48 protein-coding genes (1 of these 48 running past the window's edge) are annotated in these 57,671 nt (G+C 58.1%); 21 read left to right on the forward strand and 27 right to left on the reverse strand.

Annotated elements, in window-relative coordinates; genetic code table 11:
• Positions 1-645, forward strand: a 645-nt coding sequence (gene terL, locus NKI96_RS24220) for a phage terminase large subunit (RefSeq protein ID WP_352762267.1), incomplete at its 5' end; no start/stop codon positions are given.
• On the opposite strand, the gene NKI96_RS24225 is transcribed toward terL, so the two are convergent.
• The 8 genes from NKI96_RS24225 to NKI96_RS24260 all read right to left on the reverse strand — a co-directional run bounded on the left by NKI96_RS24225 (position 627) and on the right by NKI96_RS24260 (position 11,912).
• Positions 627-1,823 (reverse strand): uracil-DNA glycosylase family protein, encoded by a 1,197-nt coding sequence (locus NKI96_RS24225; RefSeq protein ID WP_023727419.1) that lies wholly within the window; start codon positions 1,821-1,823, stop codon positions 627-629. The genes terL and NKI96_RS24225 overlap by 19 nt on opposite strands.
• A 401-nt stretch (positions 1,824-2,224) precedes the next feature.
• Entirely contained in the window at positions 2,225-3,652 is a 1,428-nt protein-coding gene (locus NKI96_RS24230) for a gamma-aminobutyraldehyde dehydrogenase (protein WP_352806563.1), read from the reverse strand.
• A gap of 191 nt (positions 3,653-3,843) precedes the next feature.
• Positions 3,844-5,646: a dipeptide ABC transporter ATP-binding protein gene (locus NKI96_RS24235; protein WP_023727420.1), complete on the reverse strand. Its 1,803-nt coding sequence runs from the start codon at positions 5,644-5,646 to the stop codon at positions 3,844-3,846.
• On the reverse strand, positions 5,643-6,599 hold the full coding sequence (locus NKI96_RS24240; RefSeq protein WP_198018670.1) for an ABC transporter permease: 957 nt from the start codon (positions 6,597-6,599) through the stop codon (positions 5,643-5,645). Before NKI96_RS24240 ends, NKI96_RS24235 begins: the two co-directional genes overlap by 4 nt.
• Positions 6,584-7,603, reverse strand: a complete 1,020-nt coding sequence (locus tag NKI96_RS24245; RefSeq protein ID WP_023727422.1) for an ABC transporter permease — start codon at positions 7,601-7,603, stop codon at positions 6,584-6,586. Before NKI96_RS24245 ends, NKI96_RS24240 begins: the two co-directional genes overlap by 16 nt.
• Positions 7,591-9,156 carry an ABC transporter substrate-binding protein gene (locus tag NKI96_RS24250; protein ID WP_023727423.1) on the reverse strand — a complete coding sequence of 522 codons (1,566 nt, stop codon included), beginning with the start codon at positions 9,154-9,156 and terminating at the stop codon, positions 7,591-7,593. The genes NKI96_RS24245 and NKI96_RS24250 overlap by 13 nt, the downstream gene beginning before the upstream one ends.
• 60 nt (positions 9,157-9,216) lie before the next feature.
• Positions 9,217-11,538, reverse strand: a complete 2,322-nt coding sequence (locus NKI96_RS24255) for a N,N-dimethylformamidase beta subunit family domain-containing protein (protein ID WP_084014403.1) — start codon at positions 11,536-11,538, stop codon at positions 9,217-9,219.
• The gene (locus tag NKI96_RS24260) at positions 11,535-11,912 is read right to left on the reverse strand and encodes a N,N-dimethylformamidase alpha subunit family protein (protein WP_156929743.1); all 378 of its coding nucleotides are present in this window, start codon (positions 11,910-11,912) and stop codon (positions 11,535-11,537) included. The genes NKI96_RS24255 and NKI96_RS24260 overlap by 4 nt, the downstream gene beginning before the upstream one ends.
• 707 nt (positions 11,913-12,619) lie before the next feature.
• Between NKI96_RS24260 and NKI96_RS24265 the strand changes: the two genes are divergently transcribed.
• Complete coding sequence (locus tag NKI96_RS24265; RefSeq protein WP_023727427.1) at positions 12,620-13,528, forward strand: helix-turn-helix domain-containing protein; 909 nt, start codon at positions 12,620-12,622, stop codon at positions 13,526-13,528.
• A gap of 251 nt (positions 13,529-13,779) precedes the next feature.
• Here the strand turns inward: NKI96_RS24265 and NKI96_RS24270 are convergent, their stop codons facing one another.
• Both NKI96_RS24270 and gabT read right to left on the reverse strand, forming a co-directional pair.
• Positions 13,780-15,234, reverse strand: coding sequence for an NAD-dependent succinate-semialdehyde dehydrogenase (locus NKI96_RS24270; protein ID WP_023727428.1), 1,455 nt, complete (start codon positions 15,232-15,234; stop codon positions 13,780-13,782).
• 10 nt (positions 15,235-15,244) lie between these two features.
• Entirely contained in the window at positions 15,245-16,531 is a 1,287-nt protein-coding gene (gabT, locus tag NKI96_RS24275) for a 4-aminobutyrate--2-oxoglutarate transaminase (protein WP_352806570.1), read from the reverse strand.
• Positions 16,532-16,634: 103 nt separating this feature from the next.
• On the opposite strand from gabT, the gene NKI96_RS24280 reads away from it, so the two are divergent.
• Positions 16,635-17,570 carry a LysR substrate-binding domain-containing protein gene (locus NKI96_RS24280; protein ID WP_245275112.1) on the forward strand — a complete coding sequence of 312 codons (936 nt, stop codon included), beginning with the start codon at positions 16,635-16,637 and terminating at the stop codon, positions 17,568-17,570.
• A 667-nt stretch (positions 17,571-18,237) separates the two neighbouring features.
• Here the strand turns inward: NKI96_RS24280 and tmk are convergent.
• The gene (gene tmk, locus NKI96_RS24285) at positions 18,238-18,888 is read right to left on the reverse strand and encodes a dTMP kinase (protein WP_023727431.1); all 651 of its coding nucleotides are present in this window, start codon (positions 18,886-18,888) and stop codon (positions 18,238-18,240) included.
• Positions 18,889-18,933: 45 nt separating this feature from the next.
• On the opposite strand from tmk, the gene NKI96_RS24290 reads away from it, so the two are divergent.
• Positions 18,934-20,352, forward strand: coding sequence for a B12-binding domain-containing radical SAM protein (locus NKI96_RS24290; protein ID WP_023727432.1), 1,419 nt, complete (start codon positions 18,934-18,936; stop codon positions 20,350-20,352).
• 30 nt (positions 20,353-20,382) lie between these two features.
• The gene (locus NKI96_RS24295) at positions 20,383-21,816 is read left to right on the forward strand and encodes an HD domain-containing protein (protein WP_023727433.1); all 1,434 of its coding nucleotides are present in this window, start codon (positions 20,383-20,385) and stop codon (positions 21,814-21,816) included.
• Positions 21,817-22,011: 195 nt separating this feature from the next.
• Here the strand turns inward: NKI96_RS24295 and NKI96_RS24300 are convergent, their stop codons facing one another.
• From NKI96_RS24300 to NKI96_RS24310, 3 genes are read right to left on the reverse strand one after another with little or no spacing between them, the layout of a single operon-like run.
• The gene (locus tag NKI96_RS24300) at positions 22,012-22,785 is read right to left on the reverse strand and encodes an ImmA/IrrE family metallo-endopeptidase (RefSeq protein WP_352762276.1); all 774 of its coding nucleotides are present in this window, start codon (positions 22,783-22,785) and stop codon (positions 22,012-22,014) included.
• A complete protein-coding gene (locus NKI96_RS24305) occupies positions 22,782-23,174 on the reverse strand; it encodes a hypothetical protein (protein WP_023727435.1) in 393 nt (130 codons plus the stop codon). Before NKI96_RS24305 ends, NKI96_RS24300 begins: the two co-directional genes overlap by 4 nt.
• Positions 23,175-23,198: 24 nt before the next feature.
• Positions 23,199-23,816 carry a hypothetical protein gene (locus tag NKI96_RS24310; RefSeq protein WP_023740269.1) on the reverse strand — a complete coding sequence of 206 codons (618 nt, stop codon included), beginning with the start codon at positions 23,814-23,816 and terminating at the stop codon, positions 23,199-23,201.
• Between the two features lie 247 nt (positions 23,817-24,063).
• On the opposite strand from NKI96_RS24310, the gene NKI96_RS24315 reads away from it, so the two are divergent.
• The 6 genes from NKI96_RS24315 to NKI96_RS24340 all read left to right on the forward strand — a co-directional run bounded on the left by NKI96_RS24315 (position 24,064) and on the right by NKI96_RS24340 (position 29,549).
• Positions 24,064-25,221 carry a nucleotidyltransferase domain-containing protein gene (locus NKI96_RS24315; protein WP_245275114.1) on the forward strand — a complete coding sequence of 386 codons (1,158 nt, stop codon included), beginning with the start codon at positions 24,064-24,066 and terminating at the stop codon, positions 25,219-25,221.
• Positions 25,214-25,654: a type II CBASS E2 protein gene (locus NKI96_RS24320; protein WP_023740268.1), complete on the forward strand. Its 441-nt coding sequence runs from the start codon at positions 25,214-25,216 to the stop codon at positions 25,652-25,654. Before NKI96_RS24315 ends, NKI96_RS24320 begins: the two co-directional genes overlap by 8 nt.
• Complete coding sequence (locus NKI96_RS24325) at positions 25,611-26,693, forward strand: CBASS cGAMP-activated phospholipase (RefSeq protein WP_352806577.1); 1,083 nt, start codon at positions 25,611-25,613, stop codon at positions 26,691-26,693. The genes NKI96_RS24320 and NKI96_RS24325 overlap by 44 nt, the downstream gene beginning before the upstream one ends.
• 284 nt (positions 26,694-26,977) lie before the next feature.
• The gene (locus NKI96_RS24330; protein WP_023727440.1) at positions 26,978-27,352 is read left to right on the forward strand and encodes a DUF3489 domain-containing protein; all 375 of its coding nucleotides are present in this window, start codon (positions 26,978-26,980) and stop codon (positions 27,350-27,352) included.
• A gap of 5 nt (positions 27,353-27,357) precedes the next feature.
• On the forward strand, positions 27,358-27,864 hold the full coding sequence (locus NKI96_RS24335) for a DUF2924 domain-containing protein (RefSeq protein WP_023727441.1): 507 nt from the start codon (positions 27,358-27,360) through the stop codon (positions 27,862-27,864).
• Positions 27,861-29,549 carry a recombinase family protein gene (locus tag NKI96_RS24340; RefSeq protein WP_031259175.1) on the forward strand — a complete coding sequence of 563 codons (1,689 nt, stop codon included), beginning with the start codon at positions 27,861-27,863 and terminating at the stop codon, positions 29,547-29,549. The genes NKI96_RS24335 and NKI96_RS24340 overlap by 4 nt, the downstream gene beginning before the upstream one ends.
• A gap of 700 nt (positions 29,550-30,249) precedes the next feature.
• Here NKI96_RS24340 and NKI96_RS24345 read toward each other — a convergent pair.
• The 3 genes from NKI96_RS24345 to NKI96_RS24355 form a co-directional block, all read right to left on the reverse strand.
• Positions 30,250-30,948 (reverse strand): hypothetical protein, encoded by a 699-nt coding sequence (locus NKI96_RS24345; protein ID WP_352806581.1) that lies wholly within the window; start codon positions 30,946-30,948, stop codon positions 30,250-30,252.
• A gap of 413 nt (positions 30,949-31,361) precedes the next feature.
• Positions 31,362-33,062: a hypothetical protein gene (locus NKI96_RS24350; RefSeq protein WP_352806583.1), complete on the reverse strand. Its 1,701-nt coding sequence runs from the start codon at positions 33,060-33,062 to the stop codon at positions 31,362-31,364.
• Positions 33,059-34,780, reverse strand: a complete 1,722-nt coding sequence (locus tag NKI96_RS24355; protein ID WP_352806584.1) for a hypothetical protein — start codon at positions 34,778-34,780, stop codon at positions 33,059-33,061. The genes NKI96_RS24350 and NKI96_RS24355 overlap by 4 nt, the downstream gene beginning before the upstream one ends.
• Positions 34,781-35,102: 322 nt before the next feature.
• Here NKI96_RS24355 and NKI96_RS24360 point away from each other — a divergent pair, with 322 nt between their 5' ends.
• From NKI96_RS24360 to NKI96_RS24375, 4 genes are all read left to right on the forward strand, one after another.
• Complete coding sequence (locus tag NKI96_RS24360) at positions 35,103-35,990, forward strand: SMODS domain-containing nucleotidyltransferase (protein WP_352806586.1); 888 nt, start codon at positions 35,103-35,105, stop codon at positions 35,988-35,990.
• 24 nt (positions 35,991-36,014) lie between these two features.
• A complete protein-coding gene (locus NKI96_RS24365; protein WP_352806589.1) occupies positions 36,015-36,740 on the forward strand; it encodes a DUF6602 domain-containing protein in 726 nt (241 codons plus the stop codon).
• Between the two features lie 108 nt (positions 36,741-36,848).
• Positions 36,849-38,102 (forward strand): hypothetical protein, encoded by a 1,254-nt coding sequence (locus NKI96_RS24370; protein WP_352806591.1) that lies wholly within the window; start codon positions 36,849-36,851, stop codon positions 38,100-38,102.
• A gap of 458 nt (positions 38,103-38,560) precedes the next feature.
• The gene (locus tag NKI96_RS24375; protein ID WP_352806594.1) at positions 38,561-39,544 is read left to right on the forward strand and encodes an SEC-C metal-binding domain-containing protein; all 984 of its coding nucleotides are present in this window, start codon (positions 38,561-38,563) and stop codon (positions 39,542-39,544) included.
• Positions 39,545-39,563: 19 nt separating this feature from the next.
• On the opposite strand, the gene NKI96_RS24380 is transcribed toward NKI96_RS24375, so the two are convergent.
• From NKI96_RS24380 to NKI96_RS24405, 6 genes are all read right to left on the reverse strand, one after another.
• The gene (locus NKI96_RS24380) at positions 39,564-40,451 is read right to left on the reverse strand and encodes a hypothetical protein (RefSeq protein ID WP_352806597.1); all 888 of its coding nucleotides are present in this window, start codon (positions 40,449-40,451) and stop codon (positions 39,564-39,566) included.
• A 195-nt stretch (positions 40,452-40,646) separates the two neighbouring features.
• Complete coding sequence (locus NKI96_RS24385) at positions 40,647-41,036, reverse strand: DUF2513 domain-containing protein (RefSeq protein ID WP_352806600.1); 390 nt, start codon at positions 41,034-41,036, stop codon at positions 40,647-40,649.
• Between the two features lie 427 nt (positions 41,037-41,463).
• Entirely contained in the window at positions 41,464-42,489 is a 1,026-nt protein-coding gene (locus NKI96_RS24390; RefSeq protein WP_352806603.1) for an OmpA family protein, read from the reverse strand.
• Positions 42,477-43,754, reverse strand: coding sequence for a hypothetical protein (locus NKI96_RS24395; protein ID WP_352806605.1), 1,278 nt, complete (start codon positions 43,752-43,754; stop codon positions 42,477-42,479). Before NKI96_RS24395 ends, NKI96_RS24390 begins: the two co-directional genes overlap by 13 nt.
• A 3-nt stretch (positions 43,755-43,757) precedes the next feature.
• Complete coding sequence (locus NKI96_RS24400; protein ID WP_352806608.1) at positions 43,758-44,591, reverse strand: hypothetical protein; 834 nt, start codon at positions 44,589-44,591, stop codon at positions 43,758-43,760.
• Positions 44,578-46,116 (reverse strand): hypothetical protein, encoded by a 1,539-nt coding sequence (locus tag NKI96_RS24405; RefSeq protein ID WP_352806611.1) that lies wholly within the window; start codon positions 46,114-46,116, stop codon positions 44,578-44,580. Before NKI96_RS24405 ends, NKI96_RS24400 begins: the two co-directional genes overlap by 14 nt.
• Positions 46,117-46,567: 451 nt before the next feature.
• Here NKI96_RS24405 and NKI96_RS24410 point away from each other — a divergent pair, with 451 nt between their 5' ends.
• Positions 46,568-47,263, forward strand: a complete 696-nt coding sequence (locus tag NKI96_RS24410) for a thermonuclease family protein (RefSeq protein WP_352806614.1) — start codon at positions 46,568-46,570, stop codon at positions 47,261-47,263.
• 159 nt (positions 47,264-47,422) lie between these two features.
• Here the strand turns inward: NKI96_RS24410 and NKI96_RS24415 are convergent, their stop codons facing one another.
• On the reverse strand, positions 47,423-47,626 hold the full coding sequence (locus NKI96_RS24415; protein WP_352806617.1) for a zincin-like metallopeptidase domain-containing protein: 204 nt from the start codon (positions 47,624-47,626) through the stop codon (positions 47,423-47,425).
• Positions 47,627-47,898: 272 nt separating this feature from the next.
• Between NKI96_RS24415 and NKI96_RS24420 the strand changes: the two genes are divergently transcribed.
• Positions 47,899-48,342 (forward strand): hypothetical protein, encoded by a 444-nt coding sequence (locus tag NKI96_RS24420; protein WP_352806620.1) that lies wholly within the window; start codon positions 47,899-47,901, stop codon positions 48,340-48,342.
• 49 nt (positions 48,343-48,391) lie between these two features.
• Here NKI96_RS24420 and NKI96_RS24425 read toward each other — a convergent pair whose 3' ends face one another.
• Positions 48,392-48,916 (reverse strand): helix-turn-helix domain-containing protein, encoded by a 525-nt coding sequence (locus tag NKI96_RS24425; protein WP_352806623.1) that lies wholly within the window; start codon positions 48,914-48,916, stop codon positions 48,392-48,394.
• Between the two features lie 409 nt (positions 48,917-49,325).
• Here NKI96_RS24425 and NKI96_RS24430 point away from each other — a divergent pair, with 409 nt between their 5' ends.
• From NKI96_RS24430 to NKI96_RS24440, 3 genes are all read left to right on the forward strand, one after another.
• Positions 49,326-49,574 (forward strand): helix-turn-helix domain-containing protein, encoded by a 249-nt coding sequence (locus NKI96_RS24430; protein ID WP_023825680.1) that lies wholly within the window; start codon positions 49,326-49,328, stop codon positions 49,572-49,574.
• 308 nt (positions 49,575-49,882) lie between these two features.
• The gene (locus tag NKI96_RS24435) at positions 49,883-50,884 is read left to right on the forward strand and encodes a nucleoid-associated protein (RefSeq protein WP_352806626.1); all 1,002 of its coding nucleotides are present in this window, start codon (positions 49,883-49,885) and stop codon (positions 50,882-50,884) included.
• Between the two features lie 9 nt (positions 50,885-50,893).
• Entirely contained in the window at positions 50,894-52,063 is a 1,170-nt protein-coding gene (locus tag NKI96_RS24440) for a hypothetical protein (RefSeq protein WP_352806628.1), read from the forward strand.
• Positions 52,064-52,258: 195 nt separating this feature from the next.
• Here NKI96_RS24440 and NKI96_RS24445 read toward each other — a convergent pair whose 3' ends face one another.
• On the reverse strand, positions 52,259-52,582 hold the full coding sequence (locus NKI96_RS24445; RefSeq protein WP_352806631.1) for a hypothetical protein: 324 nt from the start codon (positions 52,580-52,582) through the stop codon (positions 52,259-52,261).
• 972 nt (positions 52,583-53,554) lie between these two features.
• Between NKI96_RS24445 and NKI96_RS24450 the strand changes: the two genes are divergently transcribed.
• Positions 53,555-54,721, forward strand: coding sequence for a hypothetical protein (locus tag NKI96_RS24450; protein ID WP_352806634.1), 1,167 nt, complete (start codon positions 53,555-53,557; stop codon positions 54,719-54,721).
• A 6-nt stretch (positions 54,722-54,727) separates the two neighbouring features.
• On the opposite strand, the gene NKI96_RS24455 is transcribed toward NKI96_RS24450, so the two are convergent.
• Positions 54,728-57,671 carry the 3' portion of a helicase-related protein gene (locus NKI96_RS24455; protein WP_352806636.1) on the reverse strand. The gene runs 155 nt beyond the window's last position, so the window shows 2,944 of its 3,099 coding nt (coding positions 156-3,099); the start codon falls outside the window, past its right edge; it ends in the stop codon at positions 54,728-54,730.

Here is a 57,671-nt window from a genome sequence, read left to right on the forward strand (position 1 = left end):
CGTCTGGGACACGCCGAACTGGACGGTCTAAAGCGCCTATTAGGATCGCTCAATTTTTCCGCGCAGTACCAACAATCCCCTGCCCCACCGGACGGCAACATGGTCAAGAGGGTGTGGTTTCGCGACTACGATCCAAATCAGTTCGACCGTCGGTCGATGACCATCGTTCAAAGCTGGGACACCGCGCTTAAGGGCGACCCCTCCAGCGATTACTCCGTCGGAACGACATGGGCCAAAGACGACAACAACTATTATCTCCTCGATCTCGTCCGCGTCCGGGCAGCTTACCCAGACCTCATCAAGGCGGTGAAAAACTCCCTTCTGGAGCACTCCCCCGACATCATCCTCATTGAGGATGCGGGTTCCGGCTCAAGCCTCATCGCCGACTTGGAAAGCCAGGACATCAGCACCACGCCGGTAAAAGCCAGAACCGACAAGGAAAGCCGGCTGTCACGTGTTGCCGCAATGATCGAAAACGGCAACGTCAATCTTCCGAAAGACGCGCATTGGAGAGATGACTTCCTGCTTGAGGTGCTCGCATTTCCGCACGGAAAGCACGACGACCAGGTCGACTCCATGACCCAGGCGCTGATCTGGATGAAGGACGACAAGCCGACGGGTAGGTTCTATTTCGGGAAATTCTGAAGCGCTGCTCCTGAATCGGGATGGTATCCTCGGCGCTGATCAAGCGTGGTCACCTTATTCCGGATATCGACATAGCGCCTACGCCAACCGTTCTCTTCCCCCTGTGCGCCCAAGAACCATGCGATGGGGCCGTTGTTGGCTCCGCTGGCGTGCGGCATCCCAGTCAGAATTCTGCGCTCTGGAACTCCGACCTCGCCGCCAATTCTTGCCAATACCTCCGAGACCATATCTCCCATGGGGACAAACACGGCGTTGGGAAAAGCTGAGAGTTCTTCGGTGAGCCACTCTCGGGCCTTGTCGAACAAGAACGGGACTTTGTTCATGTCAGGCGAGCGGCTGTAGTTCTCGCCATCGACGAAGGTTGGATAGCGGATCGCCGACGTGAAGTGAGCACGCTGGCTATCGACGGTCCACAGGGTTGCGGTCGACGTAATCCCCAGCCAATCGTTGAGGCCAACGGCATCCATCAGCCTCACGAGATTCTTTCTCATGTCCCCAGCAAAGCTGGCATGCACCTTCGCTCGTGCAAGGATATCTTCGCGCGATGCTCCGCTCGCCATCGCCCGTTTGGCCTCGAGAAGAGCCTCCCGCATTTGCTGGCGGCCAGGGGTGATGCCGACAATCACGATGTCCGCTCCAGCATTGACGTAGCCGAACGGTGCGTATGCGATGTCGAGCCGCTTCGATTTGTAGACGTGCGACCCCATCAGAAGCGTGCGCGGATTCTCGATTTCGCCCGCAAGCTCGGCAAGCGAGATCTCCCGAACGAGCCTGATGTAGTCTTTGTCGTTGCCCGATGATGCCAGGGTCCTCTCTGTATGGCTTGCAATCGGCGCGTTTTGCCACGGTACTTTTTGCGCAGGGGCAGGTTTGACAACACGCTCGATTGAAATCTGTCGGCTCACTGGCTCCGCAGGCACAGCATCCCCGAGCGCAGGTGGCTCGGCGTCCACGATGTCGGCAGAAATTAGTCGGCGATCCCGCGTGCCCCTGATTTCCATCCAGATCGGCCAGCCTCTCCGCAAGTAGGTTCGCAGTTCGTCGAGCGTCGTTGCCTTCACCCTATTCGCGATGTGATGCCGTTCCCGGCCAAGCGCCGGATCGGCCGCCCCGTATGTGGTATCCGCGAACCTGTGCGGGACGAGAATCTCTCCAGTATCAGCCTTTATGCGGTACATGCGGTCCCCCACCAGTTGCTAAAATTTGGGATAGTGCATTGCGGAGAAGCCGCAACAGGAATTTTTGAGGTTTTTTCAGAGGCCAGCGATGATGCTGCAAAAGCCTTCATAGACGCCAACCTCGCGCTACAACCGAAGTTTGTTCGTTGGCTGACTAGTGGTCTGAAATGGGGCCGATTCCTGTCAGGCGGCTTTCGGGAACCGCCCTGCGAAAGCGGGCCTCGGTCTTGCGAATATAGGCCCGCCGAAGGCGCTCGACACACGCTTGGTCTGGTCGCGTGGCTCGATAATACCATGGGCCATGAGCATCCGACGACCAGCCGGCGGATCGCCGAACTGGGGGTAGGCATCAAGGTCTGCCAGCTTCCAAACTTTGTGAACTGACCGCCGGAACGCGTTGCTCACGAATGCTTGATCATCACATGGCGTACTGATGTGTAATCCTCCAGCGCATAGATAGACATATCCTTGCCATATCCAGATTGCTTGACGCCGCCGTGGGGCATTTCTGTCGCGAGCATGAAATGGGCGTTGACCCAGGTGCAACCGTACTGGAGCTGCGACGCGACGCTCATCGCTTTGGAGATATTGCTTGTCCAAACCGAGGAGGCCAATCCGTAGTCGCTGTCGTTCGCCCACTCCACGGCCTGTTGGTCGTCTGTGAAACGAGTAACTGAAACGACCGGCCCGAAGACCTCACGACGCACGATCTCGTCGTCCTGGGTCGCACCGGCAATAACGGTTGGCTGATAGAAGAACCCTTGTTCGCCACTGGTGGCACCGCCTGTGGTGACCTGGATGTGCTTTTGCTCGTCCGCCCGCTCAACGAAACTTGCGACGCGGTCCCGTTGGCGCTTCGAGACAAGGGGGCCAATCTCGTTGCTGTTGTCGTCACTTTGATTGTAGCGGATTGTAGAAACCGCAGCACTCAGATCTGCGACGAAATTATCATAGACTCTATCCTGCACATAGATACGGCACGGGGCCGTACAGTCCTGGCCCGCGTTGTAAAATCCGAACGTACGGATGCCCTGCACCACGGCCTCGAGATCTGCATCGTCGTAAACGATGACCGGAGCCTTCCCTCCAAGTTCCAGATGTGTCCGCTTGATCGTCGCGGCGGCGGCATGCATTACTTTCTTCCCAGTGCCGATGTCGCCCGTGATCGACACCATGCTAATGCTGGGGTGATTGATTAGCGCATTTCCCACCGTTTCCCCGCGACCAAGGATAACGTTGACGACGCCATCGGGAAGAATGTCCGCCAAGAGCCGCGCCATCTTCAGTGCGGTAAGCGGGGTTTGCTCTGAGGGCTTGAAAACGACTGTATTGCCGCCAGCTATTGCTGGTGCGAGCTTCCACGCCATCATCATCAGAGGATAGTTCCACGGCGCTATCGAACCGACAACACCCACTGCATCGCGGCGGATCATCGAGGTATAGCCGGGCAGATACTCTCCGGCCACAGGCGCGTGCATAGATCGGACGGCGCCAGCGAAAAAGCGCCAGCAATCAATGATCGCAGGCAATTCATCATTGCGCACCGAGTTGATCGGCTTGCCGCAATTCAGTGCTTCGAGTGCGGCAAAATCTTCGGCATGTCTTTCAACGGCGTCAGCGATCTGCAAAAGACAAGCCGAGCGCTCGGCTGGCGTGGTGCGCGACCAGCGGCTGAATGCTTTTTCAGCAGCATGGACCGCTGCATCGATTTGGCCTTCAGAAGCTTCAGCAAGGTCGATGATTCTTCCACCGGTCTTGGGGTTAAAAATCGTCTCCTCAAACTCAGTTCCTGGTTCGAAGCTAGAGCCGATCAGCAACTCAGTGTCCATGAATTCTCCTTATGGTCTCAGTTTGCCGCGATCTTGTCGCCGCAAGACTTGTCCTTGATCAGTTCGCCAAGTGCAGAAAGTTACGCACGGCGCAGCACAGTCAAACGGGCGATGTGCTCGAGCGACGCTTCGATATCATTCCAACCAGGAAACCGAGTTGAGGTGGCTCGATCAGAACGCGCAGGGCCGGGCTAGGCCATTGAAAATGCAAATCTAGGCGTGTCCGCTAGAAGTCTTTGTGTCTCGTCTGCGGCTGGCGCGCGTAGGACATCCTCAACCCTACCGAACTCCACGATGTGCCCGCCCTGCATGACCGCAACATGCTGCGCAATATTGCTCGCCACCGCCAGGTTGTGTGTGACGAAGAGCATCGCGAGATTGTGATCGCGCTGAAGCTGCTGAAGTAGTTCGACCACAACGGCTTGAACCGACACGTCCAGAGCGGAGGTTACCTCGTCACAAATCAGCAATTCGGGGCCGACTATCAACGCGCGTGCGATCGCCACGCGCTGTCGTTGACCCCCCGAGAGCTGATGCGGATATCGATTGGCGGATGCGGAGGGTAAGGACACTTCATCCAATGAGGCAAGAACGCGCCTACGCATCTCTGCGCTCGACGTTGACTCAAACTGTTCAAGCGCCATGGCCACCGACTGGCCGATTGTTCTCCTCGGGTTCAGGGACGCGTACGGATTTTGGAAAATGTACTGAATCCGACGACGCGCATGGACTGACCGGTGAGAGGCGTGCGGGGGTATCATCTTACCATCGAAGATGATTTTGCCATTTTGATTACGATGAAGCCCAGCCAGACAACGTGCCGTTGTCGTTTTACCCGATCCCGATTCCCCCACCAGGGCAACACAGTTGCCTTGACGAATTTTGAAGGAAAGCCCTTTGAGTATCCGAGCGCTTCCATGAAACGCTTCCAGCTCTATAACCTCCAAAGCGACTGGGCGGTCGGCGGCGGATTCAAGCTCAATCGATCGAATCGGAGTTGAGATAGCCTGAATCTCATCTGCCCTTACACAATTTACGTACTGACCCTTTCTGATTTCTGTAGCCTCTGGGATTGAGGTGGTGCAGCGATGTTCCGCTGCGTCGCATCTCGGGGCAAACGCGCACCCTCTGGGACGGCGAGACGGCTCGGGCGCACTGCCCCGGATGCCGCTAACTGCGGATTTGCGGTCTAGATCAGGCACCGCGTGAATTAGCGCCCGCGTATAGGGATGTGCTGGGCTAGAAAGCAATTGTAAAGTGCTTCCCACTTCGACAATTCGCCCAGAGTACATAACAGCTATTCGGTTACAGAGTGCTCCGACAACCGCAAGGTCATGGCTCACATAGATCGCCGCGACGGAGTGTTCGTTGCATAGACTGCGAATGGTGTCGAGCACGTGGGATTGCGTCGTCACATCAAGGCCCGTGGTTGGTTCGTCCATCACGATTACCCGCGGGCGGTTTGCAAACGCCATGGCTATGCCAACGCGCTGCTGTTGCCCGCCGGAGAGCTGGTGCGGATACGCGCGAAGAAATTCAGGCGATACAGGCAGCTTCACCAGACGAAGCAGCTCCAGCAGCATTTCCTCCGTGACCGAGTTCTTCTGATCGAAGCATTCGGCCAGTTGGGTTCCGATGCGAAGGATCGGATTGAGCGCAGTACCTGGGTCCTGCGGTATTAGTGATACGAGGCGCCCTCGAACTTTCTGAAGCTCTCCGGCTCCCATTGACAGGACGTCTTGTCCGTCAATCTTTATCGACCCTCCGCCAATCGTGAGGCCCTTCCGACAATAACCCAGGACTGCGAGCCCCACCGTCGTCTTTCCGGAGCCAGATTCTCCGACCAAGCCCAGAATTTCTCCGGGGGCAAGCGCAAGTGAAACACCCTGAACGATGTCCACGTCGCTTTCGGCGACTGACACACGTAGATTGCTGATTTCTAGCGCTAGACTAGCAGTACCAAGGCCGTCCGTTTCTCTGGGATGCACAGTCATAGCCTCTCCTTGCCCGCACCAGGGCCATTACCGAAGCCGGCTACCTGTCCATCGGCGAGTATCTCATCGCTGATGGTGTCGTCGACATCCGCGGCGGGCATTCCACGCTTCGTCCGAGCCAGCGAGTCAGTAAAAACGTTGGTTCCGATAGTTAGAACCGCAAGAATGAACACTGGCGCCGCGACGGCCCAAGGGTTCAAAAGGAGGCCAATTCGATTTTCGTTGATCATCATTCCCCAATCGGGAACGGAAGGATCCGCCATCAAACCGAGAAATCCCAGTCCGGCGATCAGTGCAATCGAATAGGAAAAGCGCAGGCCCAACTCAACCATTAAGGGCGCGGCCAGATTTGGAAGGATCTCTCGCGTAATAATCCGCGTCGTAGACACGCCGATCGCCTCGGCGTAACGGATATAATCTTCCTCCGATACACGAAGAGCCACGGAGCGCATGACGCGAGCAACTTGCGGCGCATGGATTGCGGCGACGAGAAGTGCGATCAGCCATAGCTTTGGCCCGACTATGCTAACGAACAGGAGCGCAAGAACAGTTTGTGGAAAGGCCATCGCCACGTCCAACAGCCTCATTATGACGTCGTCGGTTTTCCCTTTCAGATATCCGCAGATAATGCCCAGCAATGTACCGATGAGTACCCCGGCAACCGTCGCGACGGCTGACAACCCGAGGACCTGTACACCACCCGAGAGCACGCGCGAAAATACGTCTCTGCCCATGAAATCCGTTCCCAGGAGTGCATATGGCGAGGGAAGGTCAAACGGCGAACCGACGAAATCAGTGGGCGGCACAGGAGCCAAAAAAGGGCCGAAGATGGCGCCGCCGATAATGAGAAGTCCAATCACCAGACCGGCTGCGCCGGCTTTCAGATCGCGAAACCACCGCCAACACGTGCCTATCATGGACGGTGCGCTTCTTCCGTTTAAGTCGATTGCCATTGGTGAGCGCTCATCTTTGGTGTGAGTAACACTGCGATCAAATCAGCGGTAAGATTTAGAAGGACGTAGACCGCAGCGAGAAGAAGGACGATCAACTGAATCACCGGGATGTCCCGAGCAACGATCGAGTCAAGCAACCCTTGACCCACGCCGGGATATCCAAAAACGAATTCAACCAACACCACGCCACCAGCGAGATAGGCTAAGGTAAGGGCTATAACTTGAACGACTGGGGCAAGTGCATTTGGCAATGCATGAACGAATATGAGCCTTGGAGTGCTGACCCCCTTCAGCCGGGCCATTTCGATGTATTCGCTCCCCAGAACTTCAATCACTGACGCCCGTGTCATGCGAAACAAATACGGGAAGCAGACCACCGAGAGGGTCAGTACCGGCATCACAAGAATGATCGGGTTTTGCAGGACCGAACTACCAGGTGGGACCAGGGAAACCGCCGGCAGGAGATGGAACACGGATGTCGACAGCAGAAGGATCAGGAGGATGCCAACCACAAATTCAGGCAGCGCCGCTAGCGACAAGGCGACGATGGAAATTCCGGTGTCCATGAAACGGCCAGAGTACAAGGCTGCCACCACGCCCAGAATTATCGAGACCGGGAAGCTGACGGCCGATGTCAACAACAGCAGCATGGCGGAGTTGATTACGCGCGGATAAACGAAGGCCGAAACCTGTGTACCGTTTACCAGGGATCGACCCGGATCGCCGGTCAAGATTCCCGAAACCCAGGTCCAGAACTGCATCATCAAAGGCTGATCAAGGTGCAGTTGAGTCCGGATTTCCTGCAGGCGTGCCGGCGTCGCACTGCGCCCGAGGACCGCCTGCGCCGCGTCGCCAGGCAGAACTTGGGTCGCCAGGAAAACCACAACGCAGACCGCGAAGAGCGTTAGCGCGCCAAGACAGACACGACGAACGGCAAACCTCAGTAACTGATGCTGGGCTTTGGCCGTTCCGCTTGATTTCTCCTGTGTCGTCACGATAGCCACACAGACTTCCATCCGAAGTGTCCCATCGCGTAACCGGTGCGAGCCTGCGTGAGTCCCTCCACGTTATTCGCCAAAAGATCTACCATCTTGTTGAATGACGGAATGATATATCCACCTTCTTCGAAGTCGATTTTCATCAGAGCATGAACAATCTCTTTCCGAAGAGCCGGGTCTGTTGTCCCAACGGCTTGGTTATACAGTTTAATATACTGCTCGTTCCCCCAGTGAGTCTCGTTGAAGGTAGCGCCTGGCAAATGGCATTCAGCAATTTGGGGCAGGTATGGAAAATGCAGCCAGAAATCCTGAGCAAAATTCCACTGGCGATACTGGTCACCGTAAAAAACGTCCGGCGTTACCTGCCGCACCGACACCGTGACGCCTGCGTCTCGAGCTTGTCGTGCGAATACCTGCGCCATTTGCGGAACACCGTTAGCGAAGTCAGATGTGACCAGTTCGACCGCCAAATTTTCCTCGCCGGCCTTTTTCAGCAGGAACTTGGCCTGATCAACGTCGCGAGTTCTCTGTAGAGAAGTGTCATAGAAGGGGTCCCAGCGGGAGAAGACGTCGTTGCCAACTTCGCCATAGCCGCTCAGGGCAATATCGATCATCTGCTTGCGATCGACCAACAGCCGGAAGGCTTTGCGGACATCGGGCTTGTCGAATGGCGGTTGATCGACACGCATTGTAAACGGAGTCCATTGCCCAGGCTCCGAAATCAGGGCCTTGATGGCGCCGCCGGCTCCTACCTGGCGGACCAGCGAGAGAGGGGCCGCTGCGAGCGCGTCCACCTGCGCGCTCTGCAGCGCGTTGAACGCCGCAACGTCGGAGGCGAAGGACGTGATCGTAAGCGTATCGATATATGCGCCACCGCCATGGTAGTCGTCAAATCGCACGAACGTGCTTTGCTGTCCCGGTGTAAAGCTCTGGAATTTGAAGGGGCCTGTGCCGACGGGCTTGGCCGGGTCAAACCCCTCCGGCACAATCGCATAGTAAACCGCCGAACAGATGCATTCTGGGAAGACCGCAAACGGCACCTTCATGGGGATCTTGAGCGTCAGATCGTCAACCACCTTCATGTTGTCGACATCGAGCGGCGCCAGGGTAATGGCCCCGCTCAGCGGCGCCTTGGGATTGACAATCCGCTGAAAGGTGAAGGCCACGTCCTTCGCCGATAGCGTCTTTCCGTCGTGAAATTTGACGCCGCTGCGAAGTTTGATGGTCCATTCGGTGGCATCCGCGTTCGGCTCCATGGATTCTGCCAAAGCGTTTTTGATGCTGGCATCCGCCTGCATTTCCACCAGCGGCTCATAAAGTCCGAGGGCGCGCGCGAAGTCCTGCTGGACCACCCCCGCGTGCGGATCCAGCGTCTCGGTCGGGGTCGCGCCGAGAAAGGCAACACGTAGATTGCCACCTCGTTTTGGAACCGAGCTTTGAGCAAAGGCCGACAGGCCCGAGGACGCTGCGAAGGCAAGGCCAGCACCTCCAATTAGGCCGCTTCGTAAAACGTCGCGACGCGAAATTCCTGAAAGGTTTGGGTTCTGCAGATTCGACATTTTTGTTCCCCTTGGTTGCTCGAATTCTCACCTAACTTGCTATTTTGGTGAGCGGCCCGTTCATGCGATTGCAGCTTCTCTAAGGACGACGTCGAGTGGCTCCGGCCGTAGGAACCGGCGAAGCACATTGCCGGTCATTCGTGCGACGTTATTGTCATAGCTGTTGTGCGACAAAGAGCCGGTGTAGGCGATCGAGCCTACCGAGAAGAACCCGCCGCCACCGCTTAGCGGACAAAGAACAATGTCCGCGCGAACGCCCGGCTGTTCCGTGCCCCCAATTCCAGGAATGGACTCATAAACCTCCTCAGCAGCCAGCAGGTATGCGTCCGACAGCGGGCCAGATGTCGCAAGGAGCAGTGCTTGAGGGGGCGTTCCGAGGACCGGCTGATAGCAGTCAACTTCGGCGCCGGCCGCCCCACCACCCATTATTCCGAATCCGCCAATCTGCTCGTCGGCGCCGATGCCTTCGAAGACAAAGCCGGCTATGGGATTATGGCTGTCTTCCAGACGCTGGTAGTAGGTGCAACGGTCGAACCCCTGCGCCGCAAAACCAACGCCGACGAGACGTTGCGGAGGAAGCCCCTTGTTGCGCCAAAGGCCCGCGATCTCACCCGACGTGGTGTGGCGCCTATCGCCAAACGGCGACTGATGCGGACGGGTGCCAGCATCGGAGCGCCGGAGCTCCATCAGGGACGGTTGTTCGGGGTCGAACGACACGGTGGCGAAGAAACCATTCCCGCCCAAATACATCAGGCGACCGCCGCGGCTGCAGAACTGGTCGATCGCGGCGATTTCGTTGCGTGTCACGTATTCGGGATGGCTGCCGGTTATCACCACCTTATAGTCCTGCAACAGCTCAAAACCTTCGCGGTCCAGGTCTTCGTCCGTGATTGGATCGAACCCGAGCTCCATGATCTCAAGCCAATGGACAATGCAGAGATCCGCCGGCAGACCCCACACGCCCTCCGCCTGGAACCACGCACGATGCTTGGGCTGCAGGGTCAGTATGGGTCGGCGCACACTACCGAACACCACGCCCGAGCCGTCATTGTGGATTTCGTAGCAGGACCTTCCAAATTCGGGATGATCCTGAAGGGTTAGATCGGCGCGGTCGATGATCGGCGTGCGGCTGACTATGATTTCGGCGCCGTTCGCCTCGAACGCAATTCTGTCATTGGCGTAAGCAAGATAGGTCGCAGTGGAGAACAGGACGGCAATGTCGGCCTTTTTCTTCCCTGCTCGGACGAAGAATGGAATGTAATATTCGGCATCCTCGCTGGTCAATTTGACCGCATAGACGCCACTGGGCAGGGCCTCCGGGATCTTGAACGAAAAGGCCGCCGGCCATTCCGCATCCGTGATGTCATCGTCATGGAAGTGGATGGCGTCATACTCATCAGGCGCGAGGCGGAAATCGTCGATCAGACCGGCAAACCGGTGCCCAGCAACACCGCGGGTCGGCGCATTGTAGCAGCGCCCATGGAGCTTGTTGGGTGATTGATCCATGACGTCGTCAAGCAGCAGGCTGTCGGCGCGGTCGCTGCGCCCGAAATGCCAGGCCGCAACGAGGTCTCCCGTGCGGTCCGATTGGCCTCGCCAGATCTTGATGCCGCCGATCTTTCCGTTGAAGGCGTTGGCCGAGAGCCACCGGTATCCGTCCCGCCGCGCCAACGCACCGATCCGGAACGGCGCCTCGCTCAGCGACCACTGCCCGGAGGTCGACGCAGAAGCCGATTGCGGGGCCAGCCCGGTCGCCAGGGCAGAGAACCGATTCATTATGTTGCTGACTGGGGTCTGCTCAAGGTGGACCTTGCCGTCGCGGGCGACGATCCGAACCCTGAGCCTATACCATTGATGGGCTTCGACCGGGGCGTCCAGACATAGCTTGTTTGTGGCGACGCCGTCGTTCCAGATGAAAGCCGGTTTGCCCTCGTCGAGGACCAAGGCGTAACCGGATTGGGTAGCCTCGGACCAATTGCCCAGTACGGCCTGAAAACCCGAACTTTCGCCGAACGAGTTTTGTGTCACATGGTAGGCGCCGAAATGCCCGGAGCGCGTCCCCTGAGGCAGTGTGGGAAAAATATGGGCCTCGATCAAGAAGTCGTCGGGGGCACCCAGCACACCAGTTTCGTCGAGAACTTCGACATAGGAGCCAGGCTGACAGGCGAACCACGCCCCGCGATAGGTTCCTTCAAACTCTGCCGGGACCGCCGTTTCCAGGAAGCCGGGGCCGGCCTGTCCAGTAAAGCCGTGACGAAGGCTGACAAGTGACGCCTGATAATTTGCCACATATTCACAGCTGACGTGAAAGGACAACGCCTCACCCGGCCGCGCCGCGAACCTATCGCTGTATCCAAAAATCTGCTGGGGGCGGCTCGTCATGGCTTGTTCCCCGCTCCCTCGTTCAGGCGCAATTCACCGGGAGATCTGAAAGTCGCAAGAAATGCTTGGTGGCGTATTGAAAAGACGCTTCTCAGCGCGTCCTGGTAGCTGGTGAAAGTATCCGCCAGGCGCACAAAATTTCCGGCCTTGCCCAAGGCGATCCGCCCGATAGCCCACGGCCCATTTGCGCCGAGCGAGATAACGATCTCCTTGTCAGCAATGGCGGCACCGCCCAAGGCGCGAACCACCCTGGCGGTTTTGTCATCGTGCGGGCCAAGCGGAGCGTTTTGATAAGCCGCGACGACGTCATCCGTAAAATCTGCAAGGAGCCGAGCGTTGAAACGTCGCTTGAAAACGTCGCTCAACTCAGTCATGCGGTGCTCACTGGTGCGCATCGCTATGCCTCTCAGATCTGCCCGACAAACATGATCTCGCCGGCTTCGCGTCCTGGGCGCTTGATCTGCATTCTACTATCTCCTCAGGCGGTAGGTGACGATTGATTGATGCACCCCGAGAGTTGGGCACCGCATGCTTCTGGCCTGGTGCCATCACAGCAGGTCAATTTTGCAGAGAATAGGAGTGGGAGGGGGCACCGTATATCACCACAGTGAACGGTGACTTTTCCGAGGGCGCACGGGCTCCAGGCACGCAATTGGTGAGGGTACCAGATTTGAACCGCTGTAAAGCGGCGTCGCCCATGGAAGGCCCAGGGTTCCTTAGGTCGGCAGCCCGGGGGTCAAAGCGCAACCTAAGAAAGACCGGGCGCGTCGAGCTGTCAGGGTGTTGCGGCCGAGACCTCAGCGCTGCGTCCTCCCTCAAGTCTCGATATTGACAAGACGGATCAAAAAGGGAATTGCCGACGCTTTTCACGCTGTGGGTCTGCACCGTTGGCGATGACCCGCGGCCGATTGATGCCTGGATTAAGGCCGCAGGGTCCCGACTTGCTTGACCTGGGGTGTGGCTTGCTACTACCGTTGCTGACCGTGCGCGGGAGCAGTGGAGCGTGCAGCCTTTAACCAAAACATTGTTCACAACTCGAGAGGCGAGACAGGGTCGTAGCGCACAGCTTTGGTGCGACTACATGCAGGAAGTCTACTTCCCACTGGAATGCACTCCCACGGATCCGGCCTCGTTTGAGGGCAGCCTCACTGCCTTGCAGCTTCATAAAATCGGGATCTCAAAATTCTCGGCCAATGCCGTTCGAACTGTACGTCGCCATCAGTCGACCGATACCGAAGATGTGATATTCATCTTTCCAACAAGGGAACGCGAGCGTTTTGGCCAACGTGGCATTGAAGCCGACGTTGGACCTGGAGAAATGTATATTCTGAATTCTTCCGAGGGTTATTGGACCCAAATCGGAAACGAAACACAGAATGTCACAATCAAAGTGCCTGCTAATTTCATCCGCGAGCGGCTTCCCTTCCTCGACGATAGGTACGGGCGTCGAGACGTAGCAAATGCAGGTCTGGTGCCCATTGTAGCGCAATTGGCTCTGCAAACTTTTCATATGGTGCCGTCGCTCGATGCCAGCGTTCTGAAACGCACCGAAGACAACATTCTCGATCTGATGTGCCTCATGCTGGAGACTCGTGACGTTCGCGACATCCCCGAGAGCACCACGGCGGCTGTGTCCGACGTTACGTTCCAGCGGCTTTCGGCTTTCCTCTCATACCACTTCGGGGACCCGGACCTAGCTCCCGAGCACGCGGCCAACTCGTTGCGGGTTTCGCCGCGCTACGTCCACAAAGTCTTTCAGATACACGGGACCACGTTCGGCCGCGAGCTCTTGAGGCTTCGACTTCGCGAAGCGGACCGCCTCTTGAGATCGTCTTCTGTGCGCAGCTCGTCGCCCGTTCCGATTGCCGAGATTGCTTACTCTTGTGGTTTTTGCAGCCAGTCACATTTCGCCGTCCGCTACAAAGAGTACTACGGGATGACCCCAAGTGAGCGCCGGCTAGGTGGTTCACACCTCGCTAAGGTCGATTAGAGGGTCCGTGCAAAATGTTCTCACGCCGAGGCTGAAGTTGCGGTCGGCATTCGTCAGCGTCTCCTTACCCGCACCGACCAAGCGGCATCCCGACGGCCGCCCGCGCTCGGCGAATCAGATCGCTGACAAAACGCGTCCTGGGATCATGGTGGGATATCAATGGGCTGTGGGCGACCTGTCAGTCCGCGGCCCCCACGCGGCCACCCATCGGCCAAGTGATCACGACCGGTCTTCTTCTTCATACGGCGAAGTCACTCGGCTGCCAGTCCGCCCATGCATGCATATTTGAGTTCTGTAAATTCCAGGATGCCGTGGGACGATCCTTCACGGGAGTTGCCGCTCTCCTTGACGCCGCCAAAGGGTGCGAGTTCGGTCGAGATCAATCCGGTGTTAATGCCGACCATGCCGTATTCAAGTCGCTCCATAACACGGAAGATGCGGCCCACGTCCCGTGCGTAGAAATAGGCCGCGAGGCCAGTCTCTGTGTCATTGGCCGCTGCGACGACCTCGTCATCCGTCTCGAAGCGGAACACCGGCGCTAGTGGGCCGAAGGTTTCCTCTTGCGCCAAAGTCATTTCTGCCGTCACGCCGGTAAGAATCGTGGGCTGGAAGAAGGTGTGTCCGAGAGCATGCCTGCCGCCACCCGTGGCAACATTTGCGCCCTTGGCAAGCGCGTCGGCAATATGCGCCTCGACCTTGCGGACCGCCGCCTCAGTGATCAATGGCCCCTGATTGACACCCTCGCTGAACCCGTCGCCGATTTTGAGGGCGTCGACGCGTAATGTCAGCTTGTCCACAAAGGCGTCGTGCACCGTGGACTGCACGTAAATGCGATTGGTGCATACGCAGGTCTGGCCCATATTTCGAAACTTGGACAGCATGGCACCGTCCACCGCGGCGTCCAGGTCTGCATCATCGAAAACGATGAAAGGGGCATTGCCGCCTAGTTCGAGAGCCACTTTCTTGACAGTCGTGGAGGCTTGCGCCATCAGCAATTTGCCCACCGGTGTCGAGCCAGTGAAGCCGACCAGTCGTACCTTAGGATGGCTGGTGAGCACGCCGCCAATAGCACGCGCATCGCCGGTCACGACATTGACGGTCCCTGCCGGAAAGCCAGCACGATGAGCGAGTTCGGCCAGTGCCAACGCCGTCAACGGCGTCTCAAGGGCCGGCTTGACCACAACGGTGCAACCAGCAGCCAACGCTGGTGCAATCTTGCGGGTGATCATCGCTGCGGGGAAGTTCCACGGGGTGATTGCCGCCACCACTCCGATCGGCTGGCGTAACACCATGATGCGGGCATCGGCACGATGCGACGGCAGCACTTCGCCCGCGATGCGCTTGGCTTCTTCGGCATAAAACTCAACGTAGGACGCCGCGTAGTCGATCTCGCCCAAGGATTCGGCAAAAGGCTTGCCCTGCTCGGTTGTCAGAATGGTTGCAAGATCCTGGCGGTTGGCAAGAATCAGGTCGAACCACTTGCGCAAAATGACGCTGCGTTCCTTTGCCGTCCTTGCGGCCCAGGGGTGGAACGCCACAGAAGCGGCATCTACAGCGGCGGTCGCTTCAGCCGCCCCTTGGTTCGGCACCCATCCGATCACGTCCCCGGTGGCGGGATTCGTCACATTCACGCTGGGCGTGCCGGAGTAGGCACCGTTGATATACGCCTGTGATTTCAGAAGGCTGGGATCGTTGAGGGCGCGCATTTTGACTCGATCAGACATTGGCAGATGCAAGAGCCTTACCGAGCATGGCAAGTCCCTCGTCGAGGAGGGCATCGCTGATGGTCAGAGGGTTTAGGATGCGGATCGTATTGCCTCCAACACCGCACGAAAGAAGGATCACGCCTTCGGCCAAAGCCGCTTGGATCACGCGCTTGGTGGCATCTGGGTCTGGCCTGAAGCCGCCTCGCTCCCTCACGACGTCGAAGGCCACCATAGCACCCGGGCCGCGGACTGCGGCGATCGGCACGACGTTGTTCCGCGTTGCGAAGCCATCGAGAGCGGCCTTGATCTTGCCGCCGAGGATCTTGGCGCGTTCCAGCAGGTTCTCCTCGAGGATGACATCGAGTACGGCAAGTGCGGCCGCACAAGCTACCGGGCTGCCGGCGTAAGTACCGCCTAGGCCGCCAGGTTCGACCGTGTCCATGATCGCCGCCCGACCGATCACTCCGGACAGCGGGAATCCGCCCGCCAGCGATTTTGCGACGGTCACCAGATCGGGCTCAACTCCGGAGTTCTCGATGCCGAACATTTTGCCAGTACGCGCGAAACCGGTCTGGATCTCGTCTGCGATCAGCAGGATGCCGTGCTTGTCGCAGGTCGCGCGAAGAGCCACCAGCAGTTCGGTCGGTGCAGGGAGGAAGCCGCCTTCGCCTTGCACAGGCTCGATGATGATAGCCGCGACATCGGTCGGATCAATATCCGCGCGGAACAGGAAATCCATCGCCTTGATCGTGTCGGCAACAGTAACCCCCTGGTCTTCTGCGGGGAACGGCAGATGATAGATGCCGGGCGGGGATACGCCAAACTTCTTCTTGTACGGCACGACCTTGCCGGTCAGCGCCATGGTTAGCGTCGTGCGGCCGTGGAAGCCTCCGGCAAAGGCGATGACACCTGGTCGGCCGGTCGCAGCGCGGGCAATCTTGATGGCGTTTTCGACGGCCTCGGCACCGGTTGAGAAAAGCACCGACTTGGCGTCGCCGCTGAACGGCGCCAAGGCGTTGAGGCGCTCGCAGACCTCGATGTAGGGCTCATAGGGGAGCACCTGAAAGGCCGTATGCGTGTAGGCTTCGAGCTGCCGAGCAACCGCAGCCATCACCTTGGGATGACGGTGACCGGTATTGAGCACGGCAATGCCACCGGCGAAATCAATGAAGCGGTGCCCTTCGACATCCCAAATCTCAGAACCCTCCGCGCGCTGCGGATAGACCGGGAAGGCGTTGGCAATTCCGCGCGGAATGGCAGCACCGCGACGAGCATGGAGAGAAGCATTCTTTGTCATGGAGACCCCTTGTCTGCTGAGAAAATACGGCCAACACGGCACCTAGGAAAAGCAGATGGATTGAACTACCGTGGTGCATCAGAAGCACCACTCGGACTTCCCTATGGCACCGAAATCCCCAGAAACGAGCCCTCACGCTCACCGGCTTCCCCCGTTGGTCATGGTGCGTGCTTTTGAAGCCGCAGGGCGCACAGGCAGCATGCGCAGAGCGGCCGAAGACATCGGCGTCAGCCACACTGTGATTAGCCGCCACGTCCGAAACCTCGAACATTGGCTTGGTCGCACCCTTGTCCGCGCGGGTCCCCGCGGCGTCGAGTTGACGGCCGAGGGCGAAAGCTTCCTCGCCACCGTGTCCCGGGCCCTCGGGGCCATCGCCCATGCCGCACACGAACTCCGCCCATCGCACAAGCGCGGACAGTTACGCATATGGTGCATCGCGGGCTTGGCGACGCGCTGGCTCACACCACGCTTGTCCGCCCTCGAACGCGCATTAGAAGGCGCTGATATCGAGCTTCGCGCGACCGATAGCAAACCCGATTTCGCCCGCGCAGAGGCCGACGTCTCGATCGGCTTCAACGTGCTCGAGCGACTTCCCCAGGGTGCGATGCACCTCATCAGGCCCCGCATGTTTCCGGTGGCTGGACGAGATTGGCTCGACCGGCATGGCATACCGGCTGATCTGACCGAATTGGCCAGGTCGCCGCTACTACACGAAGGCAACCACATGCAATGGACCAATTGGTTCGAAGCTGTCGGCGAGCCCCTCAGTCATCGCCTTCTTGGCCCACGCCTGTCGGACGCCAGCATCAGCTATGATGCAGCGCTTGCCGGCCAGGGCATTGCCCTTGTAAACGCGCTGATGGCTGCCGACGAACTCGCAAGTGGGCGTCTGGTCGAGCTGTTCGACACCAACGTCGAGCTAGGAACTTATTATTTGCTGACGGCCCCGAACCGGTCTGGCGACCCTCTCGTTGGGGTCTTCAAGGATTGGATTGCCGACAACATCCGCCGATCGACTACTGGTGACCCGGCCCATTAGCACAAGGTCACACCAGTCGACACTGTGCCACTTCTCACTGGTGAAGACCATCCAAGAGTGGTGCCTCGTCGCGGAACTTTGCCGCGCTAGGCTCCAGGCTCCTGAGCAAGGGTGACCAACACACTTCTGGCGGTTTGCCCACAGCCGCGATGTCAGCTTTCGGGAGATCACCCAGTTCTGCTGAACGGCCGACTTGAGGCGCAAAGCAGCTATTCGCTGAAGCTTGGTCAGACTGAATGTCTGAAATGCGCCTCGAAGGCGACATCAAGAGTCGGCGTACCGAACGTCCTGGTTTGGGGGCCGATAGCGGAATGGCGGCTTTTGGGCGGCCGACCAACCAAAGCTGTCGTTTAGCCAATTGAGGGCCAAGAAATGTTGGTGCCGCTCTGCGTGAATTGGCAACACGTCGTACATCATCGAGATGAGGCATCGCGCTAGGATACACGCGGAGGCCACCTTTTGCGCTTCTAGCAGCACGACGGCGTCGTCGAAAAGGTCGATGACCCGATTGTTGATCGAGCGGGCGAAGTTGACAAAAAGTATTCCGGCGGAACCGAGATCCGTCTTTCCGTAGAACTCGACGGTGCGCTTGGTTATGCAGGCCCGCGTCGACTTCGAGCAGGATGCTCTCTGTAGCCGCCCAGAAAGTCCTTCACGTCCGCTTCGCTCACAACCCGTATCGACCGTGGCGCCCTGCGTCGACGAGCCCGGCGCGTAGAACCACCGACAGGATCCTCTCCGAAACCTTGCCGGGCATTTGGGCCGCATCCAAAACGTGGCACCGGCCGGGGTCGCGCTTGGCGGCGGTCAGCAGTCCCTCGCGGATCCGCGCGAAGTCCCTGGTCGCCTCGGAAGGATCCGGTCCGCCCGAGCCGCCGCGGGCAGAGCGCCGCTCAAGGGCGGCAGCCGGATCGATATCGAGCACGAAGGTCAGGTCGGGCATGGTTCCGCCGACGACGACCTCGGCGACCTGGGTGAACAACTGCTCGGGAACGTCGGAGCCGTAGACCTGAAACGCATAGGTCGAGTCCAGGAACCGATCGCTGACGACCCAGGCACCCGCGTCCAGCGCGGGGCGGATCACGCTTCTGACATGGTCCACCCGCGCCGCTGATATCAGCAACATCTCCTCAAGGGGCGACAGTCGGCTAGGCCTCGGCTCCACCAAGATGCTCCGTACCCCCGCCCCGATCCAACCGCCGTCCGGCTCCTTGGTCTTGACAACCTGCAAGTCCATCGCGAGAAGCGAGGCGGTCAGATACTCGACCTGTAATGACTTTCCGCTGCCGTCGATGCCCTCGATACTTACAAACGGCATTGCGCCCTCCTATGTACTGCTGCCGGAGTTTTGGAAGCGGTCCGAATGATTAGATCCAGCGTCGTCAATTTTGTCTCAGCCGGCATGCTCTCGCCCAAGAAGCGCGACCACGCGTTGGCCCGCCGGCAGCTGTATCTGAACTACGGCGCCCTGTCTTTGGCTACCAAGCTGCAATTGGCCGGTCACGACGTCGCTCTCTTCCACGGCGAGCATCGTGATCCCGAGGAGGTGTTTCGCCGGTTGCGGGAGAACGGTCGCTTTCCGTCGATCTATCCGCTTATGGTTTCCATCCCCAGTTTCTACGCGTTGCCGTGGGCACAGGCGTTCTGCAGGTTGGCGAAGGAGGTCGACTCCGAATGCCGCATCGTCGTCGGCGGGCGGTGGGTCGTCGGACCCGATCCCGAATGGCTTCGGAGACTTTTGCCCGAAGCAGACGTACTGGCCCCGGGCCTCAGCGAAGGTGTCATCGAGCAGCTTCTGACCGAAAGTCCCGTGTTGAAGCGTGTAGCCGAGCCGACGCCCGGTTTCACGCTGAACCATCTGCTCGTCGACGGCTATCGCCGATACCAGCCCAGCGTGGAAGCGTCGCGCGGTTGCGGCATGGGCTGCGTTTTCTGCGAGGAGCGGGACATTAAGGTCGAGAAGTTGGGCGACGCAGCCGCTTTGGCCGCATCCATGGCGTTGGTCAGCGAGCAATACGGCGGTGAGGAGATCCGGCCCTATCTGCAGTCGTCAATGTTCATGCCCACTGCGCGTTGGGCGGCCGGATTGGCGGACGAAGCTGCAAGGATCGGGCTCGACATGGCCTGGCGCACCGAGACAAGGGTCGACGCCATGACCCCGCAGACGCTGGCCTCGCTTGCGGGCTCGGGCTTGCGGGTGATCGATCTGGGCCTCGAGACCGCCTCGCCCCGCCAGATCCTGGCGATGAACAAGACGGGCGACCCCGACCGCTATCTGCGTCGGGCGTCGGAATTGCTGGAAGCTTGCCGGAAGCATGGCGTGATGGCGAAGGTCAACGTGCTGCTTTATGCGGGCGAGACCGAGGAGACCGTGGCCGAGACGACGAGTTGGCTCGACGCACACGCCGGTTCCATCGCCGGGGTGTCGGTCGGACCCGTCATCGCCTACGGTCCGCCCAAGACGGCCGGAGTTTTGCTCGACAACTGGCGCGCTCTCGGTGCGCAGCCGGTGGACGAGACTGCCGCGGTCACCACCGGGATAACGACCATGCACCTCAGCGCCGACTTTCCCGCGGAGGCCGCGGAAGCCGCGAGCCAGCGGCTGGCCCGCAGGTACATGGACGATGACGCCTATTTCGCGCTCAAGAGCTTTTCATACTACCCGCGGAATTACGGTCGCGCCGATTTTGACCGCGACGTCGCCGCGTCCGACCCGTCGGCGCTGCCATTCACTCTCCGTCGGCGTGAAACCGGCTCGCTGGCAGAATATGACTGGATTTAGATAACGCAATTTTCGACTGAGGAGGATTTCATGACCAAGATGATCAAGGACCCGATCCACGGGTCGATCGAGTTCGAAGGGGAGTCGGAGCTTCAGCTAAAGTCAATGCTCGCCGACCCGTTTTTCCAGCGTCTGCGCCGTGTCAAGCAACTCGGCTTTTCCGACTACGTCTTCCCCTCGGCCGCCCATTCCCGGTTCGCCCACTCGCTGGGTGTCTACTCGGTAGCCAAGCGCATGTTGTCCGTCGTGGAGCCGGAGGCACGGAACGGCGAATGGACCCCGAAAGGACGGGCTTGCTTGGCGGCTGCTCTTCTCCACGACATCGGCCACGGCATGTTCAGCCATGCGTTCGAAAGTGCGATGGAGCTGTTCGTGGAGCGCAATCCACAACCGGAGGACGGCGCCCTTCAAGCCGCGGTGAACCACGAAAAGGTCGGTCAAAAGATCATCACGGATTCTTCCATCGCCATGACGCTGACCGAGATGGGCGGCCCCGACTTTCCTTCCATGGTGGCCGGCATGATCAATAAGGCAGACAAGAGGTGCGTATACACCTCGCTCGTTTCCAGCCAGTTGGACGCCGATCGCCTCGACTACGCCAAGCGCGACCCCTATTTTGCCGGCGTTTCCTCGGGCGGCCTTGATCTCGACTGGCTGATCCGCAATTTCCAGGTCGGCTCCGGAGAGAACGGCCAATTCCTGTACGTAAACAGCAAAGCCTACATCTCGTTAGAACAGTTCACAGTGACGTTGTTCCAACTGTATCCCACCCTGTACCTGCACAAGAGGACGCGGGGTCTTGAATACATGTTCTCACTGCTGATGAGTCGCGTATTTGAGCGTTTCGCGGAGGGCGACGAAAAGCTCGCCGGCCTGTCGTCGAGCCACCCGCTTGTCCGCTTCTTCAGGGATCCCGAGCGGCTCGAGAATGCACTGCTTCTCGACGACACACTGTTTTGGGGCTCGCTGCACCTCTTCCAGGAAGCGAGGGACAAGTCGATCAGCACGGTTGCCGACCGCATCACATCGCGCAAATTCTACCCCATGCTCGATGTCTGGAAACTCGCGGACGAGGTCGCAGCCAAGGACGGCACGATGAAAGGTCTCGACGCCGCCAAGCGCGTGGGCGTGCTGCACAAGGTCTGCGAGAAAGTTTCGCAAGACCTTCGCAAGAAGGACGGGCTGTGGACGGAAGCATGTTACTACGACAGGTATCCGCGCCCGATCTACAAGCCGCTTGGCGCCGAAGGCGGGCACCCGCAGCAGATCAACGTGGAAGTCGGCGGCAAGATCGTCGACATCGCGTCGATCTCGCCGATCGTCGCCAGCGCCGCCAGCTTTAACATCCATCGCATCTACTTCGACGACGTCGACGAAGGCCTGCAAGACCGGCTAGCGTCGGAAATCCGATCAAGCATCCGAAGAGAGCTCGCGGAGGCGGCGGAGAACGGTTTCCGCGTCTAGATTTCGAGGGCGGCGGATCCCGGACCTCATCGGTCCGAGGTTATGGCCGCCATAGTCGATGCCGATGAATGTGATGTCCCGCGGCCATGACTGGGTGGGGCCGTCAGCGGAAGGTGCGCTTTTGGTACCGTAGCTTAGAAAATAACTGATCATCATCCTGGAAATGCGGTCAACCACCGAATAATTGGCACTCGGTCAGCCAGCCATCCTTTCGGGCAGATTCAGGATCGTAACCACGTCGCCAGTTGGTAGCTTGAATGATTGCTCGGTGATCTCGAACTCAGCTGCCGAGTGATGATCGAACCATGCGTCCGCGCCGATCTTCCGCGGGAAACCCTCTGTTCGAGCATCATTGCCGTACATCATTGTGAACGCGAACGAGCCCGAATCGAGGTCCTCGCGAGCAAACCAGCGACGCTGCATCGAGGGAGCCCGCGTGACCCAAGGCTTGCCGGATGCGCGGTGAGTGACGACCATGCTGCAAGGGAACTGATCGCTATCGATCATCCTGATTAAGGTTGCGGTCAGGCTCGCTGAGAAGAGCGCGGCTACGGCCCGCAGCGCATTGATGTCCAAGCGCTTGTGCAGGCGCACCGCAGGCTTGAAGAGATACCACGGCATGAGAAGATCGGCGGCGTATGCGTCGGCGGCCCGCTCTTTTGTCGCTTGTTCGTTCCTGTAGTTCCCGATATCAGCCGCGCGACACACGGCACACTGTCCGCGATGATGCGCCCAATGCCCAAGTTCGTGTCCGATCGAGAATCGCCGCCGCTCTGGAGGCGAGGCGGCGTTCACAGAGATGATCGCCTTGTCGTCAAGCCCGATGATGCGGGCCTCGCAATTAACCAAGGGACGAACCTTGATCTTGGCACCGACGTGCCACGCGATCGCTTCGAGATCAATATCTTTGGGCTCGTCGATGCCCAAAGACTGAAGCAGGCCTTCGGCTCTTGTTGGCCGTTTCATCATTTGCCGCTATTGTCGTCGCGATCGCGCTCAAGCTCGGCAATGTCTTCGAGCATACCATCATCGTCCTCATTGCCACCCTGACCAAAGCGGGCGGCGAGCGTCAGATTAGCGTCGTCATCATTGGCTCCGGTCCTCAGCGAGGTGAGCCGCCGCTTTGCGTGTCCCATTTCCGAGTCGGAAATAGGGGCGGACGCGAACACGTCCGAACGAACTGCCTGTCGTGCCGCTTCGAGCTTACGTTTGGCCAGCTGCGAGCGTCCGGCTGCAACCGCAGCGTCGAAGGCTCTGACTTCGGCTTCATCTACCGGCTCGTCATCCTTGCCATGCACGATCTCGTCGATCAGGAACTCGTGCAGGTGGCCGAGCCACTCTCTATCTTTCCCTGACATGCGGACCTTCCAATCTGCTTAGCGCTAGCGCGCTACCCTTGACAGCCTCTTACCGAGTTGTAGCATCTGCCTCCTGAAGCGCCTGCGAACCGTCGCCAGCGCAACTGTGTCCATACCCATCCATTCGGCCAAGTCCTTTCCGATGAACGAGGCGGACATGCCCTCGAAAAGCAACTCGAACTCCGCATCGCCGGCGATGTCGGCAAGCAGCGCCTTCCGATATTCGTCTGGATCCATTCGATCGGTGACTTCGTCGGTATCGGCGATGGCCTTGTCGATCTTAATGCTCCCATGATCGGCGTCGTGTTCGACGACGCCATACTTGCCCTTTTCCTTCCCGGAACCCATGCGCCGGATCCGTGCGCGTTCCGTGACGAAGTGACGGTCGGAAGCCAGACTCTTGATCGTGCCCATCAGAACCGGAAACAGGTCGTTATTGTCGCTTAGGCGCGTACGGCGCCCGTCGCACATCCTCACGAAGGCCTCGTTGATCAGTTCGTGAGCGTCGGCAAGGCACGCCGCCGAACATTTGACGGCAAACTGATAAGCGTCCCGCTTTTGGACAGACGTCATCCGATCAAAGAACTCGCTTACCTCCTCTTCCGAGCAAGGTATGCGCTTAATGCCGATTTCGGCATCCATTCGACGTCTCCCACAACATCCCGTCGGCTCTCCTCATGAATGTTATGCGCGCACCAAAACGGATTCAGACAAAAAATAAAATTGTCTGAATTCCGAGGTCCCGCGCCTTTCTTTTAGAGCGCCCCCAAGCATTTCCGAAACCTTCGAATTCAGGAACATAACTATGACTACATTCGCATACCAGGGGAAGAACCCCTTTGAAGATCCGCTTGATCGCATCCTGGCGGAAATCGCCTTCAGCGTTCAGTTGCCGCCGTTCCTCCATGGCAAGGCCTGCCAGCGCTACAAGGCTGTGCGCGAGTACCTGGAAGGCACGACGTCGTTCCATGATCAGATCGAGCACTTCTATGTACAGGGATCGATGGCGATCGACGCGACTATCTCCACGCGCGGTACCGACGATGAATACGATATCGACATCGTAGCCCAGCTCGGCAGTCAATATCGTCACATGACGCCGCTCGGGATCCTCAAGGCGCTCGCCGCGGCCCTGAAGGACTATCCAGTTCAGAAGATCGTTCAGCAGACCCGCTGCATCACGCTGTTCTACGCCGACAACATGCATCTCGATGTGACGCCGGCGCTTCGCGACTACGGCACCACCGATCGCCAGTCGGCGATCACCCATGCGAAAGGGCCGCTGCCGTCGAATGACGACTGCATGGTACCGATGAACGCATACGGCCATGCGGAATGGTACATGGCGTCGACTCCGAACGAAGAGCGTGTGATCGAAGCCTTCAAGGACCGCTGGTCCGGCGACGATCGTATGAGGATCCGCGCGGACGCCGATGTCGACGAAGTTCCCGATCAGACGCAGTTCGTTGTGAAGAACATGGCAACCGTCGCACTGCAACTGCTGAAGCGCTATCGTAACGTTCGCTATGCAAACTACAGTGGCCGCATCCCGCCGTCGGTGATGCTGTCGTACTTTGCCGGCGCGGCGGCGCTTCCCGACATGAATCTCTCGGACATCTTGATCCGCATCTGCCGGTGGATCATCGGCGAGATCGAGCGGGCGACGATCAACCGTCAGAAGCTTCACGTCGTCAATCCGACCTACAGCGCCGACGTCTTCACCGACCGCTGGCCCGAGAACTTGGATCAGCAGAACCAGTTCGCCCGCTATCTCCACGATCTCGTGGCCGGCATCGAGCGCGCCAAGCGCGGCGAGTTGGACCCCGTCAAGCTTCGCAACTGGCTGCGCGAGATGTTTGGCGACCGCGTGGTGACGCGCGCGGCTGACAGAATGGCGGACGCCACCGGCGCTGGGATCGTGGCAGGGTCGCAGGTCTACAGCAAGAAGGGCAGCATTCTCCTGCCGGCTGCGGCCACGATCGTCACATCGGTGGCTCCGGTCGTCGCCAAGCCGCACACCTTCTTCGGAGATCCGGTTGATGAATAGTCGACCAATCTCGATCGAGGAGCAGGTCGCTTCAATGAAGCGTGACTGGCCCGGCTTTCGGGTCAGTCACCTTTCCCGCCGCGACAGGGCGGCTCGCTGGACCGGTGACCTGAAGCAATTCCAGATCCATCGGATCGAGATCCGTTACCGGGTGGACTATGCGCCCGAGGTGCGGGTTCTGTCTCCGGCTTTGATCAGGCTGCCGGAAAATCCGGAGGGCTCGCTTCCCCATGTCTATGACCGTGACAGCGACCCGAGACTCTGCCTCTACGACCCGCCTGCGGGTGAATGGGATGCAACCATGCACCTGTCCCAGACGATCGTCCCCTGGAGTGCCGATTGGCTCGCCTGCTACGAGTTGTGGCTCATGACCGGGCGCTGGACCGGCGGTGGGCGTCACCCGACCCCTCTTACAGCAGGAGTTGCACCATGACCATCATCCGCCTCGCCGTTCAGACGGCACTCTTCAGCAAACGCGGAAAAGGGAGCCGTGGCCGGAAGGTCGGATCTTCCGCATCCTGTCAATCGATGGCGGCGGCATCAAGGGCGTCTTCGGCGCATCCTATCTCGCCGAGATTGAAAGGCACTTCCTGAACGGGCAGTCGATCGCCAATCATTTCGACATGATCACCGGCACCTCAACTGGCGGCATCATCGCGCTGGCACTCGCCGTAGGCATGACGGCTCGGCAGGCTGCCGCGATCTACACCGAGCGGGGATCTGTCATCTTTCCGAAGGGCAAAGGGATCTTCGATCTCCCACGGTGGTTGCAGCGTCCGAAGCACGACCAGAGCGTCCTGAAGGACGAACTTCTGAACGTGTTCGGCGAGCGTCTTCTGGATGATGCGACGACGCGTCTTGTGATTCCGAGCTTCGAGGGCCGTTACGGCGAGCCCTACATCTACAAGACCCCGCACCACCCCGATTACAAGAAGGATCGGCACGCGAAGGCAGCGTACGTGGCACTCCACACTTCAGCGGCTCCGGGATACTACCCGGGGGTCGAGAACGACGGCCACATAATGATCGACGGGGGCATCTGGGCGAACAACCCTGTCATGAACGCCGTGGTCGATGCGCTCGCCTGTTATGATCTTCCGCGAGAAAACATTCGCATTCTGTCCATCGGCACCGGTGACGAGGTCCTTGGGCTGGACGAAGGCGTTCGGAACGGTGGACTGTGGCGCTGGATCTTTCCCGGCCTGGGAAAGGCGCCGATGATCTTTCGCGCAGCGGCGAAGGCGCAGTCTCACAACGCCCTTGGCCAGGCCTACCTTCTCGTCGGCAAGCAGAATGTCATTCGCATCGATCCGCCAGAGTCGGAAAAGCCGATCGGTCTCGATGATGTCGAGCGCGCGGTAACGGAGCTGCCGCGTTTGGCCCGCTCGCACGCTGAAGCGACCGGGCACTATGTGAATCAGATGTTCCTAGGAGACATAGCGGACCGGTTCATAAAATGCGCGCTGTCATAGTTGCCAAACTGGCCGCTGCTGATCGACGACCGCTCTTGGGATCACCAAATGATCATTCGAACGTCTGGGATGAGACGCAAAGGTGCTCTCGGGGACCTGTCGAATAACCACGAGGGAGCGACATTCGACTGGACTTCATACGGCAAGGAAGCATTGCTGTTTCCGCGCAGCAGAAGAGCAGCGGATTAAGACCGAGCAGAATCTCCAGCCCGCCAGGACAGCGGGCTTCGGTCAGTACAAGCGCCGGAATGGTCCGGGCGGCTTCGAACTGACGGAGATTTGAAATGGCTATCCTCAATGACATGACGACCGATGCCGACGACGCCCAGTCCGGCGAAACGGCAACTAATCTCAACCAGAGCAGCTCGACCCGCAAGCCGCGCCAAAGGTCCGGTATGACCACCTCTGTGATGGCCAAGAAAGCTAAGGACGAGCCGCCAGCGGCGCCGACAAAAACCGACGTTGTCATTAAGAAGCTGAAGTCGGCCAAGGGCGTTACGATCCAAGCCATCGTGGAAGCGACGGGATGGCAGGCGCACTCGGTGCGGGGCTTCCTCTCCGGCACCGTCAAGAAGAAGCTCGGCCACGAAATCCTCAGCGAAACCGGCAAGGACGGACAACGACGATACCGCATCGCCGAGGCGAAGACCGCCGGTTGATCTCTATGCGCAAGCGACTTGATTTGGATGGTGAGATCGCCGAGGTCGGCGATCTCACGCGTGATGAACTCACAGCAGCTTGGACAAAGGCCTATGGCTGCCCGCCGCCCAAAGGGGTCAAACGTGGGCTGCTTGAACGGTCGGCCGCCTGGCATCTTCAAGCCAAGCGCTTGGGTGGTTTGACTTCGACCGTCAAGAAAACAGTCGCGACAGGCAACGCGCGGAGGACCAAAGTGAATGCTTTCCAACCGGGCAACACTAGGTCGGATCGCCAAGACGGAGTTCCGTCGCTCCGGCCCGCATCATCGGATCAGGCATCCGCCTCGCCGCCGCGATCTATTCCACCCAAGGCCGGCTCCCGCCTGATGCGGGAGTGGAATGGCCGGATGCACATCGTCGAAGTTGTCGACTACGGTTTCGTGCTTGATGGCAAGACCTACGGATCGCTGTCAGCTGTCGCTCGCCGTATCACCGGCGCCCATTGGTCTGGCCCGAGGTTCTTTGGGCTATGACAGCGACCCCTCGCCTCAACTGTGCGATCTACACTCGCAAGTCGACCGAAGAAGGATTGGAACAAGAATTCAATTCGCTGGATGCACAGCGCGAAGCTTGTACGGCCTTCATTGCTTCGCAGGTAGGTCTTGGCTGGAAGTTGGTGCCAGACCAATACGACGACGGCGGCATTTCGGGCGGCACGATGGAGCGCCCTGCCCTGAAGCGTCTCCTGCAGGACATCCGGGACAAAAAGATAGATGTGGTGGTCGTCTACAAGATCGACCGCCTCACCCGTTCGCTGATGGATTTCTCCAAGATCGTCGAGATCTTTGATGCCAGCTCCGTCTCGTTTGTCTCGGTGACCCAGCAGTTCAACACCACGACCTCGATGGGCAGGCTCACCCTCAACGTGCTTTTGTCCTTCGCTCAGTTCGAGCGAGAGGTCACAGCCGAGCGTATCCGGGACAAGATTGCTGCATCGAAGAAGAAAGGCATGTGGATGGGCGGCGTGGTGCCACTGGGCTATCGCGTCGAAAGCCGCAAGCTGGTGATTGACGAAACCGAGGCACAAACAGTCAGACACCTCTTCGCCCGCTATCTCACTCTGAAGTCGGTCCGGGACCTCGTTGATGAGGCGGCGAGCGAGGGACTCTCGACACGATCGCGACAGCGCAAAGACGGATCAGTTGCAGTCACCATGCCGTTTGGTCGCGGCAATCTTTATCACCTGCTTTCGAACCCGGTCTACGTCGGCAAGATCAGGCACAAGGGTCAGGTTTACGATGGAGAGCATAAGCCGATCGTCACGTCGGCCACGTTCGAAGAGGCCCAGGCGCTGCTCGCCTCGCAGGCGCCGCCGCGGCGAAGCGATTCCAATGTCACGCAACCGCATCTGCTCTCCGGTCTGCTCTTTGATGAAGCGGGCGAGAAATTGCGATCGGTTCACGCCAACAAGCAAGGTGTCCGCTACCGCTACTATGTCTCGAAGCAATTCGTCGACCGGCGGCGAAACGGGTCCGAGGGTTGGCGTCTTCCCGCTCAGGCCGTTGAGTCAGTTGTTGAGCATCGCCTGAATCGTATTCTCAGCGATCATGCCCAACTGTCCGATTGGATTCGGCAATCGGTCGACGCTGGCGAAATCGGGGCGGCGATCCGGCGAGCCGAAGTGATGCGGACGTGCTGGGCATCGGCCACTGCGAACGCAAAGCGATCCCTGCTCCAAAAGATCGTTCGCAAGATCACCCTCAAGCCGGGATCACTGACCATCGAACTGGATTGCCGCTCGCTATCGGAATTGCTTCTCGACCGGATTCTGCCGCACAGCGATGGGGCGCAATTGACTTCCATCGAATGTCCAATCGGTATGAGGCGGCGCGGCGTCGAAACACGCATCGTGCTTACAGATGGATCTAGAAGCAGCCGAGAACCCGATGGCGCCTTGATCGACCTTCTGCGTCGAGCCCACTTGTACCTAGATCAGCTTACGGACGGAGCCAACCGCAGCCTCACCGATGTTGCCATGCTCAACGGCACAGATACATCTGAGGTAAGCCGCCTGCTGCCCTTCGCTTTCCTTGCCCCGAAAATTGCGGCTAGCATCGTTGCAGGTGATCAACCTGTCGAACTAACGGCGCACAGGCTCTCGCGCGCCTCTGACCTGCCCCACGCTTGGATCAGCCAGGCTGCGCTCCTGGGCTTCTAGCACCATCGAGCAAGCATCAAGCCAAAGCCTAAACCATCGCTCTGCCAAACACTTGGCTACGGAATTCACCCGACTGAGACGGATCACCAAAAATCAGGTGTTTTGCGCGCTCACCCCGGCGTCTCAGCCAAGTGTTGCGGACAACCCGCCGCTAACCTACGGAAATGTCGACGCTATCCTGAGACGGATGAAAAACCCGGAAATCGGGCGGACTGAATGGTGGGCCCGGAGGATGTCACAAAATCGTTGATTTCATTGACTTTTTCGTGGGCAAAAATCAGAAACCTTCCCGTATCATTCCGCATGGTCCCGTGACGCCATACCGTCGACTGAACCTCGTTATCGAACATTCGAAGCCATGCTCCAGTATGACCGCAGTGGGGCCGAAGGCGGAATTGCGGTTCGAGCCTCGGAAGGCCATAAGCGGACCGACAAGCCCCCCTGCGTGCATCGACTTGAGCTGACCAATGCGGAAACCAGGCCGGCGCTCAAGATCAATCCCTCAAGGCTTCGATTGCCGGTTGAACAAGCTCGCGCTCGCGCGCTGAATGTTCCTCGCTTTTGTAGTCATGCCCCAATCAACGCCAAGCCAGTCCGGCTTGAGTCTGGATGCCACTCTTGTAACCCCCGCACTCAATAATCGAAAAAACTTTCGTCTCGGCTGTACGCAGTCTCAAGATGCGCCCTGGATCGCATTCCTCTACGGCTTTGTTAGTCCCCATTCGTCCGCTTTAGCCTCAGTGTCGAATGGGCGTGTCATGGACTTATTTCGCAAGACGGTGCGGCCATTCTCGTAAACGACTTTGATGCCACCATGGTAGCCCGGAGCTGGACCCTGGTACTCCACAGCCTTGACAACCCTCAGCCCATTGTCGGGGTCAACGCCGTCGTTGGCAGAAACCTTCACCATAAACTTTTCGTACTCGGCTGCGGCCGATGAGGTTGTTATTGCTGCCGCGGCGCCTTGTTCAGCGTCGTATTGCTCCTTCAGCTTCGTCAAAAGCGCAGGCAGGTAGGTCTTATCGCCGAGTGTTAAGTACTTTTCAGCCAAAAGCTGCTCGTATTTTGCGCCAAGCTGTAGCGCCATCGCTGACGACCGGCTGATGTCATTGTCGACTTCCTTGAGAACTTCCCACTTGGCCTTGTCATAGCTAGACGCTGGCGCGGCTGCCTCGGTGGGCTTAGCAACCCTCGATACGCTATCATCCCTCAGTCGAAGCGGCTCGTAGGGCATCTCCGCCTTGGCCTCCCCTGTTGCCGCGAGAATAAGAACACCAATCAAACCTGTGAGGCCGCAGAGGATTGCCCAGGTCATGGGATCTTTGTTCCTGGCTGCTGCCATGTTGTATCCAATCATGGCGAAGACACCCATGATGACTGCCGCGATCAAGAAAAGCATTATGTATTCGCCCCGATGCCAACGTCATTTCCATCTATCCTAGGTCTAAGCATCTTCGGACATCAATCCTAAAAAGCAGCGAAGGCTGCTCGGCGCCACACCCGACTAGGCGACGGCATTGGACTTCGAATCCAGGAAGTGCTCGGCGTCGGGATTAGCCTAGGCCTTATTTCCCTGCCAGCGGCTGGGAAACAAAACCTGAGGCGCAAAGCTGCCATACAAAAAGTAGAGCACTTGGGGTTCGTGCTGACGCGCTAGCAGGAAGGTACACGCCAGAGGTTGATGCCTTCCAAACTATCCAAAACCGAATCTAGCTTCCCAATTTGTCCATAAGCGCCCGCAATATAGGCTTAGGCGCGACCGTCGAGAAAGCGGACTGCGTATGTGTAGCCTCATAAAGGGGTTGAACGGCTCTAGCTATTGATGAGCCAAAAATGCGGAGGTATCGGCAGTCGATAATGCCGACAAGCTGCCATAAACAACACACTCAACCCAGCTTTCACGGCGCTTATTTCGTTAATGTCCGTGCAGTTCTCCATGGCCAAGTTGAGGGTTTCAGCGACGTCTTCGAACCCTCTCTGAGGCGACAAATCGGTGACACACACGCCGTGATCGGTCTCACCCCGCCATATTTGTGCATCTGTCTCTGCGTCAGGGAGCCACGCCTGGTGTGTACAGTTTGGTAGAAATCTAGCGAGGCGCTCCTTGAATTCCGCTTTCTCATCATCGCTTGCTGCTACATGCTCCAGCCAAACGAAGAGATAGGGGTACAAGACGCTCCCACTGCACGCTTCCGCGCGATAGGAAGCGTCAGCGCTCACGGGATGATTAAGAAGGTCCACATAATCGCGGAAGCAAGTCGGGTAGTGTGAGTTGATACTCAATGCCAATGTAGTTTGATGGGCGACTGATTTCAGCCAAGGCACGAATTGCGGGGCCGAGCCCGTCATTTGCGCAAGATGCATGACCAACGCAATCTCGATCATGTGATCGTCTTTGAAGGGTGAATTAAGTGTTGGATTGGCATTAATTAGGTGGACCATCGTGTCCAAGACCAGGCCAGTACTGTCTCTTAGCGCCCTCGCAAACTCCGAATCTTCGTCCCTAAAGGTCTGAGCCAGTGAGGCTGTCCAGCAACCCCGAATGGCCAGGCGGCCAAGGAGCTCGAACAACGCGAGGTTGACATCCACCGCCTCGCGTGACCGAACCGACGTTGAAAGAGCATGAAGCCGCTTGCTATGTTCGAATGCAGTCTTAGCCAGATACTGTTCGGAACAAGCCAAGTAGAGCTTGATAAATTGATCAAATAGGAATTCTAGTGCTCGATCATGCTGTATTGGTCGGCGTCTTGGCGGCTGAGTGCGTACCACATTCCAGCATAGCATCACGCCCAACTCAGAGACCGTATAGATACTCTCCAGATTGCCTGCTTCGACAGCCCACGTGATTACTGCGTTAAGGCAAATATAGGCCTGCCTCAGGCGAAGAAGCTGAATGTTTGGCGTTAGCCCCTCCTCAACCAACAGATTGTGTAGAAATGCCCGAGAATACTCGTAGCAGGCATTCGGCTCATTCACCATCGCGACCGCCTTTTGGAAGCTTCGCCGGGAAGCTTCATCCAACAATTCGCGCGCGAGCAAGCTACGCATCATGAGATCCGCCAAGCGGTCTCCATTCCATTCCTGATACTCGACCCTATCCGTTTGGTTTTGAATAGAATAGCCGGCCCAGTTCATCAGAACGGTTTCATCTAGCTCACCGCCGCAACACAGAATTATTCGGACCGGAAGTCCAGCATGTTCGGCCGCGACATTTGTACGCAAGTAAACGTCGCGAATTTCGTTCAACTCGGGGCGCACCGCCTGTACCCCGTCATCCCAATCGCGCCTCGTGATATTCCCTGCCTTTATGCAGAAGAGATACAAAAAACGCTCGTCATCCTCGCCTTTGATTTTGCCGACTGCTGCAATGTCCACGCCGTTCTGGCGCGTACCAATCATCGGTGTATTCAGCACCCGTAGGCCGATCTCTGCGAGCAGGTTTGGGAGTACAGATTTGTCTAAGTCCCCCCGCTCCTTCAGCGATGCGAGGTACTCCTTAAGGATGATTTTCATGCTGACCGCCGCTTCATCGCGCGGAAAAATGTGAGCCTCGCATTGAATCCGACAGGGTCGATGACCATCAGCCGGGGTAATTCGACGCTGTGTGAAATCTCCGAAAGCGCGGAAATGTTCGGATGCTTCTTCCCTTCTGCGCCATGAATAATCGAAAAGCTCTTTCGCCCATATAGTAGCGTATGATGTGTCACCAGGCTGGCAAAGATTGACCTTTCATGAGCTAGTTTCTGAATGTCTCGATTGCGATCCCGATCTTTCATCGCAACTGCGCGCCGGTGGTCAATCGATGGAAGTAGTTCAACTAAGTCCCGGGCCTTCTCAAGACCCGCAATATGCGTGTCATGTTTGGAAAGCAGCCTCTTTGCGCAACTTGAAATTCGCTTGGAAGCATTTGAACACTGCTTCTCAAGGAAGGCCCGCAAATCCCCACCGTAGCTCAAGAGCAATGGATCAAACAAAAGCTTTTCAGCCGCCGATTGCGCTTGCGGCTGCCCATACTTGACGATGCTCAAGAGAATTGCAGCTGCCGCCACCTCATGGCGCCACAGGAAACCGACGCACTTGTGCGCTATGAAAATCTGGTCGTTGGCATGAGGTGGCAGATGCTGTTTCTGTATCCAAACGCCAGCCCCTTTAGGGCCTCCGCTCAGCAGATCCACCAGAAACGAGCACAGACCAAACTCCCCTCCATTAAGCCATGCTGCAAAGAGATAAGAGGCATGTTGCGGGCTGCTCAAGGCCCAGCTAGCGAAGGAATGGTAATCCCGTTTATCGGCCTTCTTATCCAGACCAGGAATTAACGCTGCGAAAACGGGAACAACCCGCTTGAAATCCCAACGATCATCATTCTTTTTGATGGCATGGTCTAGATTGCTGAGTGTCGCGCCGCTGTTTGACGGCAACGTCTCGAGCATGCCAAGCACCCGATCGATACTTTCTTTCGGCAAGGCTCCTTCGTAATAAAACAACATTGCAGAAAGGAGGCTCAGCTCATTGGCGCGCCCTTTCTTCCCGATGGTTTCGATGAATTCCCGCTGTCGATAGGGTTCCGAAGGCCCCAGCTTCTCCCAGAGCCTAAAAGCGGCCTCCATGGCCGCAGCCCTTACGTCGGGATCTGTTTCGCGTTCGACGAAGCCAAACGCATCATCCACGCCCTTTTTAATGTCAGTCACAGACACTCTTTCCATTCGGCCAAGTGCTCGCAGCCCAATTGCGCTCACGGAGTTATTGGTGTTCCGGATAAGATCAAAGGCCAGCGCCGCGCCACCAACGCCTGCGACCACGAAAACCCCGTGTGCCAAGCAAAGATCGTCCAATCCCTTGATGCCATCAATGATCTTGCCGGCCTCCTCTGGATGATTTTTGGACCAGATGCCGAGCGAAAGGTTTGGCATGCCCGCCGCACCATCCAACCCCGCCTTATTAACCAGCATATGTACAAGGGCTAAAACCTCGCGAGGCGAGCAGTTGAGGTGTGGAATAGCCTCATTCAGCGGATGCACTGCGATCCAGAACTCGTTGTGTGCAAGTGCGTCGATTGCTGCCAAATTCTGATCAGATGCCAGATTGACTAGGCCCGTATTGTGCAATTCGCACAAAATATCGCCTAGCTCTTTTCGCTGAGTTCGCAATTCTTCTAGCGCCAAAGCTTGTACCAAGCAGCCCCGCTGATCGGCAGTGATCAAATCCGGGCGCGGGTCGCGTGAGTTGTTCATCTAGTAGGAACCGAATCGTTGAGCTAAGCTGACACTAACAACTCCCGCTGTCGTTTCCCTCAATTCCATCCTAGTGTGGCTGCTTTCGCGATGGAAAATATCCACCCATCCGTCCGGATCCAAAGCGCAAGGCTGCCTTTTACAGGTCGATCTCGTCCGGGTTCGGGGGACAACTTATGCGGCAGCGCTATGCTGCGACGTCGGCGCCTCAAGTTCGCCCCAGGGCCGCCTACGATATCCGAACTTTTGTCGATTAGCGCACACAATTCGGGCCGAGGTTCGCTCCCGGCGGTGATGCTGATTGTAACAGGGAGGGGCCGTCATGGTGCCAAACGCGCGCTTTGAGGAACTTCTCAAAGACATCGAGCCTAAGCAAAGCATCAAGGATGCGGCCTCTGAGGCGCATTATTCGATACGGGATTATCTGAGGGCTCATCCCGTGTTTTCTGAGCGCTTGAAATTCGATTTCCTTGCAGGAAGCTATTCGCGACACACTGCAATCCGCCCGAGCTCTGTGGATGGAGAGAAGTTCAGGCCGGATGTCGACGTGTATGTCGAGCTCAGATACGATTTTAGAGCCGATGCTCGACAAATCTTGAGCAACTTAGGGCGCGTTCTCAAACACGATTTTGACGTCGAAAGAACGAACAGGCGATCCGTTCGTATCCGAACGCCGCTTGTCGACGTCGACGTGGTCCCTCTTAGAAGTGCTGGCAACGGGTTCAGCATACCAGATCGGCTAAGTCAGCAATGGACACAAACAAACCCGCTTTTCCATAATGGCTGGAGCGCGGGCATGAATGAAGAATTCGGGAACAGATTCAAGCCACTCGTGAAACTTATCAAATGGTGGCGGCGGGTGAACTTTGGCTCCAGCCGCCCGAAAGGCTTCGCCCTGGAAATCTTAGCCGCCGAGCAAGCTCCTTGCGACGAAACTCATTATGGTGAAGCGTTCGCCCAGTTTCTCGAGAACATTGAGGAAGAGTACGGCGACAACCTGGATGAAAGGCCAAAGCTTGACGATCCGGCAGTGCGCGGCAACAACATTTTGTCCAAAGTGTCGCTTGCCGACTGGAGAGACTTTATGGCCCTGGCGAGTGAGCACGCGCGTACCGCGCGTTTGGCCCAGGAGATTGACGACGAACGCCTTGCTATGCGTCTTTGGCGTCGCGTTCTGGGCCCAAGGTTCGGCTTGGGCCACCCCGCCTGAGCAGAAACGCAGGGAGACTGCCTGATGACGGAATGGTCCCTGTCAACCCTTCTCTCCTCACTTCATGACGACATTCAGCAGCGTCTTTCCAGGGTCCGGCGATCGTTCGAGCATCCTGGCACCATGGGGGACGCCAGCGAAAACGTCTGGATGAGTTTACTCGATACATATCTGCCCAAGCGCTATCAGGCGGCCAAAGCGCATGTGGTCGACAGCCTAGGTAACTTCAGCCAGCAGATCGACGTGGTGATATTCGACAGACAGTATTCGCCCTTTATTTTTACCTACGAGAACCAGACCATCATTCCGGCCGAGAGCGTATACGCCGCTTTCGAAGCAAAGCAGACTGTTGATGCACAGCTGGTTGCGTACGCCCAGGAAAAGATCGCGAGCGTGCGCCGCCTGCATCGAACGAGCCTGCCAATACCATATGCAGAGGGGGTTTATCCGGCAAAGCCTCTGATACCAATCCTTGGCGGCATCCTGGCATTTGAAAGCAAATGGAAGCCAGCGCTGGGACCATCGTTCAAGAAAGCGCTTCAGGTCGACATGACCGATGGAAGGCTCGATATCGGATGCATCGCGTCGCATGGCTATTTCTTTTTCGACGATGCGAAATCGGGACACGTCTGCGAGAAGGTCGTCAAGCCAGCAACAGCATTCTTGTTCAAGCTAATTTCCCAGCTTCAATTTAGTGGAACGGTTCCAATGATAGATATAGAGGCGTATGGACAATGGTTAAACAAGTAACCAAGCAGCACTGAACAACAAGAATGCGAATGTCATATCGATGCGCCATTTCGTTGTAATTCATCTCCGAAGCATTGGGAATCACGGGCAGATAGGAGTGAAGGCAAAATGAGCAGTCCTTGGACCACCTCCGTCAAGAGCTTGAAGCCTGTAGGCCACGTCGAGCCGCCCTCCAATACCGTTGTCGGAAGTTTTGGTCCGCCGAGCCTGGGGCGTGTCAGTATCGCTCCAGCTGACCTCTTCAAGAGCATTGCACGTTGTTCTGCCCTCTCACGCTCATCCGCTTCCCTGGTTGCGGCTGTTGTTGCCAGCAGCCAAGCACTTCTGGAGTTTCTCGTTGACGACGCGACCTCAGTCATCGCTTTCCTCGACGAGGTGGCGGACCTTGCTGACGCCGAGCGAACGGCGCTTTCCGGCAGGGTCGGAGCGGGGATCACTGACCAGACCATGGACATGCTGGGCTTTGTCTGGAGAGACTTGGCGGAACAGCTTGTCAGCTCTTCAAAACCGTTGGCAGACTATGTCTATGAAGGTGCGACTGGCACGCTCGTTCTTGCGGAGGCAAAGGGCTCTATCTCTAGCGCAGCCGCACAGAGCGGGGCCAACACGCGTGCGCGAAATGCCTATCGCCGGCAAGTCGACCCGTACGTCTTCACACGACCGCCCGCACCTGGCGGCGGTGCATCGATTGGATTGATTGAACACGGTTATGCAGTTGCTTTTGCCGCGCTGCCTGGGCCTGCGGTCGCAATACCGCCAACAATTGGTGCGGGTGCCTTTCTAGCCGTGGCAGAGACGGATCGCTCGTCTGGCGGATCACTACCTGGAGGGCCAAGCACCAGCAGCGGAGGAACGACTAGCTCCTCTACTGGACCTGCCGGCTCACCTGCACTCAATCCAACAACTGCGGCATTGAGGCTCGGCAATTATCGAGCCGTTTTCTTGCTGGCGAACGCCCCCGCTGTCGTCGAGACGGTCGACGCCGCTCTTGGGAGACTTCCCCTTGAATATCGCCAGCAGGAATTTTTGCAGGTGCAATGTGGCGGCAACGAATTCCTCGTCGGACGTACGCCGGTTTATCCCGCAATTAGCTCACTTGAGAGCTACCTCCATGGCTGGGTCTTCGCGATCGCCCTCGCCTCGGCCGAGGCATTTCTTCAACAGCTCGCCAATCAATCGTTCGTCACCGGCCTGCCCATTCAAGCTCTTGTGCGGGCGGCTAGTGAAAAACTGCCATCGTTTCTGCTGTCACCGGACGGCTTTGCCATGCTCCGCCGTGATGCGGCCATGGTAACGCATGACGTTACATGGGACGCGAAAGCCGGTCTCAGCAGGCGTCCTATTGCGCATCGAGCCCTATAGAAATGCATTCCCTTTCGCGGGAGTGAACCAGCTTTTCAAGAATGTGGGATTGCGCGAGCGGTCAACCGACGGGAGGAAAGCCGGGGTCAGACGCAGGCGGAGATTGAATGTCAGGCGGCAACCTCATGTAGCCCTGAACGGCAGCCTGCGGCATCTGTCGGGTGATCCGAACCGGCAGACAGTCGCGCAAGATCTGCGCGAGAAATCTTCCCCGTATCGTTCCGCATGGTCTCGTGACGCCATCCCGACCGCACGTCGTCTTCGAACATTCCGAGCCGTGCTCCAATGACTACAGTGGGGCCGACTCTGGACCGACCGGCTTCGGTCCGAGTTAGCGGAAGCCGCCGTTTATAATTCGACCCGTTTCGACGGTGGAAGGCCGGGTTGATACCGCCTAGAAAGGAATTTCGTCGAAGGGGCTTAGGCGATTCGAAGAATTGGATGGCTAGGACAGACCTATGAACCTGCCCGACGATATCTCTCCGAACGATCCCTGCCGCTGTGGAAGCGGTCGCATATACGCCGAGTGTCATGGGCCGATTTTCTCAGCTGCGGCGGGTAAAATGATCAGCGTTGCACAGCAGCGATATGTCGAAGAATGGTCCGGCAACGCCCGAGCCTATGAAGCTCAGGGCCTATACAATGCATTGGCGGAGCAACTGGCCCAGCGCGTCACTGGCGGCCGAGTTCTCGATGTTGGTTGTGGTTTAGGGCATGGTCTGTCCGCGATGCGCGACCGGCTTGGGCTCGACATGCTGGTCGGCATCGATGAGAATCCTGAGTGTTTAGCGCTAGCGGCCGCGAAATTAGGAGGCGACCCTCTCGATTCCGCTTTGCGCCGCATGCACAGCAGTGAGCTGCCGAATGGACAATACCGGGCACAGTATGATGGGAAAGCGCTGCGATCCGGTGGTGCGCTTCGACTCATCCAAACGGATGTGCTGGTCAATGATCCCGCGTTCGGTCGATTTCTCGATGAGATTGGCCCACTGGACGCCATTACGCTCTGGTTTTGTGGGGTGCATAAAGCCCGATCCGCGACCGAGCTAGCGGCCTTCTTTAAGATAAGGAGCGATGCCGATCACCGCGAGGTGGTGGAAGATGCGGTTACCGATCTGGCACAGGCTAGACTGCGCCGTGGAGGCTGGATGCACATAGCCATTCGAGCTGGTTTTCCCGACGCGCAAACGGCCGTACGGGAGACCAGATACTCGATGGCGCCGATGATCGATGGGAAGCAGTTCACGGTTCGAGAGATTGTGCCCCTGTCCTATCGAGAGGAGCCAGCGAACGGCGCGATCGTGGTGCGATCGAAAAACGAGCGCATCAATCGATTCCCATCCTTTGCTATGTCAATCCTTATCGAACGGACCGACTACCTAACGAATGACTATGCGAGCTTGTCGAGCTCTGCTCGAACACGATCTAGGGTCACGACCTGACGTCTCTGGAACTCCGCGATCAGTGCTGGCAGCCGTAAATTGATCTTGTCTTCCCGACCGAAGAATAAGTTGCGATTTGCGTACCGATCAAAGTCGTCATATCGGGAAAGAGCACGAACTTCTCAACGGCTGTGCCGCCCTCAATACGCTCGTAGGCCTTGGGCATATCGTCAAGCAGACCATCATGGATGATATGGTTGCGCAGCGCCTCGACTCCGACCATGAATTCGCAAGCTTCGAACAGCGAACCGGCTTCCCCGTAGAAGCTGACATGCCTTCGATCACCATACTGCATGTTCGCGCTGCTGAACTTCGGGTACCGAGCAAAATCGGCGCGCAGATGTTCCGCCTCGAAGGCTACCTTCACCGTGTAGTCGAGAAGACTGTGCAAGCGGATGAAAATGAAGCCCAGGTACGCGGCGAGCTTGGTCGTAACAGGTGAGCTCGAGTAGCGGATCCCATCCTCGTGCTTCATCGCTGGGAAAAAGAAACTCTCTGTGTTGAGCGACAGGTAAAATTCACCAAGGACCCGCTCAACCTCCTTCGTACACTCTTGGATGGAGGCAACCAGGTGCTGGCAATCATAGAGATAGAGGAACCTGTAGAGCTCTGGAATTTCCGCAGTCGCGCCGAGGAACTCCTGGAACTGATCGCGCGACACCGACGCCTCGGCATTAAGCCCGGCCATGCTCACGTACTGCGGCATGATCCGGATCAAATCGGCGTATGGAACGCCCTTCATAATGGCTCTGCGGAAACCATCGTGGAGGTGAACACATACGGTCTCGATTTCGTACGACAGGTTTCCTGCGGAAACGCGCCAGACCCCTTGGGGGTCGTGCAGGAAATATAGCTGCCCATCGCCGCGCGTGGCGTCTGTCGGGATGCCGTCAAGGTTCAGGTACATGACGCGTCACCAGATCATTACGCACTCGACCCCATCAAAGCGTCACGTCGTCCGGCCGAGGGTAGTAAAGCTGGGTCGTATGCGTCGAGCTGTGGTTGGGCATCGCGGCAGCTTTCTCCAATGTTACGTCCATTTTGAGGTAGGCGCTGATGCCGGTAGCACTAAAGCAGTGCATTTTTTGTACGAAGAGCTCGGTCATAGCTCGAGACCGAGCTTCTCTTTGGCGACGTGCTTTCCATAGGCCTTCGCCATTTCCCACATGAACTCAATACCGGCACCTCCCATCTTTCTCGCGCCATCCTTGGTTTTCCGCCAGATCTCATCGTCGCGAATGCTGTCGAGGAACTCATGGCCTTTGAACGTGAGCTCGAAAGGTATCACTTCGATCAGACGATCGGGCGTCGATTTTGAGCGAATGACCTCGCCTGTAATGAAGCCTGCCTCGTACATCTTGATAAGGGCATAGCCGACATCGTCGGGTTTGCGACCCTCAGGCGTGATCTGCTTGTACTTTCGCATGGCGAAGTCAGGCTTCGCCTCTAGGGCAAAAAGCATTTCGCGGACCAAGTCCCTATCTAGCTTCAAAAGCCCCTCCTACATGTATGATAGGGACATTGTCGCAGGCAGGTCCACTGGCGTCGACTACGTCCGGTTTCAGTTGAAAAGTCTGCCTGTCTGAATGACCGAAATGAGGCGCGTTGCTGACAGGAAGTCAGACCATAAGGAGTCGGCTTTTCGGCTACAAAGGCCTGCATCTCGACCTGCGCCTTAGCGAGGGGCGAAGGATACTCAAGGAATATGCAGGATACGCCCAGTTTCCGTTCGAGGCGCAAAGCTATTCACGAGGTTGATACCTGGGAAGTTCCTGCCCTGCATTGATGACGCGCCTCGGGAAACCAGGCCCATCACGCAACGAGAGCGGCGCGCTGGCTATGGACCGCCGCAGTTTGCCGGCGTTCAGCCGTGCCCCGGTAGATGGCAACCCATGCTTTGTCTCAATATGGTTTTCCTATCAGTTGCCTTCGTGATGGCCCTCTGCGGCTAGCTTCTGCTTGCTCTTGCGTACTCGGATCTCGATACGACGCCTTTCTGGAGCGTCGCCTGACTGGGCTCCATTCGTGAGGCGATCATCAGGCAGGATTAGCTGGCCGCCTGACATAGGTAGGATGTTCAGGTGATCAAACGACGGAATCTTTTTCAGAACTGACGCGACGGATATCGCTCGCGCGAGGCCTAACCCGGCATTGTCACCTGGCTCCATTTTGCTGACGCTCTCAGCCCCAGAGAGTACGCGCCCCAGAACGAAGTCCATGTTCGACTGCCTCGACAATCGCTGCTCATCAGTGTGGCCGATGACCTCGACGACGTCGACATCGTATTTTGCGACGATATCGGCAATCTGCTTGGCGATAGCGTCCTCAAGCGTGGCCCTAAAGGCCGGTTTGAGTTCGGCGCTACTGACTTCGAAGGAATAGCCGTTGGCTTCGCTGAGATTGATGATCGGTGGTAGATCTTTAGGCTGCCGTGTTGTTTCGGAGAGTTGCTTTTCGGCTTCCGCCAGCTTCCGTTCGGCTTCGGTCGCACGCTGATCTGCTGACACCAGCTTGCGCACATCGTCGGCTGAGAGATTGTTGTCGCGGACCGCGACTGTGGCTTCCGCCAGCCGAACTGCTTCCTCGGCAGACAGTCCCTTTTGCTCGATCTGCTCGATCGCTTTCTTGGCCAGGACCAGCTTTCGCCATTCCTCAACGGGCACTTTGTGCCCAGTGGACCGTTCCATGAACTCGGCAACCTGGGCCAGCAGGTTCTTGTTCTCCTGCTTGAGTTGTCGAACCTCTGCCTCGCTGCGCGATACCCGTTCAAGGGCCGTTTCCAGTTCGGCCTTCTTCTTTGCGACGATAGCGCCTGCGACCAACAGCAGGCAGAAGACGAGCAGGAGCATCGTTTCGGCCATGGTCAGTCCAAGGATCAAACCGCGGGCATAGCCTTTCCTTTCGTAGCTGACCGAAGCTCCGCTCGGTTCGTTCAGCGCCACCATCTCGCCCTCGACTGAGCCTTTTCTACGACCGGTTCGGGGGCCTCGTCCGGATGAGGCCCGGCATCGGTCCCGTTGGCCTGGAAAGTTGCCTCGGCGTCTATTTGCCGACCCTGCGCAGCTACCTCGGAAATGGGGATGAAGATGGATGTCTCGGCCGAAGGTTCACTGGCAGGCCCTGGGGCGACAGGAGCGATCTCGTGTGGGACAGGCACACGATCGCGATCGAGGACGCGCAACAGGAGGTTCGTCGTACTGGCGTTTTGTTCGGTCTGCTTCTCAAGCTTCTCCAGGAGAAGCTTCTGATGCGCCGCCATTCTCAAGACGGTATCCGAAAGCTTGTCGGTCCTTTCCCCCTGCTCTTTGGAAAGCGCTTCGGCCCGCTCGGTGAACCTTCCGACGGACGCTGCAAGCACCTTGAGCACCGTTACGACGTCCGTCTTGAGGACCTCGTCCGGAATAACCACCTTGGCGAGCTTCCCGGCAACAATGTCGGCCTGCGCCTCGAACTTCGATACCGTGCCGGCCATAGAGGCATTCGCCGTGTCGAGCGACGCAGCGACCGTGTCGACCTTTTCAGCGACACCTGAAAACCTGCTTTCGATACGGCCGAACGTATCATCGAGGCTTTTGGCGATCTTCTCCGAAGTCTCCTGGACGGGCTTTATCGCTTTCGCAGCCATACCCTCGAATGCCTGTCGGACCTGATCGCCGTTCTTTTCCGCCTGTCGGGCTATTTCCTCAAAGCCCTCTTCCAACATCTGATTGCAAACCCGGCGGAAGTCGGCGAACTCACGCGCTACGCTTTCCATCTCGGTGCGCACGCGGCGTGTCATGTCCGCGAGCTCGTGACGGGCAGCCCGTTCCACGTCGGCGGGGTCGCGTCGGACCTGATTGTGGAAGATGCGCAGTGCGATGCCCGTGATGGTCGACGTCACGGCAATGCCGAAATTCCTGACGATTTCGTCGGTCGATGCGTCTGTGCCGAATTGATAAAGCGAGGTTCCCAAGCTGGAGAGAGTGAACAGGAAGCCCATGTAGTAGAGGTTGTCACCTGTCTGCTCGTCGTGAAGACGCAACTTCCCGACGTACCAGGAGAACGCGAAGTAGCCGATCATGATGCCGATCGGCACCGTTGACGAGATGGCGGGACTTATACCGGCCGTCTTGGTGACGGCGATAAAGACGCACCCACCTACCGTCAGAGCGATATAGAAAACCTGCGGGAAGATCCAGGTATCAAGGAAGGATTGTCTAGGGGCGGCCATGGGTTACATCCCTTCCAGCTTTGTAAAGTCGCTGAGATTGCCCCCGTTATCCGAAAACCACTGCGTCCAGAAATTGGCGTGGGCGACGGACGGGAACTTCCTTTCCGGCCTGTTGAAATAGAGAATGGTCACGTCGGCGCCTAGAAGATCGGTTCTAAAGCGCGAACTCGCCGGGCTTTTCTTAAAGGCGTTATAGTCGGCGCCCGATTTGTATTGGGAATAGGCGGGCGTGTTCTCCATCATGTCCGAAACGAGGACCAGCCGTTTTGGCACATTGTCGAACATGCCGTTGTCGAACAGGCTGAGCTTCAGTTTCTGGATTCCAGCCATAATCGGCGACTGATCAGCCTGGCTATCCGCTGGCAAATGTTCCGGCAGTTCCTTGAGGGGCTTGTCGAAGGCCTCTTCCCAGATCCTTTGATGCTTTCCGGGATTGCTGGTCCAGACGTCAACCGTTGAGCCGTCTCCCGGATTGCATCGCGCGTACAGTTCTTTCAGATCGCCAGATACCGCTGTCAGGGTGCCAACCCAAAGATAGCCGCCTTGCTTGATTGAGCCGGCAATCTGCCTGAATTTGTTGGCAAGATCCTCCATGGTGGCATGCGGGACGGCATCAGACGTGTCGAAAAGAACAGCGGTGACACTGTTCGGTCCCGCCTTTGTTGGGCAGCCGGTCTTTGCGTCTGTTTCCACAACGTCCCGGGCCTTTACGTTGAGCCAGACGTAGCCCGAAAACATTGCGAGCGAGGCAAGCCCAAGCAGGATTGCTCCAACAATCGCTCCAACACCTTTCCCGCGCGAGCTCCCTGCCCTGCGACGGTTTCTAGGCCTGGCCATCGAGCGTCTCCGGATACAGCTTGTCGAGATCGCGATACTTTTCAATCCCGGACTCGCATTCCTTGCCGACCTGCTGCATCTGCTCGTTCAGCGCTTGCTGGGCCGCGGCAATTGATGAAGCGAGATCGCTGTCCTTGATCTCACCATCGTTTTGGACAAGGGGCTTGGTCTTTTGGAGTTTGAAAGGCTGGGAGAAGTGTTTCGGAGCGGGTGTCTTGCGCGCCCGGACGTTTGCTTCGCGGTATTTTGAGAGAAGCTGGTTGCCGCTCCTCTCGAGCTGCTCCTGGTGTTCATTGAACAGAGCCAAAAGCCGTGCACGGCTTGAGAGGATTGCAGCGTGTTCTCTCCTGCGGCTGCTTAGCCCCTTCAAGATGTCTTCGACCTTGGCGTTATGGTCGTCTCGCAATTCTATGAGGCGGTCTATGAGGTCGGCTTTGGTATCGGTGTAATCCTGCCGCCTCTCGCGGCGCCGTTTCTCCACGCCGGCATAGCCCGGATATGGATCGAGAACGAACCAGCCGTCGATGAAGGCGATGATAGAAAAGAGCAGACCAACCAGGAAGAGCATCCACGATCTCACCTCCTCCAGCCCGAGCGGGTTATGGAGCATTCTCTGGACCGCAATGTTCCCAGCGCCGTCGGCGAGCGTTCCGCTGACCTCACGATAGTGCGCAAGCAACAAGTTTATGCCGAGTGCAACAGCGGCGTAGAGTAGGATGAAAACGGTCCCAACAAGTTTCCCTCCCCAAGACCGATGGGTCACCCAGCGCACGCAGAAGATAGCGAAAATCAAGGCAGACACGATATTCACGAAGGAAAAGGCGAATGCTTCCGTGGCACCGCCGAGGAAGCCTTGATCATTGCCCTTGGCCAAAAAAGATCCGTTGAGATACGTCTCGACCAGCAGGAGGAAAATGAGGAGTGCTACCCTGAAAAGATGGGCTGTTCCTTGCTGCAGTCTGGCAACGCGTTCCAGGCGGTGGTTCTTGCGGAAGCTGAAAAGCTCTCTGGTGGCCTCATGAAGGTCGGTTCGCTTGGCGTGAAGGGTATCCAAACCGACCGCTATTTCTCCCTTGAAGTCCGACAGGCTTGAGGTATTGGCCTGCTGAAGGAGGCCAAACTGCTCCTCCAGGCCCAGGTTCGCAACTCGGCCGGAGAAGAGGTGAAGCTGATCTTCCAAGATCTGGTGGGCCGCCTTTTTTTCGTCCTGCACCCTTTCGACGATGGAGTGTTCAACCTCGTCGAGGGTCTTGGACGAGGACGATGGCCGGTCTTTTTCACCATGCGCCGTTCCCTGATCGTCGAGGTCCATGTCCCTGGCAATCTTGTCGACATTGAGACTCGGGAAAATGTCTGCTCCCACCCTATAGTCGTGGTTCGCTTCCATTATCCGATTGCGCAGCTTCTCGAGCGCTTCAAACCTCGCAGCCAAGTCTTTACCCCTACGATCGATTCCCGAAAAATACACGCTTGCGGCATGCCTCACGCTCCAGCGCGCGGCCGTCCCGCAATCAGCGCCTGCCATATCCGGCTTCCCCCACCTGGCAGAATGCAAAACCCATTCTGAACGTGCTCGATAGTACATCGACGGGTTGCGTGCAAACTAAGAAGTCGCCCGGCCCCCGAGCGATTCCTTGCAATAAGCCCTGCCGGCCATTGTCTTTCGCGTCCGCGTACTTTGATTAGCCCGCCAGCGATTGCTCCAGTTCGCAAGAATTATTGCCACACAGTGTTGACACGATCGATGACCTCTCTGCCAGACAGAAAAGATTCTTAACCCTGGGCAACTGCCAAACCTAGACCAGAGCCAAATTTGATAGCATTCTAGTAATGGGGGGAAGGGCTTGAACAAATCTCAAAATAACTACCGCTCGGGTCAGCGGCGGAAGCGCGATGGGGCGAAGGGGTCACCCCCCTGGAGCCGGGCAAGTGTTATACTGCTGCTCGTCTTTGTGACAGTGGCTGCCGCAGCCGCCTTGGCCACGCAGTCGGCTTTGCAGCACAGTGACCGAATACCAGACATTGGGGTTTCGAACTTTTTCGGGTCGAATCCGGAAACAATCGCTGGAGTCGCGTCCGTCATCGATGGCGACACGATCGAGGTCCACGGTCAGCGCATCCGCTTCAACGGCATCGACGCCCCGGAGAGCAAGCAATACTGCAGCGACGCCAAGGGGTTCGATTATCCCTGCGGGCGCCACGCAGCCGAGGCTCTGGACACCTTCCTAGCGGCCTCAAGGCCGGTCTTATGCAAATTCGTGACTTGGGACCGATATCACCGCTTCGTCGGTGATTGCCAGCGCGCGGATGGAGTCAGGGTGGCCGCGTGGATGGTCGAGCACGGTCAGGCTCTGGATTGGCGCCGCTACAGCCACGGAGCATATTCAGCGCAGCAGGCGAAGGCGGAGGCCGCGAAGCTCGGTCTTTGGATCGGAACGTTTCAGGCGCCTTGGGAATGGCGAGCAGCGCACGCTGGGGATGCGAGGCCGGCGAGCCAGCCGCTCGGCATCATTAGCCGCCGCCAGGTAGCGCAAAGCTTTTCGTGCCAGCCGCGGCGCACATGCTCGCAAATCAGCTCTTGCGATGAAGCCCAATGGTATCTCAACAACTGCCCATGGGGCGGCAAGCTGGATCGCGATGGCGACGGGATTGCTTGCGAGACGCTCTGTTGATGGCGCGGCGGACGGCCTGCGGTCGAACGTTGTAGCGCGCTCCGGTACAGAAGGCCGCCGCTCACGCGGCGGCTGCTTCGTCGGCGCTGAAACGCGACAAATAGTCAGCGGCGCGCTGGGCGTGCGCGGCGGGGGGCGAAGATCGCTCGCTGTCGTCCTTCATCCGGACAGCCAGTGACCGACATAGGCGGCATGGTCGTCGCGATCCTCGAGGTGCAGCCCCAGGTCGGCGCACAGGAACGCGGCGCCGAGCTCGGCGACCAGCTCCTCGAGGGCATAGCCGCCATCTCCGAAAGTTGAGCGCGAAGCGCTTAAAACTACGAATCTGAGGGTCAGGAGTTCGAATCTCTTCGGGCGCGCCATTCCATCTAATTGAATTTCCTGAATTTTTTGGCTTTGCAGCCGAAGTGCCGCCGGCTTGATTTTCGAGATTCAGCCGGTTTCTCAGCCGGTTTTGGAAGAACGAACATTCCTTCGAACCATATCGCAGCCTGGCGGATGGTGGCCCGCCTGTTGGTCAACAGACGGCTCGATCAGATTCGCACGGATCGGGCTGGCGGTCGTCGCGGTTGCTAGGTACACGCTTGAGGCACTTGGTGTTGATGTTGCCGGCTTCCTGACGCAAAACCTAGGGAATGACCGTCCGAAAAAAGGCAAACCGTCTTCAACTGCCGCCGCTTGTTGCAGGCGAATGGCGTGGTGAGATCGTCGGCTCAGCCAACATCAATTTTGGCCAGTCCGTGCAGCCCGGACCACCACGCCAATCAGTCGAGTTCAGCTATGTCATACTGGCCGCGTCGCTCATCATGCCGAACGCAGCATTCAGATGGCCTGGCGTCGTCATGATCATGGCCCCAACGCCCATGAAGACAGAACATCCCGACGCGGGCGCACTTTTCGAAGCCGATCAGCTGGCGTCGCTGAGCCTCTCCCTTGAAGTCACCAGGGCGCAATTTTCGGACATGCTGCCACGCTTCGAGGCGAAACGATTCAGGGATTTTCACTTTACGGTAGAGGACAAGGAGGCAGACGGCAGATGGCCGGTGCGAAGCTGGGGCATGGGAACCGCCCGGCTTTGAGCCTACTGACGATACCCGCAGGTTGATACGAGACAACCTTAAATGGCTGTCACCCGGTCTTGCGGTCAGCAGGATTGGCTTGGTCGGTCGCCTTGGTGTCCCTATCCGCGTCGAGGCCTGCCAATTCCTCCCCCAATGCGGCGATTACGGCTGCCACGCGACCACGCACGCGTGGAGGAAGATGCATCAGCCCCTCGATCAAGCGCCGGCCTTCCGCGCTTGCAATGAAGTCGATGCGCTCGTCGACAGGCAGAGGCGAAGTTTCACGGCTGGTCTCATTCCCAGGCAGGCCTTCGAAGAAGCGACTGACGGGAACGTCCAGGGACCGTCCGATCTCATAGAGCATGGAAGCGCTCACGCGATTCCTCGCGTTCTCATATTTCTGAAGCTGCTGGAAGCTGATCCCGATGGATCGGGCAAGTTGTGCCTGCGAGACGTCCGACTGGACGCGAACGACCGCGATCTGCCTGCCGACGTGTTGATCGGCGGGATGAGGCGCGGCCTCTGCTCCTGCCCTTGCCCACGCCTCGAATCTGGTGGGCTTCGATTCCGGAAAAGCCTTCTGATGCTGCATCTATCGCTCCAGACTGGAGAGTTTGTGGCGGTAAGCTCCAGCGAACTCACCAAACGGGAGTGCAAAACCGTCTAGTCGGCTTTGGCCTTTGGTTTCGGGCAATCCGGATTACCCAAAATGGTCGGAGCGTTTGATACCGTGTTGGCGGCAGCAATCGCCAGTAGGGTATTGCAGGCCAGGGATACGCGTCTCAGCCGCAGAAAGACCACCTTGAAGGCAGCATTAGAGATCCGGCTCACCAGCCTTTCCAACCCCATCTTGCGGCGGCTGCACGCGGACCGCGATGAGAAACATGAACCCGAGCGGCAGCAATCCTGTCCAAAACCAATCACGGAATCTGGATCCCCAAATGTTGATTGTCGAGAATACTCCGTGGTGAAATACTCTTCAAGGCATTGCTCTCGGATCTATGGAAATCCGAGAGGTGTTCGCGCGAAACCTGAGAGCTTTGCGGCAGACCAAAGGCCTGTCACAGGAGGAGCTTGCGCATCAGGCGGGGATCGATCGCACCTACATTAGTGCGTTGGAACGCAACGTGTATAACGCCAGCATCGATGTCGTTGACAGGCTGGCCGAAGTGCTGGGCGTGGACGCCGCAGAATTGCTGAAACGACCCTCAGCTGATCTGCAGGGATCGAAGTCGGAGCTTGACGAATAAAGAAGTTGATAAACTCAACGTCTGTAAGTTGCCAGGGCTGCGCACATGGACATGCGCGACTCGTGGGCCGAAGGCGAATGAAGATACGAAGCAGCCAATTACCGACGTGTTTCGCAGGGCGTCCGGCTTCTCTGTTAGGATGAGTGGAAGAAGATCCAAACCGCGCTGCGACAGTAGGCCATAAGTGAATGGAAAGACGTTCAGCCTTTCGACACGCATGGCGTGGATATTCGGTCTGCTGATCCTTCGAACACTTGCGTTCGGGCCCTCACGTCTCGCATAACTGCCATCACGAGGGGGAGGATTCGATGGTCGAGCAGGTCATTCAGGTCGCGGTGCACGACCTGAAGAAGGATTCCGAGAGCTTTGAAACGGTGCAGGGTAACGCGCACCTCAAGGTCTCTGAAACGGTGGAGCGCGTAGTCAGCGAGTTGCACGCTATGTATGCGAGCCGCGCCTCGAAGTCTCACGGGCGCTTCGCGGCAAGCGCCGACAACTATCCGGCACAGACCTATCTTGACGAGTTCCGGAAGGGCGAATTCAAGGACTTCGCCACACTCACAGCCAAGCTGATGACGACACTGACCGTTCAGGCGCGCCGAAAGCCTGGGGCGACGGGCGGTCATGTCCTGTTCGCGCACCTCGAGAAGGACGAGCAGCGGTTTCTGCTAGTGGCGATCATAAACGATAAGCTCGGTGCGGCGCTCACCAAAAGCTTTGACATCGCGTCAGTCGAACATCTCGACCTCGACGGCTTCCGCTTCGCCGGCCGGATCAACATTACGGCATGGACTAACTCGGCAGACCGTTACATCGGATTCCTGAAGGGCAAGGGGAACGTCGCCGAGTACTTCAAGGAATTCCTCGGTTGCGACAGCACCGTTCAGGACCTCGAGGATACCAGGACACTGGTGCGCGTGCTGAACGGTTTCGCCGAGCCGGCGAAGGGCTTCGTGAAGGACAAGCAAGCTTTCCTCCAGAAGGCGTACGACATCTGCCAGCGATACATCCGGGAGAACGAGCCTTTGGATCTCGAGACATTCTCCAACGAGCTGTTTCCGGAGAACCCGAAAGAACTCGCCAAATCGCTCGGCGATCCGGATGTCGGACTTGGCGACGGCTTCGTTCCGAAGAAGCGAGCGCTGTCGCCGATGGTGAAGTTCTCCGCGAAGACGCGGCTCTGGTCGGTCGAATTCAATCGGCAAGCCCTTACAGACGGCAAGATTGTCTACAACGACGACAAGAAGACGCTGACCTTCACCGAACTACCTCCCGAACTGATCGAAAGACTGGAACTCGATCAGGAGTAGCTGAGCCTCATGATCACCTTCGACCAGTTGATAGCCCTCTACCGCAACACGGAGTTCTCGAAAGATGGCTCCAGGGGAAAGTTGACTGTCCGCGATTACAGCATCGTGGAAACGATGAAGCAGATTGAAAGCGATGAGAAGGCGTTCGACGACGCAGCATTCACGGTCGACTCAGCGTCCTCGGTCGTCATAGGTGCGACAGTTAGCGTGGAAGTGGGTGCTCCACGCACAGGACTTGGCTTCCTTGCGCTCACCCTCGACCGGCTGCTCGAGAACCGTCGCAACCGCATAGCCGAGCCGGAGCGCTACTACCTGATCGAGGAGAGGTTCGCCTATAACGATACCGTCGTTCCCGACACCGTCGCGCGCTACCGGAACGCACTGCGCCTTGTCCGCACATTAAAGGAGGCGGCTGCGTTTCTCGACCCGTACCAGGCGGAGATGCTGTTCCTCGGGCCGATCCGGCTGATGGTCCCTGTAGACTTCAGGTCATCCGACCTTGTCTCGGTAAACTCCACACTGGTCGACCAGTTCGAGAACTTCGTCATGCAGAAAGTGCACAAAGACCAGAAGGCTGCGATCGTCGCTACCACACTGATCGAGACGTGTCGTACCCACCCCGAAGGCGAACGCTTTAGGTGCCTTATTAGACACTTTCGGGACTTCGTCACGAAGTGCGAGGACAGCTATAGGCTGTTCGCCTCGGAGTTCTCGTACGACAAAATCCGGGGGAAGGCGGAAGAGGCCATCGCGGACTACACCGGTAAGATCCATAAGACATTCCATGACATCCAGAACCAGATAATGGGCATTCCCGTCGCGAGTGTGATCATCGCCACGCAGTTGAAGCCCGCAACTCAATGCGACGTGAATTTCTGGGCGAACCTGGCCATCTCGCTTGGTGCAACGCTGTTCGTGGCCCTCCTGGCGTTTGCCATCGTCAACCAATTGCTGACGTTGTCGACGATAGACGACGATCTGACCCGACAGAAAACAAAGCTGAATGGCGATTACTCGATCGTCGCCGCAGAGTTCCTCCCTCTTTATCGCAAGCTGGAAAACCGGATTACACTTCACCGATCCGTCCTTGGCATCATCCTTGTCGTCTGCGGGCTCGGGGCGCTACTCACCTGGCGAATTTATTTCCAACTGACAACTCTGATGCCGTGGGGGTGCTGAGAGCGTCGTTCGGGCGACGCTATAGAACCGAGATTCGTTCGATTGGAGCGCTGCCTGGACGGCCGATTAGAGGCGCAGACCAGACAGTCATTACCTGGCCATCCGCGCGCCGGTCACATCAACCCTTCAACATCGTCGATTGAAGAACGGCCCGCATATGCTCTGCGAGGTCGAGTTCGCCGCGCGCCTCGATCTCTAAAAGATATCGGGCCTTGGCCAGGCGATCCCTTCCCCAACGGCAGGATAGCCGCAGATGGCGAGCAGCACCCTCTCCTCTTCCCGACTGGCTCTGGCGGGGTCGCAGCTGCCACCGCCTATCTCGTGCAGAGCTTTGCCGAACTCAGCATAGGCTGCCTTGTGCGCCTCAATCAGCGCTCGCAGATAGCCGGACGGCTCTTGGTCTTGGCTCGGCGGCTTTGCGCCGAGCGCCGTTGCCGTCATCGACGAGGCGACGACTGCGCTGCCGGAGTGGAGGAGCAAGGCGCGGCGGTTGATCCTAGACTTGGCAACCTCTCCCATTTTGCTTTGATGGCGATCAGGCCAGTGGCGTAAAACCATCAAACCGTAACACGACGGTTTGCGTATTCGTGTCAGGATGGCCAGATCTCTGGCCGTCGAGAGTCCGTGCCTGGGCGATGCACAGCGCCTGCATCTCGGAAAGGATGCGGCGCCCGACCGCCCTGCGGAAGCTTCGATTTGGGCGCGGGTTGTCGCGACCGGGCGCTTCCATTGGGGCGGTGAGCCTAAGTATCCGCCGTGCGTAGGATAGCGCCAGCCGACAAGCCTGCACTCGGCTGCCACCCTACGGCCGGCGCTGGCGACGTCGGCTCTACCGGCCGAGGTGAAGCCCCTCAGCGAGCCGTTCGCCGATCGAGGCCACCTCAGGCTAGGTCGGCGAGGTTCTAACGTGGTCTATCCAACAGCTCGTTATCTACCGACGAGCGGCTGCGCCTCAGGGACAGTCTTTGACCCCGCCCTCCTTCCCGGCCCCAGCCCCACAAAGGCAAGCGGGCGGCCACACATCTCACTAAGCTACTGATGAAGAACGAAAATCGACGATCTTGGGAGGTGCAGGGAAAACCCGCACCTCGCGAAAATTGGGAATAACCTATTGGAATAACACGACCGCCACAGCCCGCACCTCGCGGCCTTTTATCTAGCCATCGGCCTTCGGTCGTATCTCGTGGGCCTGTCTCGATAGCACCAAACCTCGCTCTGCCACGCGGCAATGTCCGGCTGCCCCCTGCTGCGCGAGGAACTACGAAAGGAAGCAGATCGCTTCTAGAGCGTCCCGCTGATACTCACTGAGACTACTGCTTCAACTGCAGCCGATCTGCAGCCGCCTTGATGACGTGGGCGCATCCCTGGCGCGATCGAGGGCACGTTGGAGTTGCCAGATTTGACCTTAGATGGCACTGGCCAACCTGTCATATCGGCACTGCGAAGACGTGCCAGAAGCAGCCTTGGCTGAACAAACGGAGGTAAACCGACGTGTGGCAGAAAGACATTCTTGTGTTGCCCGACGATCTGATTGCGTTCGCCTGGTCTGCACCGATGCGAGACTTGGCGGCGAAGCTCGAACTGTCCGACGTCGGGCTGAAGAAGCTGCTGACACGATGCGGAGTTGCGTCGCCGCCGCAAGGCTATTGGAACAAAATACGTGCCGGAAAGAGGGTGCCAGCACTACCCAAGGCGCCACCACGGCGCCCCGGTGAATTCGGCCGAGCAAGTGTCGACGCCCGCTTCAAAAAGGTTCTGACAATTGCAACACCTCTTGCATCCAATGGGCCTTTTGCATCCGCTTTGGTTCCAGAAGACCTCGACGAACTCGATGCACAGGAATTGAAGGCGATTGGCAAAGTTTCCGTCCCGCAGACGTTGGACAGGCCTCACAAAGGGCTCGTTCAAATACTCAAGCAGGAGCTGCGTCGCCGCGACAAAAATGCAGGACGCCAGTGGACCTTTGACAAACCCAAGTTTGACAATGCACTAGGCAAGCGGCGGCTCCGAATCTTGAATGCGCTGTTTCTCGCGCTCAGCAAGCGCGGCCATGACGGTGACGCCTACGAGCACGATGGCGAAATCCATGCGCGAGCAATCATCGGCGACACCCCCCTAGGTCTGGACATACAAATAGTCGGCAGCCACCGAACGGTGCGCCATCAGGGCTACCTGCGGCCGGCGCCAGACCTGTCAACTTCGACGCCGCTCGCGCTGCAGCTCGATCCTAGCTTCGACCGCAAGGCCACCATCTCGTGGCAGGATGACGGTGACACCAAGCTTGAATCAAGGATCGCTGAGATTGCTGCTGCAATCATTGTGGCGGGCGAGAAGAAGTTCCGGCTTGGCCTGCGGGAAGCCGAGAAGCGTGCAGAGCGGGAGCGGATCGAAAAGGAAAACCGGCGCCAAGAACAGCTGGCACAACTCAACCAACAGCGCCTACAAAACCTGCGGACCAGCGGCGAGCTGCTGCGTCAGGCTGAAGACATCCGTTCACTTGTTGAGCGCGTGCGGAGCGCGATCGACGATGGTTCCGTCGCTATCAATGCAGCGACATTGGAAGCATGGCACGAATGGCCACTCGCAGAGGCTGACCGCCTTGATCCGGTACGGTCCGGTCAAATTATGACCCATCTGCACGCTCCCGGGAATCGATAGGTTGTCTTACTTGGCCGCAGCCGGAAAGATGTCGACAATATCCGATGATACCGAAGGGTCATTTCCCGGTGCCAACACCATTTGCCGGAGCCCCATCGCTGAAAGATCGAGCACGAGTGGTCGCAGCAATCTGCGGGCTGCCTCGCCACCACGCGCCAGCACGTCAATGAAGTCTTCCTGATTGGGCTGTCCTAGCGCCAAGCGGTAGATCATACGTTGCTCGCGAAGTTGATGAAAACGCGCGACATCGCGGCCAAACGGGCGCTCAAAAATGTGACGACTGATTTCGGCGCCGTCGAGCACCCACCAAGGGCGAAGCCCGCTCGCATCGACGGTGAGGTCTGCCTGTCTTTGCAAACTCTGCCAGGGTGAACCGCCGGTCTGCGCGAGGTCTTTCAATGCCTTGTCGCGCAACACGGTCGCGAGCTGGCGCCTGATCGCCAGGCCGGCATAGCGTTGAATGCGGCCTTCGCGCTGCTCAAGATCAAGTGGGTTGGACGAGAGGTCCCAATGGACCACGCGCGAACACCAAGGGTGGAAATCTAGGCCCTCCTGACCCACGGATGTTGTCGCCAGCACGTGCGGCCAGAAGGGCGTGTTGAAGCTGCGGCGAACCTCGTCGGGACGAACCGGCGCGGCCTGGGCAACCCCGTCTCTGACTTTGACGAGAGGCTCGGCCTCGGCATCGCCAAAAGGCACGGCAACATGGCAGCGCACCGGAATCTTGTGTGGCTGCCCGCCGATGCCGTGAAAGCTGAAACCGCCGGCGCGCAGCCCAAGCGAGGATTTCAGATCCTTGGCCAGACCAGCAGCTCCCTCATAAAGATTTTGTGCCCGCAACCAGAAATGTTCATCGAGGACACTCTCAAAGCCACCATCAACGACCGCCCCCATCACCTGCTCGACAGCCGTCTCGCCTGGTAGCGATGCCAAGATAACCGGATTGTCGAGATAGGCGCGCAAACCGTGCCAGCTAAGGTGAACCAGTTCCGGAAACCTCGTTTCATTCAGGATCGTCGGGTCGTGGCGCAGCAAGGCGCGGCCGAGTGCGACACCTGGCGCTCCGATTGCATAATCAACGAGATCTGAGAGTTCCCGCTCGGAAATGCTGTCGATCCGCTTTGCCTGTCGCCATTTGCGAATCGCGGAACGTGCGGCGCGATCAACGCCGATCGCGCTCGCCCAGGCTGCCGCGGATCGTTCCGCCATGCATGCGGCCTGCTCGATCGAAGCCAGCACCTGCGCAATCGATCTGTGGCGCTGCCGAGCTTTGACCGTGTCGTTCTCAGCGATGCCCTTGGGAAGGGCCTTGAGGATCTGCCGCTCCACCCTGTTGCGAATTGCGCGCAGCGTTGCTCCGGCCTTGGCGAGCGGATCTGTATGCCGGATCAGCCATGGGGAGGGATGGAAGGCGGCCATGACGGGCCCGGGCACGGCGGATAATTTAAAGCGGCGGCGCTTGTAGGCCCGCTCATACCCGCCTCGGTGCTCGGGAAGGCGATGCGCTTCCAACCCAAAGCTGAGGAGTGCGGCCACGCTTGGCGGCGTTGCCCGAAAGCGGCTGAACATCAAGATTTTGGGATCAAAAGCTTGGGCGGCCCAGCCCTCGCGCAGCGGCCACCACGGCAGCGATGGAGCAACCCATGGGAGCGCCAGCAGCTCAGGCGGGGCGATTTTAGCGAGCGCGCGAAACTTGGCATCTGGCCAGGCTGCGGGCGCATCCAGTCTGTTGCGGCGATCCCTTGTCATGCGTGTCAGGTTCGGCGCCGGCCTGATATTTGCTCGCCTCCAGGCCACGTAGCGCGGACCAAGAGATTGGGCGGGCAGCGGGACCGACGACCAGTAGGGCAGCGCTTCATAGCGGATCTGTTCAGGAAAGCTGTCGACCAGATGCCGGTAGATCCGAAAATCCTCCGGCAAAGGGTCGGCGTCGAGAAATTTCGTCGCAGCGAGCGGATCCGCAGTCGTCACGCTGTCCCGTTCCGTACGCGACATCACCGGCACCAGCAGCCCGCGCAACCCATTCCTCAGCCTTGCTGCCTCCGCCACCGAATGCGCCAGCTCCGAATGGCTCGCCTCGGCGTTGACCGCAATGTCGCGCAGCCTGTCCCCGAAATCGGAGAAGAACCTGGTTGCGCGTTCACGTACGTGCGCGCCACCAAGGAAGTCAATCAGCTTCAAGAGCTCCACTTGGGCTAGAGCACCGCGCGCTTCCTCCCATCTCGTGCCTAGCAGCCGGTACGGCGTTGCGCTCAGGAGCAGAATTGCCGGCGGTAGAGTCGACCCTTCAGGCTCAAGCAGCGCCTTGAGAAGTGGATCGGCATCCTTTTCATCGAGAATGTGCTGGTAGCGCTGGAATTCGTCCAGAACGACAAGATCCGGCGGTTGATGGCGCAGTGTCGCCAACGCCAGCGCCCGGCGCAGACGGCCTACGAAAGTGGCCGGCGTGAGCGCCTTGATCTTGCGCGCCTGATCGCCGTCGAGCGCCAATTCCATTGCAGGGCGGACTGGATCGCCGAACTCTAGCGCGAGCGCGTCCCTGAACCGCTGCGCCAAACCCGGAGGCGCGTTGGCCAGCTTCCTTCGCGCGTCATCGACGAGCCAGTCCCACGATCGGCCGACCGAAAGTCGCAAGATGCTCGGATCGAGATCACCCGCGAAGGCAGGGTATGCACGGGCCAGGAGTACCTGCAGGAAGGCGCGCTCTTCCTTTCGACCACCGGTGAGGCGTGCACGGGCACCGGGAAACGACGTCGCCGGCGTCAGCGCATAAATCAAGACAGGGTTCCTCGGTCGCGGGGAAACGGCGATTAGGGACAGTCGATCCGGCGTCTTGACGGCGGCCTCGCGGTCGTGCTCCTCGAGAAAATCGACCACTCGTCCCTTGTTTTGGTGAGATACGGCGTGACCGTTGGCTATGTAGTAGATGACGAGCGGCCGCCTGCCACCA

Origin of the sequence: Mesorhizobium sp. M0292, assembly GCF_040321695.1 — a bacterium.
GTDB lineage: Bacteria > Pseudomonadota > Alphaproteobacteria > Rhizobiales > Rhizobiaceae > Mesorhizobium.

Coding starts and splice junctions, on each gene's coding strand:
- NKI96_RS24225 (WP_023727419.1), bottom strand. CDS start 1,823: ATGTACCGCATAAAGGCTGATACTGGAGAGATTCTCGTCCCGCACAGG.
- NKI96_RS24230 (WP_352806563.1), bottom strand. CDS start 3,652: ATGGACACTGAGTTGCTGATCGGCTCTAGCTTCGAACCAGGAACTGAG.
- NKI96_RS24235 (WP_023727420.1), bottom strand. CDS start 5,646: ATGACTGTGCATCCCAGAGAAACGGACGGCCTTGGTACTGCTAGTCTA.
- NKI96_RS24240 (WP_198018670.1), bottom strand. CDS start 6,599: ATGGCAATCGACTTAAACGGAAGAAGCGCACCGTCCATGATAGGCACG.
- NKI96_RS24250 (WP_023727423.1), bottom strand. CDS start 9,156: ATGTCGAATCTGCAGAACCCAAACCTTTCAGGAATTTCGCGTCGCGAC.
- NKI96_RS24255 (WP_084014403.1), bottom strand. CDS start 11,538: ATGACGAGCCGCCCCCAGCAGATTTTTGGATACAGCGATAGGTTCGCG.
- NKI96_RS24260 (WP_156929743.1), bottom strand. CDS start 11,912: ATGACTGAGTTGAGCGACGTTTTCAAGCGACGTTTCAACGCTCGGCTC.
- NKI96_RS24265 (WP_023727427.1), top strand. CDS start 12,620: ATGCAGGAAGTCTACTTCCCACTGGAATGCACTCCCACGGATCCGGCC.
- NKI96_RS24270 (WP_023727428.1), bottom strand. CDS start 15,234: ATGCGCGCCCTCAACGATCCCAGCCTTCTGAAATCACAGGCGTATATC.
- gabT (WP_352806570.1), bottom strand. CDS start 16,531: ATGACAAAGAATGCTTCTCTCCATGCTCGTCGCGGTGCTGCCATTCCG.
- NKI96_RS24280 (WP_245275112.1), top strand. CDS start 16,635: ATGGCACCGAAATCCCCAGAAACGAGCCCTCACGCTCACCGGCTTCCC.
- tmk (WP_023727431.1), bottom strand. CDS start 18,888: ATGCCGTTTGTAAGTATCGAGGGCATCGACGGCAGCGGAAAGTCATTA.
- NKI96_RS24290 (WP_023727432.1), top strand. CDS start 18,934: ATGATTAGATCCAGCGTCGTCAATTTTGTCTCAGCCGGCATGCTCTCG.
- NKI96_RS24295 (WP_023727433.1), top strand. CDS start 20,383: ATGACCAAGATGATCAAGGACCCGATCCACGGGTCGATCGAGTTCGAA.
- NKI96_RS24300 (WP_352762276.1), bottom strand. CDS start 22,785: ATGATGAAACGGCCAACAAGAGCCGAAGGCCTGCTTCAGTCTTTGGGC.
- NKI96_RS24305 (WP_023727435.1), bottom strand. CDS start 23,174: ATGTCAGGGAAAGATAGAGAGTGGCTCGGCCACCTGCACGAGTTCCTG.
- NKI96_RS24310 (WP_023740269.1), bottom strand. CDS start 23,816: ATGGATGCCGAAATCGGCATTAAGCGCATACCTTGCTCGGAAGAGGAG.
- NKI96_RS24320 (WP_023740268.1), top strand. CDS start 25,214: ATGAATAGTCGACCAATCTCGATCGAGGAGCAGGTCGCTTCAATGAAG.
- NKI96_RS24330 (WP_023727440.1), top strand. CDS start 26,978: ATGGCTATCCTCAATGACATGACGACCGATGCCGACGACGCCCAGTCC.
- NKI96_RS24335 (WP_023727441.1), top strand. CDS start 27,358: ATGCGCAAGCGACTTGATTTGGATGGTGAGATCGCCGAGGTCGGCGAT.
- NKI96_RS24340 (WP_031259175.1), top strand. CDS start 27,861: ATGACAGCGACCCCTCGCCTCAACTGTGCGATCTACACTCGCAAGTCG.
- NKI96_RS24345 (WP_352806581.1), bottom strand. CDS start 30,948: ATGCTTTTCTTGATCGCGGCAGTCATCATGGGTGTCTTCGCCATGATT.
- NKI96_RS24350 (WP_352806583.1), bottom strand. CDS start 33,062: ATGAAAATCATCCTTAAGGAGTACCTCGCATCGCTGAAGGAGCGGGGG.
- NKI96_RS24355 (WP_352806584.1), bottom strand. CDS start 34,780: ATGAACAACTCACGCGACCCGCGCCCGGATTTGATCACTGCCGATCAG.
- NKI96_RS24360 (WP_352806586.1), top strand. CDS start 35,103: ATGGTGCCAAACGCGCGCTTTGAGGAACTTCTCAAAGACATCGAGCCT.
- NKI96_RS24365 (WP_352806589.1), top strand. CDS start 36,015: ATGACGGAATGGTCCCTGTCAACCCTTCTCTCCTCACTTCATGACGAC.
- NKI96_RS24370 (WP_352806591.1), top strand. CDS start 36,849: ATGAGCAGTCCTTGGACCACCTCCGTCAAGAGCTTGAAGCCTGTAGGC.
- NKI96_RS24375 (WP_352806594.1), top strand. CDS start 38,561: ATGAACCTGCCCGACGATATCTCTCCGAACGATCCCTGCCGCTGTGGA.
- NKI96_RS24380 (WP_352806597.1), bottom strand. CDS start 40,451: ATGTACCTGAACCTTGACGGCATCCCGACAGACGCCACGCGCGGCGAT.
- NKI96_RS24390 (WP_352806603.1), bottom strand. CDS start 42,489: ATGGTGGCGCTGAACGAACCGAGCGGAGCTTCGGTCAGCTACGAAAGG.
- NKI96_RS24395 (WP_352806605.1), bottom strand. CDS start 43,754: ATGGCCGCCCCTAGACAATCCTTCCTTGATACCTGGATCTTCCCGCAG.
- NKI96_RS24400 (WP_352806608.1), bottom strand. CDS start 44,591: ATGGCCAGGCCTAGAAACCGTCGCAGGGCAGGGAGCTCGCGCGGGAAA.
- NKI96_RS24405 (WP_352806611.1), bottom strand. CDS start 46,116: ATGGCAGGCGCTGATTGCGGGACGGCCGCGCGCTGGAGCGTGAGGCAT.
- NKI96_RS24415 (WP_352806617.1), bottom strand. CDS start 47,626: ATGGCGCGCCCGAAGAGATTCGAACTCCTGACCCTCAGATTCGTAGTT.
- NKI96_RS24420 (WP_352806620.1), top strand. CDS start 47,899: ATGACCGTCCGAAAAAAGGCAAACCGTCTTCAACTGCCGCCGCTTGTT.
- NKI96_RS24425 (WP_352806623.1), bottom strand. CDS start 48,916: ATGCAGCATCAGAAGGCTTTTCCGGAATCGAAGCCCACCAGATTCGAG.
- NKI96_RS24430 (WP_023825680.1), top strand. CDS start 49,326: ATGGAAATCCGAGAGGTGTTCGCGCGAAACCTGAGAGCTTTGCGGCAG.
- NKI96_RS24435 (WP_352806626.1), top strand. CDS start 49,883: ATGGTCGAGCAGGTCATTCAGGTCGCGGTGCACGACCTGAAGAAGGAT.
- NKI96_RS24440 (WP_352806628.1), top strand. CDS start 50,894: ATGATCACCTTCGACCAGTTGATAGCCCTCTACCGCAACACGGAGTTC.
- NKI96_RS24445 (WP_352806631.1), bottom strand. CDS start 52,582: ATGGGAGAGGTTGCCAAGTCTAGGATCAACCGCCGCGCCTTGCTCCTC.